This is a genomic window from Clavibacter tessellarius (assembly GCF_001618005.1).
GTDB classification, from domain to species: Bacteria; Actinomycetota; Actinomycetes; order Actinomycetales; family Microbacteriaceae; genus Clavibacter; species Clavibacter tessellarius_A.
Map to the genome: position 1 here is coordinate 1 of NZ_LQXA01000024.1, position 56,247 is coordinate 56,247.

The following is a 56,247-nucleotide window of genomic DNA, read 5'->3' on the forward strand; positions in this document are numbered from 1 at the left end:
GGCCGCGGCGAGCCCGCGCAGCATGCCCGGCCCCTGCGCGGCGACGGGCACGAGCCGGCCGTCGGCGTCGAAGGCGCACGCGACGAGCCGGGTGCGGGATCCGCCGCCCGGCAGGTCGGCCCCCGCGGTCCACCCGGCCAGCGCGGGGACGGCCCGGCCGGCGAGGCCGTCGACGAGCGGCGGGGCGAACGACAGGAGGCACGCGACCGCGGCGAGCGGGTTGCCGGGCAGGCAGAGGACGGCCCGTCCGTCCGGGAGCTCGGCGAGCATCACGGGGTGCCCCGGGCGCATGCGGACGGCGTCGACCAGGAGGCGCGCGCCGAGGCCGTCGAGGGCGGCGCGCACGTGGTCGGCGGGGCCGCGGGAGCTGCCGCCCGTGGTCAGCACGAGCGGCGCGGTGGCGCGGCCGATGGCGTCGCGCGTGGCGCGGGCGTCGTCGGGGACGCGGGTCGAGGATCCGACGGCGAGGCCGCACGCCCCGAGCAGGCCGGGGAGCGCCGGGCCGACGGCGTCGCGGACGCGGCCGGGCGCGGGCACGCCGTGCGCGACGACCTCGTCGCCGAGGTGGATCACGTCGGTCGCGGCGGGCGCGCGCACCGGCAGCAGGTCGTGGCCCGCGGCGGCCGCGAGCCCGAGCCGCACCGCCGTCAGGCGCGTGCCCGAACGGAGCAGCACGTCGCCGCGCCCGGCCTCCTCGCCCGCGGGCCGGATCTCCGCGCCGGCCCGCGCGCCGCCCGTGGGCGCCAGCGCGTTGACGCGGAGCACGCCGTCCGTGACGTCGCCGTGCTCGCTCCGGAGGACGCCCGCGGTGGACGGCGGCACGGGCGCGCCGGTCGCGATGGGCCGAGCCTCGCCCGGGCCGAGGGCGATGCCGGTGGGTGCGTGGCCGGCGAGCACGGGCGCGCCGACGCGCCACGGCCCGTGTCCGGTGGATCCGACGGCCCAGCCGTCCATCGCGGAGACCGCCGTGCCGGGCAGGTCGACGCGGGCGCGGAGGTCGGCGGCGAGGATCCGTCCCTCGGCGGCGTCGAGCGCGACCGGATCGGCCGCGACGGGGAGGCGGCGGCGCATGCGCTCGCCGAGCAGGTGCGCCGCGGCGCGGGCGTCGTCCCAGGTCGCGTCGCGGAGCGCGGCGGGCGGGGCGGGCGCGGTCTCGGCCGCGCGGGCGGCTCCTGCGTCGACGGTCGCCGGAGCGGTCGTCGCGGTGGCCGCCGCACGCGTCGTCGGGCCGGCGGGGGTCACGCCCGCCCGCCCACGTCGGAGTCGGGCTCGGCCGCCGCCTGGTCGGCGCGCAGGAGGTCGTCGCCGCCCCCCGCGCTGCCGTCGGCGGCGAGCGGGCCGACGGGATCCCGCAGGTGGTCGATCTCGGCCGTGATCTCCGCCGCCAGCCGCCGCGCGTCCGCCGCGTCGCCGCCCGCGCGCCCGACGGCGAGCCCCAGCAGGAACGTCGTGAGGGGAGCGGCCGGCCGGGCGACGCCGTGCGCCGCGTCGCGCGCGAGGTCGAGGACGAGGGCGACGTCGACGTCCTGCGCGGGCAGCTCGAGGAGCGCGGCGACCCGGTGGACCCAGTGGTCGAGCACCGCGGGGTCCGTGGGCGCGGCGGGCGGGGTCGGGCCGGGCGCGGTCGGGCCGGGCATCGCGGCGGCGGGGGAGACGTCAGCGGGCATCGGTGATCCTGTCGTCGGGGAGGCGGAGCCCGTGGGCGTCCGCGTCGGCGGGCGTGTCCACGTCGGCGCAGAGCCGCGCGGGGAGGTCGGCGTAGGCGACGCGGTCGGCGTCGAGCGCCGCGACGACGCGCCGGAGCGGCGCGCCGTGCAGGCCGCCGTGCGCGTCGACCGCGTCGAGGGCGGCCCGGAGGGGCGCCGCGCGGTAGAGGGCGAGGAGCGGCTGGGCGCGTCCGCCGGGATCGCGGGCGAGGATCGCGTCGCGGCCGTCGGCGTGCGCGGCGTCGTGCCGGAGCGGCAGGAGGGCGGCGACCGCCTCGGGGGCGCGGGCGAGGTCCGCGGCGAGCACGAGGATCCACGCGGTCGGCGCCGCGTGCGCGAGCGCGCGGACCCCGGCGGCGAGGGCCGATGCGGGTCCGCCGTGCGCGGGGTCCTCGTCGACGAGCCGCGCGGATCCGGCCGCCCGGCGCTGCGCGTCCGTCACCCCGCCCGGCCGGTTGCCCGCCCCGACGACGACGACGACGCCCGCGCACCCGGCCGCGGCGCGCACCGCCTCCGCGAGGAGCGACGCGCCGTCGTCGCCGCGGACGAGCGCGGTCTTGTCGATGCCGCCGAGCCGCCGCGCCCGGCCGCCCGCGAGGATCACCGTCGCCGTGTCGGCCGCCCGGCGGGCGCCCGTCGCGCCCGGCTCGCCGCGAGCGGGGCACGCGGGGCACGCGGGGCGATCGGGGTGCGCCGGTCGATCCTGGCGCGCGGGCACGGCGCGCACGTCGGTCGCTCCTGCGCTCACGGGTCCTCCGGCCTGCCGCGCCCGGGATGCGGGCGCTCATCGGGTTCCCCGCCGACGCTAGCCCCCCGGCGTTTCCGGCGCGTTGCGGGCGGGCGCGTCGCGGTGTTGCCGCGACCTCTCACGGCGCCGGGGACGACGAGAGGCATCGGGGAGGACGAGAGGCGCCGGCCATCCGCTCAGCGCGCGTCGTCCGCCTCGCGCCGCCCGAGCGCCACGTCCTCCGCGTCGATCATCCCGAGCACGGCGCGCACGGCGACCTCCGGGTAGCGGCCCGCGCGTCGCGCATCGAGGACCGCGGCGCGCTCGGCGTCGATCATCCGGCGCCGGACGCGGTCGTGCGTCAGCCGCTCGGCGGTGGTCTCGGGCAGCGCCTCGTCGCCCGGTCCGTCGTTCCCGTCCGCGAGCGCTCGGTCGCGCGCCGCGAGGCCGGCGGCGCGCGCCTCGTCGAGCAGGCGGTCGCGGTCGGAGCGCTCCTGGTCGTCGGCGGAGTGGCCGAGCCGGAGGCGGCGGATGAGGGCCGGCAGCGCGAGCCCGCCCACGAGCGTCCCCGCCACCATCACGAAGGCGAGGAACTGCAGCAGCTCGCGCTCGGGCGTCTCCTCGGGGAGGAGGAACGCGGCGGCCAGCGTCACCACGCCGCGCACGCCGGCCGACGACACGGCCGTCACGGTCCGCCAGTTCCAGGAGCGGGCGCGGAGCCGGGCCGGCCCGTGGTCGAAGAGCACCTTGGCGAGCGCCACCGACGCGAAGCGCGCGGCCGTGAGCACCGCGAGCAGCAGCACCGACAGCCCGGCGATGCTCCAGCCGTCGAGGCTCGACTCCGGCAGCCCCCGCACGATCCCGGCGAGGCTCAGCCCGATGAGGAGGAAGACCGCGTTCTCCAGCAGGAACTGGATCGTCCGCCAGTTCACCGACTCCGCGATCCGGGCTTCGGGGGACTGGATGAGCGGCGCGCGGTACCCGAGCACGAGGCCGGCGGCGACGACCGCGAGCACGCCGGATCCGCCGAGCTCCTGCGCGGGGATGAACGCCACGTAGGGGATCGCGAGCGACAGGCTCGTGTCGAGCACGGCCGACCGGAGGAAGCGGCGCACCGCGGAGAAGAGGAAGGCGACCGCGAGCCCCACCGCGACGCCGAGCAGCACGGCCACCGCGAACCCGCCCGCGACGTCCACCGGGTGCACGACGCCGACGATCGCCGCGATGGCCGTGTTGAGCGCGACCAGCGCCGTCGCGTCGTTGAGGAGGCTCTCGGTCTCGAGGATGGACATGACGCGTCGGGGGAGCCGCACGCGCCCGGCGACCGCCGACACCGCGACCGCGTCGGTGGGCGCCACGACCGCGCCGAGGGCGAGCGCCGCGGCGAGCCCCACCGCGGGCACGAGCGCCCAGAGCGCGAGCCCGAACACGAGCAGCGTGACCACCACCACGCCCACCGAGAGCACCGCGATGCTGTCGCGCCGCGCCCGGATGTCCGCCAGCGGCGTGCGGATCGCGGCGGCGAACAGCAGCGGCGGCAGCAGCCCGTAGAGCACGGCGTCCGGCTCGATCTCGACCTGCGGCACGCCCGGCACGAACGACGCGACGGCGCCCACCGCCACGAGCGCGACGGGCGCCGACCAGCCCGCACGCCCGGCGATGCCGGACACCGCCACCGTGACGACGACGAAGGAGACGACCCAGGCGATGATCTCGGGCATGCGCGGCGTCCGATCGGGAGAGCGGGAGAGCGGGAGGGGAGGTCGTGCGCTGGGGGCGCGACGGGCCGGTCAGGCGGGGCGGATCCGTCCGCGGGCCGCCTCGAGGTCCCTCGCGTCGAGCCCGTGGCCGCCGGGTCGCACGCGCGAGACGGCATCGGCCCCGCGGGCCGCGGCCTCGCGCACCGCGCGCTCCACGTCGGCGAGCGGCGCCATCGGATCGGCGTCGCCGTTGAGCAGCGTGATGCGCGCACCCGAGAGGTCCGCGGCCGGCTCCCGGTCGCCGAGGGGCCAGCGCGCCGAGAACGCGAGGGTCTCCGGCAGGACCGCCGGATGCAGCAAGGTGGTCGCCAGCGCCATGTTCGCCCCGTTCGAGAACCCGACGGCGAGGATCGCGCGCCCCTCGAGAGCGTAGGCCGACCGCGCCGCGGCGACCAGGTCGGCCAGCTCGGCCGCGCGCGCCACCACGTCGTCCACGTCGAAGACGCCCTCGGCGTGCCGGCTGAACCAGCGGGCGGCGGATCCCTCGCGCACGCTCCCGCGCGGTGCCAGCACCGGCTGACCGGGCGCCACGAGCCGCGCGAGCTCGATGCCCTGCCGCTCGTCGGCGCCCGTGCCGTGGAGCCCGAGGATCACCGGGCCGTCGACCGCGCCGGGCTGGACGAGGTGCGGGGTGCGGTCGAGGAGCGCGCTCACGCGACGGAGCCGGCGTCGGGCGCGTCGGGCGAGACGGCCGACTCGTCGGGCAGGCGCAGCGGCGGCACCGCGGCCTCGATGTCGGCGCGGCTCGGCTCCAGCCACGGCGGCAGGCGGAGGCTGCGGCCGAGCTCGAGCAGCGGCTCGTCGATGTCGAAGCCGGGGGTGTCCGTCGCGATCTTGAACAGCACGCCGCCGGGCTCGCGGAAGTAGATGGACGTGAAGTACTGCCGGTCGAGGATCTGCGTCACCTGGTGCCCGCGGTCCACCAGCTCGTCGCGCCACGCCTGCTGGCGGGCGCGGTCGGGCACGCGGAACGCCACGTGGTGCACGGTGCCGCCCGCGGTCAGGCCCTGCTGCACGCCCGGGTCGGCGACCACGTCGACGATCGCGCCCGGTCCGCCGTCGCCCGCGGCGAAGCGGAAGCGACCGTCGCGCTCGTCCACGAGCCGGAGCCCGAGGTCGTCGGTGAGGACGGACGCGGTGCCCGCCGGATCCCGCACGGTGAGCACGGAGGAGTGCTGGCCGCGGATCGCGTGCTCGGCGGGCACGTCGGCGGAGTCCCACGGGTCGCGCGGGTCGTCGACGGAGGACGCGACGAGGTCGAGCTGCAGGCCGTCGGGGTCGCGGAGGGAGAGGCGCTCCTCCGCGGATCCGGTCGACGAGATCGACGAGGCGACGCCGACCCGGCGCAGGTGCTCGGTCCACCAGCCGAGGCTGCCGGCCGGCACGGAGAACGCGGTCGTCGTCGACTGGCCCGCGCCGACGCGGCCCGCCGGCACGCCCTTCCACGGGAAGAAGGTGAGGAGGGATCCGGGCCGGCCCTCGGCGTCGCCGTAGTAGAGGTGGTAGCTGCCCGGACTGTCGAAGTTGACGGTGCGCTTGACGAGCCGGAGCCCCATGGCGCGCACGTAGAAGTCCACGTTCCGCTGCGGGTCGCCGCCGATGGCGGTCACGTGATGCAGTCCCTGGGTGCTGGCGGTCATGAGGCGCTCCTTCCGCGCGGCCCGGTCGGGCCATGTCCATGCAAACGCATGGGGTGGCGGATCATTCCCGCCGGGGACGCAGGAGGGGAGGTGGCGCGCGCCACCTCCCCTCGTCCGTCGCTCCTCGTCAGTCGTCGAGGTGGGCGATCGCGTAGTCGGCCTCCTCGGCCGTGAACTTCTCGCCGTACTCGCTCGTGAGCTGGTCGCGGATGGCGGCCGGGGACATGGCGGCCATCTCGCGGTAGGTCTTCGCCTTCGCGAGCGCGTTGGCGTTCCAATCGGCCTGGATGTTGTCGACGGCGTACTGCGCCGCCTCGGGCGTGAACTTCTCGCCGTACTCGCTCGTGAGCTGGTCGTAGAGGCCGGCCTTGCTTATGTCGAGGCTGTTCGCGTACGTCTCCGCCTTGATCAGCGCGGTGGCGCTCTCGACGGGGACGGCCGGCGCCGCGGGCTCGGCCGCGGCGGAGGTCTCCTCGACGGTCGGCTCGGTCACCTCGGGGGTCGGCGCGGGAGCGGCCTCCGCCTCGGCCGTCGCCTCGACGGCCGCCCGCTCCACGGAGGAGCTCACGGTGCCGAGCGCGGCGGCGAAGGTGATGGTGACGATGAGCGACGTGACCGCCGCGACGGCGCCGAGGGAGAGCCCGGTTATCGCGAACCCCTTGCTCTGCGCGCGGCGCAGGGCGAGGATCCCGAGCACGACGGCCGCCGCACCGAGGATCAGGCCGCCGACGGGGACGAGCCCCGACAGGAACGCGACGATCCCGACGACCAGCGCGGCGACGGCGAGGCCCTTCGGCTGCGCGCCGTACGGGGGCGGAGGGGCCAGGGTGGTGGTCCCGCCGGGGACGGGCGGGCCGGAGGGGCCGGCGGGTCGGGCGTCGTTCGGGTCCTGGGACGGGTACCCAGGCTGCTCGGGGGTGCTCATGGGTCGAGCTTCACATCATGCAGATGCATGTACCTCCCCCAGTTCGCGTGCTCCCCGGACGGGGGCCGACGACACGGCAGCCCCGATCGGGGAGCCGCCTCACCCCCCCCCGACGGCCCGCCGCACCAGCTCCGCCACGCGCTCCTCGTTCGCGGGATCCACCGCGGTGAGCGCGTACGAGGTCGGCCACATGGTGCCCTCGTCGAGCCGCGCCGGATCCTGGAACCCGAGCGTGGAGTACCGGGTGCCGAACTTCGATCCCGGCTGGAAGAACACGACGGGCTTGCCGTCCGCGTCGGCGTAGGCCGGGAAGCCGTACCAGGTCTTGGGGGCGAGGCCCGGCGCGTGCGCGAGCACGAGCGCGTGCAGCCAATCGGCGATGGCGCGCTCCTCGGGCGGCATCGCGGCGAACGCGTCGAGCACGCCCTGGATCGCGGCCGCCTGCTTGTCGGCGGCCTTCTGCGCCTTGGCCTCCTCGCGCAGCTCGCGGGCGCGCTGCTTCATCGCGTCGCGCTCGTCCTTCGAGAATCCGGTGTCGGTCATGTCCGCTCCCTGCCTGGTGGTGTGCCTGGAGCGTGACAGGTGCCGGGGGAGCCGACAAGCGCCCGGCGGATCTGCACCCCGGCCGGACGGCGTACCGTCGTCCCATGAGCACCCACGAGCAGGACCAGCCCATCATGGACGGCGCCGGCGAGGCCACGGCGGACGAGAAGCGCGCCGGGCTCGCGGAGCAGGTCGCCTACGACCACCGCGACAGCGGATCCGACGCCATGGCTGCCGACCTCGAGCGCCGCACCGAGGACGCCGGCCTCGGCGACGGACCGGCCGATCCCGCCGCCACGCAGGCGACCTCCACCGGCCGCGACGGCGTCGACGGCGAGGCCGACGCCGAGGTCGACGGGCCGCACCCCGCCTGATCCGGCCGACACGCCCGCGAGGAGCCGCCCGGAATGCTCGGGCGGCTCCTCGTCGTTGGGGCAGGGGATGACCGAGATCCGAGAGACCCCCGCCCGCACGTCCGCCCCCGCCGCGTCGCCCCGCTCCGACGGCACCGGCCGCACGGCCCTCGTGGTCGGCGCCACGGGCATCAGCGGATCCGCCCTGGTCGACCAGCTCACCGCCGAGGGCTGGGACGTGCTCGCCCTCAGCCGCCGCGCCGGCGCCGACCGCCCGGGCGTCCGCTGGATCAGCGCCGACCTCCGCTCCGCCGACGACCTGCGCCGCGCGCTCGCGCCCGAGAAGCCGACCCACGTGTTCTTCACGGCCTGGTCGCGCCAGGCGACCGAGCAGGAGAACATCGCCGTCAACGGCGGCATGGTCCGCGACCTCCTCGCCGCCCTCGACGGCGCGCCCGTCGAGCACGCCGCGCTCGTCACCGGCCTCAAGCACTACCTCGGCCCGTTCGAGGCGTACGGCCAGGGCGCGATGCCCGACACCCCGTTCCACGAGGACGAGCCGCGCCTCGACGCCCCGAACTTCTACTACGCGCAGGAGGACGAGCTGTTCGCGGCCGCCTCCCGCCAGGGCTTCGCGTGGTCAGTGCACCGCTCGCACACCGTCATCGGGCACGCGGTCGGCAACCAGATGAACATGGGGCTGACCCTCGCCGTGTACGGCTCCATCTGCCGTGACCTCGGCCTGCCGTTCGTCTTCCCGGGCAGCGAGACCCAGTGGAACGGGCTCACGGACGTCACCGACGCCACCGTCCTCGCCGACCAGATGATCTGGGCGGCCACCGACGAGGCTGGCCGCGACGCGGCGTTCAACGTCGTCAACGGCGACGTGTTCCGCTGGCGCTGGATGTGGCCGCGCCTCGCCGCGTGGTTCGGCGTCGAGCCCGTCGGCTTCCAGGACGCGCCGCGCCCCCTCGAGCAGCAGATGGCGGGCTACGAGGACGAGTGGGCGCGCATCGCCCGCGAGGCCGGGCTCGCGGAGTCGGATCTGGACCGCATCGCGTCCTGGTGGCACACCGACGCCGACCTCGGCCGCGACATCGAGGTCGTCACCGACATCAGCGCGAGCCGGCTCGCCGGGTTCCACACGCACCACCGCACGCTCGACAGCTTCCTGGGGCTCTTCGAGCGCTACCGCACGGAGGGGCTCATCCCGCGCTGACCGCCGCTCTCGGTCCGGCCGCCGTCGGTCGGGCCGGCGGGCGTCCGTAGGAGAGGCGGCGGATCGCCCGCTCGGCCGGGCCCGCGATCCCGCGCCGCTCGAGCGCCACGGCCACCGCGACCGTGACGAGCCACACCCCGATCGCGACGAGGGCGATGCGCGCCGTCCCCGCGCCCACGCCGAGGCCGAGCGCCCACGGCTCGAGCAGGATCGCGAAGAGCACCGACTGCAGCAGGTAGCAGGTCATCGAGCGGCGGCCCACCGCGATCAGCGCCCCGAGCACCGGACCGGGCGCCGCATCCGCGCGACGGGCCCGCACCGCGACGGCCCACCCCACGACGCCGAGCAGCCCGAGCGCGCCCGCGACGCCCGTGGCCCCGTGCAGCACGCCGAGCAGGTACAGCGTCACGGGATCCGCGTCGAGCGCGCCCACGGTCCCGAGCACCAGCGGCAGCGCGCCGAGCACGCTGACGGGCATCCCCACGAGCGCGAGACGCCGGAGGAGCGGCAGGTGCGCGCCCGGCTCCTCGAGCACGCGGCGGCGGCCGAGCAGGATCCCGACGGCCGCGAGCGGCACGAGCGTGCCCACCGTCAGGGGCGTGGCGACGAGCAGCGCGGCCAGCGTGACGGAGCGGCTCGCGAGGTCGCCGAGGAACGAGCCGTCGCCGCCGAAGAGCGAGCCCGCTGCGTCACCGCCCGCGAGGCCGTCCGCTCCCGCGAGGGCGAGGAACGCGATCGCGGGCGCCCACACGAGCACGCGGAAGACGCGATCGCTCGCGCGGTACAGGGCGGCGAGGGCGAGCCCGAGGATCCCGTACGACAGCAGGATGTCGCCCTCGAAGAGCAGCACCACGTGCAGCGCCCCGAACACCATGAGCCAGAGGCTCCGGCGCAGCAGCAGACGCCGGGCGCGCGGTCCGTCGACGCCCGCCGCGGCCTGCCGGCGGAGGATCACGGTGAAGCCGTAGGCGAAGAGCATCGTGAACAGCGGGAACGCGCGGTTGTCGACGAACGTGCCGACCAGCACGTCGGCCACGTGGTCGAGCGCGGAGCCGTCCGTCGGACGCGCGAGCGGCCCGGTCGGGCGGCCGGCGATGAAGTACACGGAGTTCGCGAGCGCGATGCCGAGGAGCGCCATCCCGCGGAGGAGGTCGGGCGCCGGGCTCCGCTCCGACGCGGCGGTGGGCGCGGCGTAGGCGGCGGGCGGGGGCGCGGGCGTCGGCGCGGGCGCGGGGGAGCCGGGGATCGTGGTCACCCGTCCAGCCTGCCCGCCGCGCGCCGGGGCCGCCACCGTCGCGGGCGGGGCGGCATCCACCGATCGGCCGATGCCGTGGATCGACCGCTCGGCCGTTCCCCTCCGGCCGCTCGGCCGCCACGCTGGACCCATGACCACAGCAGCCGTCGAGGAGCACGTGAGCGTGCGCGACCTCGCCAAGTCCTACGGCACGACCACCGCCCTCCGGGGCGTCACCTTCGACATCCACCGCGGCGAGACGTTCGCGCTCCTCGGGCCGAACGGCGCCGGGAAGTCGACGACCATCGAGATCCTCGAGGGGTACCGGCTCCGCTCGGGCGGATCCGCGCGCGTGCTCGGCGTGGACCCCGCGACCGGCGGCCGCGCCTGGCGCGCCCGCATCGGCATGGTCCTCCAGTCGAGCTCGGAGAGCGGCGCCATGACCGTCCGCGAGCAGGTCGCGCACTTCGCCCGCATGTACCCGCGGCCGCGCGACGTGGATGCGACCATCGCGGCCGTCGGCCTCACCGAGAAGGCGGGCACCCTGCTGCGCGCTCTCTCCGGCGGCCAGCGCCGACGCGTGGACGTGGCCCTCGGGATCATCGGCCGCCCCGAGCTGCTGTTCCTCGACGAGCCGACGACCGGCTTCGACCCCGAGGCCCGGCACCGCTTCTGGGACCTCGTGCGCGAGCTCAAGGCCGAGGGCACGACCATCCTCCTCACCACGCACTACCTCGACGAGGCCGCGCAGCTCGGCGACCGGGCGGCGGTGATCGCGGGCGGCGAGCTGGTGGCGATCGGCCGGCTCGACGAGATCGGGGGAGAGGAGGCGCGGATCCCGCGGGTGCTCTGGCGCGACGACGACGGACCGCACGAGGAGCGCACGCGGGAGCCCGCCTCGACCGTGGCGCGCCTCGCCGCGGCCACCCCGGGCGGGGAGCCGCGCGACCTGCGGATCGTCCGGCCGAGCCTCGAGGACGTCTACCTCGGGCTGCTCGCCGAGGCCGGCGCCCCGGCGACGGGCGCACCGACCGCCGCAGCCGCCGCGTCCGCCGCCGAGGAGGTGGCGGCATGACCGCCGTCCGCCCCGCGCGTCCCGCCGCGGACCGCGCCCTCGCCCTGCCCGGCGTCCTCCCGCTCGGGCTCCACCGGATCCGCTACGAGGTGCGGCGCTACTTCCGGCAGACCGACACCATCATCTTCACGTTCCTCTTCCCGGTCATCATGCTGTCGATCTTCTCGGTGGCCTTCGGCTCGTCCGGCAACCTCGGCACCGCGCCCGACGGGTCCGGCGGCGTCAGCGCCGCCGCCTACTACCTGCCGGGCATGATCGCGGCGGGCATCCTCCTCTCGGGCGTGCAGAACCTCGCCGTCGACATCGCGATGGAGCGCAGCGACGGGACGCTCAAGCGGCTCGCCGGGTCCCCGCTCCCGGTGCTCTCGTACTTCATCGGCAAGGCCGGGCAGGTCGTCGTCACCTCGCTGCTCCAGATGGTCGTGCTGCTGCTCGTCGCCCGGTTCGCCTTCGGGGTGGAGCTGCCGACGGACGCCGGCCGCTGGGCCACGTTCGCGTGGGTGTACGCGCTCGGGATCACGTCGTCGGCCGTGCTCGGCATCGCGCTCAGCCGCATCCCGCGCTCCGGGGCCTCGGCCACGGCGGTGATCACGCCCATCGTGCTGGTGCTGCAGTTCATCAGCGGCGTGTACCTGGCGTTCACGATGCTGCCGACCTGGCTGCAGGACGTCGCGGCCTTCCTGCCGCTGAAGTGGATGGCGCAGGGCATGCGCGCCGTGTTCCTGCCGGACGCGCTCGCCTCCGTCGAGCGCGGCGGCACCTGGGACCTCGCGGGCGTCGCGGGGGTCCTCGCGATCTGGCTGGTCGGCGGCACGATCGCCGCCGTCGCGACCTTCCGCTGGATCCGACGGGACTCCTGAGCGGTGCGCGAGCGCACGGCGGGATGGCAGGCTCAGGGCATGATCCCGGTCCGCACCGTCCACCTCGCCTACGCGGTGGCCATGGCGGTGCTGGTCCTGCTCGCCCTCGGCCAGCGCGGGGACGTCGGGTGGGGCGCGTGGGGCGCGATCGCGGCCATGATCGCCCTGTACCTCCTGGTGGGCCGTCGTGCGCTCGAGGCCGCCGCGGCGGCGTCTGCCACGGAGGCGCGGCTGCCCCCGGAGCCGTCGGCGGTCGTCTTCCTCGCGCTCGTCATCCCGGCCGCCACCTGGGGCGTCGCGAGCCTGTCGACGTTCGCCGTCGTCCAGTGCGTGCTGTGCCCGCTCGTGTGGCTGCTCCTCGACCGGGTGCGCGACGCCGTCATCGGGACCCTCGTGCTCACCGCATCCATCGCCGTGGGCTTCGTGGTCGGCTTCGGCGACCTGCCGGGCGCCCTCCCGACCATGGCCCTGTCGCAGGGGCTCAGCCTCGGCGGCACCATCGCGCTCGGGCTCTGGATCACGCGGATCGCCGACCTCAGCCGCGAGCGCCTGCAGCTCCTGGAGGGGCTCCGGGCGGCGCAGGCGCAGGTCGAGGAGCTCGGTCGTGAGGCGGGGACCGCCCGCGAGCGGGAGCGGCTGTCGGCCGACATCCACGACACGGTCGCGCAGGACCTCACGGGCGTCGTGATGCTCGCCCAGCGCGGACGCCGCGAGCTCCGCGGCGCCGACCCCGCCGCGGTGGAGGCGACGCTCGCGCTCCTCGAGGACAGCGCGCGCGACGCCCTCACCCAGACGCGCGCCATCGTCGCCGCCACCGCACCCGTCGAGCTGACGGACGGCCTCGCGGCGGCGCTCCGCCGGATGGGCGCGCGCCTCGAGCGCGAGACGGGCACCCCGGTGGCGGTCCGGGCCGACGCGGGCGCGGATCCCGTCGACCGCGACGCCGAGGTCGTCCTCCTCCGCTGCGCCCAGGAGGGGCTCGCCAACGTGCGCCGCCACGCGGGCGCCACCGCGGTGGAGCTCGGGCTCGCCCGGGACGGCGCCGACCTGGTGCTCGTGGTCCGCGACGACGGCCGCGGGTTCGAAGCGGCGCGGGCCTCCGACGGCTACGGGCTCGCCGGCATGCGGCGCCGGCTGGATGCGGCTGCCGGGCGCCTCGACGTCGCGAGCGGGCCCCGGGGGACGGTCCTCACGGCGCGGATCCCGGCCCACGCGGCGGCGGCCCCGGCGGACGCCCCGGCGGACGCCATGACGCCGGCCGCTCCGCCCGCCCAGCGCGCACCGGCTGCCCCCACCGGCGCCGCACCCGGCGCCGCACCCGCCGCCGCACCCGAGTCCGCACCCGCCGCCACCGGGGCGGCGCGCGCATGACCGGCCCGCAGATCCGCGTCGCCGTCGTCGACGACCACCCCGTGGTGCGCGCGGGCCTCGCCGCCCTGCTCGCGTCCGCCGACGGCATCGAGGTCGTCGGCCAGGCGCCCGACGGCGATGCGGCGATCGCGCTCGCCGTCTCCGAGCGCCCCGACGTGGTGCTCATGGACCTCCGCATGCCCGGCCTCGACGGCGTCGGCGCGACCGCCCGGATCCGCGAGGAGGCGCCTGACGTGCGCGTCCTCGTCCTCACGACCTACGAGACCGACGCGAGCATCCTCACCGCCATCGAGGCGGGCGCGAGCGGCTACCTGCTGAAGGCCGCGCCCGAGGAGGAGATCCTCGCGGGCGTCCGCGCGGTGGCCCGGGGCGACGTCGCTCTCGCGCCCGCCCTCGCGGCGCGGCTCGTGCGGCAGGTGGCGCGTCCGGCCGCCCCCGCCGCCCCGGCCCCGACCCTCAGCCCGCGCGAGACCCAGGTGCTCGCGCTCGTCGCGGCCGGCCGCACGAACGCGCGCATCGCCCTCGAGCTGCACGTGACCCCGGCCACCGTGAAGACGCACCTGCTGCACGTCTTCGAGAAGCTCGGCGTCGGCGACCGGACGCGCGCGGTCACGCTCGCGATGGAGCTCGGGCTGCTGCCGTCGGCGACGGGGTCCGCGCGGGGCTGAGGCCGTCCGCCGCCGGCGTCCGGCCGGGCCCCCGACCGCGGGACAGGGCGGTAACGCTTGGATAACGTCTCCGGGAAGCAGTGTCCCCGGCTGCGGAAATGGATATGTTCTGACCGACGACGAACGCTCGGATCCCCGCCCACGCGCCGATCCGCCCGCCGTCGCCCGTACCGCCCCCAGCACACCACCACACCGCAGCAGCACCCGACCCGAGGACGCGTCGGCGCACCACCACGGCCCCTCGCGACGACGCGACGGCCCGGTGCACCTCGCCCCCGGACGGGCCACCCGAGAGGACCCGCCGACATGGCATCCGGACGTAACGCACGACAGATCAGCTCCCTCCTCCTCCTCGCCGGCGTCGCCGCCGGCCTCACCGCGTGCGCGCCGCAGGGCGCCACGAACACCGGCTCCGGGGGCGGCGACGCGGCCGGCGGCACCGAGTGCAACGTGGGCATCTCGATGCCCACCCGCAGCCTCGAGCGCTGGATCAACGACGGCGAGGGCCTCAAGTCGAAGCTCGAGGGCGACGACTGCAAGGTCGACCTCCAGTACGCCGACAACAAGACCGACGCGCAGATCAGCCAGATCCAGAACCAGGTCGCCGGCGGCGCCAAGATCCTCGTGGTCGCGGCCGTCGACGGCAAGACGCTGGGACCTGCCCTCGAGGACGCGAAGAGCCAGGGCGTCACGGTCATCGCCTACGACCGCCTCATCAACGGCACCGAGGCCGTCGACTACTACGCCACCTTCGACAACTACAAGGTGGGCCAGCTCCAGGGCGAGTTCATCAAGGAGCAGCTCGACCTCGACAGCGCCGCCGGCCCCATCACCATGGAGCCCTTCGCGGGCAGCCCCGACGACAACAACGCCGGCTTCTTCTTCGGCGGCGCCTGGGACGTCCTCCAGCCCTACGTCGCGGAGGGCAAGCTGACCGTCCCCTCGGGCAAGTCGCCGGCCACGAGCGCCGACTGGCAGTCCATCGGCATCCTCGGCTGGGGATCCGACGACGCGCAGGCCGAGATGGACAACCGCCTGCAGTCGTTCTACACGGGCGGCCAGAAGGTCCAGGTCGTCCTCTCGCCCAACGACAGCCTCGCGCTCGGCATCGAGGCGTCGCTCTCGAGCGCCGGCTACGCGCCCGGCGCCGACTGGCCCGTCATCACCGGCCAGGACGCCGACAAGGCCAACGTGCAGGCGATCCTCCAGGACAAGCAGTCCATGACCGTCTGGAAGGACACCCGGGCGCTCGGCGACCAGGTCCAGAAGATGATCGGCGAGATCGTGAAGGGCGACGAGGTCACCGTCAACGACACGAAGTCGTACGACAACGGCAAGAAGGTCGTCCCGTCGTTCCTCCTCGACCCGCAGGTGGTCGTGAAGGACGACGTGCAGAAGACGCTCGTCGACTCCGGCTTCCTCAAGGCCTCCGACGTCGGCCTGTAGTCCCACCCGCGGTCGACGGGCGCCCGGCAGCACGCCGGGCGCCCGTCGGCCGCCTCACCGTCTCCACCCGGCGCCCGCCTCCCGGCGCGCGCCACCGACCCGAACGGGAACCAGGAGCCAGGAATGAACAACGTCATCCTCCAGATGACCGGCATCGTCAAGGAGTTCACCGGCGTCCGCGCGCTCGACGGCGTGGACGTCACCGTGCGCCGCGGCCAGGTGCACGCGATCTGCGGCGAGAACGGCGCGGGCAAGTCGACGCTGATGAAGGTGCTCAGCGGCGTCTACCCGCACGGCTCGTACGAGGGCACCATCACGATCGACGGCCGCGAGGTCCGGTACGGATCCATCAACGACAGCGAGCGCGACGGCGTGGTGATCATCCACCAGGAGCTCGCGCTCAGCCCCTACCTCTCCATCGCGGAGAACATCTTCCTCGGCAACGAGATGTCGCGCGGCGGGGTCATCGACTGGAACCGCACCAACCTCGAGGCGGTCCAGCTGCTGAGGCGCGTGGGGCTCGACGAGAACCCGGCGACGCGCGTGCTCGAGCTGGGCGTCGGCAAGCAGCAGCTCGTGGAGATCGCGAAGGCGCTCTCCAAGGAGGTGAAGCTGCTGATCCTCGACGAGCCGACCGCCGCGCTCAACGACGACGACTCGGCGCACCTGCTCGGCCTCATCGGCCAGCTGCGCGACCAGGGCATCACGAGCATCATCATCAGCCACAAGCTCAACGAGATCCGGGCGATCGCCGACGACGTCACCGTGATCCGCGATGGGAGGACGATCGAGTCGTTCCCGGTGACGGACTCCGACGACATCGAGACGCGCATCATCCGCGCGATGGTGGGCCGCCCGCTCGACGCGCAGTTCCCGCCGCGCGACCCGCACATCGGCGCGGAGAAGCTGCGGGTGGAGAACTGGACCGTTCACCACCCGGTGGACGTCGACCGCGTCGTCGTCGACGACGCGTCGTTCACGGTCCGCGCGGGCGAGGTCGTCGGGTTCGCCGGCCTCATGGGCGCGGGCCGCACCGAGCTCGCCATGAGCATCTTCGGGCGCTCGTACGGCACCGGCATCACCGGCCGGATCTACAAGGACGGGAAGGAGATCCGCACCCGGACCGTGAGCGAGGCGATCCGCAACGGCATCGCCTACGCGACCGAGGACCGCAAGCGCTACGGGCTGAACCTCATCGGCAGCATCACGGTGAACGTCTCGGCCGCGGCGCTCTCCAAGCTGGTGCGGCTCGGCGTCATCGACCGGCACCGCGAGTACGCGGTCGCGGACGACTACCGCAAGCGCATGAACATCAAGACGCCCGACGTCTCGGGGGTGGTCGGCAAGCTGTCCGGCGGCAACCAGCAGAAGGTCGTCCTCAGCAAGTGGATCTACTCGGGTCCCGACGTCCTCATCCTCGACGAGCCCACGCGCGGCATCGACGTGGGGGCGAAGTACGAGATCTACGGCATCATCAACCAGCTCGCGGCCGAGGGGAAGGCGGTCATCGTCATCTCCTCCGAGCTGCCGGAGCTCATCGGCCTCTCCGACCGGATCTACACGATCGCGGAGGGGCGGCTCACCGCGGAGGTCACCCGGGCCGACGCGACCCAGGAGGAGCTGATGCGGCACATGACCGCCAGCCGGAAGTCAGGAGTCGACCAGTGACCGTCATGCCCGAGCAGGCCACCTCGCCGAACGTCCCCACGCCGGACGGGGTGAAGAAGCGCCCGCGCCGGCGCATCGACCTCCGTCAGTACGGGATCCTCGCGGCGCTGGCCGTCATCATCCTGCTGTTCCAGATCCTCACCGAGGGGCGGCTGCTGTACCCGGGCAACGTCGCGAACCTCATCCAGCAGAACGCGTACGTGCTGATCCTCGCGATGGGCATGGTCATCGTGATCATCGCGGGCCACATCGACCTGTCGGTGGGCTCGGTCGTCGCGACCGTCGGCGCCGTGGCCGCGCTCAGCATGAACGAGTGGGGCCTGCCGTGGGGGACCGCGGTGGTGCTGTCGCTCGTGGTCGGCGCGCTGATCGGCGCGTGGCAGGGCTTCTGGGTGGCGTTCGTGGGGATCCCGGCGTTCATCGTCACGCTCGCGGGCATGCTCGTGTTCCGCGGTGTCGCGCTCGTGCTCCTCACGGGCGGCACGATCTCGGGCCTGCCTGCCGAGTTCAACTCCATCGGCTCCGGCAACCTGCCGACCACGGGCGCGCCCGACCTCATCACGCTCGGCATCGGCGCGCTCGTGTCGATCGCGCTCGTGGTGCAGCAGCTGCGCACCCGCGCGACGCTCCGCAAGCTCGAGCTGCCGCGCGAGCGGGCGATCTCCTTCTGGATCCGCACCGCCATCGCCGTGTTCGCGATCATGTACCTCTGCTACCTGCTGGCCTACAACCGCGGGACGCCGATCATCCTCATCATCCTGGCGACGCTCGTGCTGCTGTACTCGTTCCTCCTGACCCGGACGGTGTTCGGGCGGCACGTGTACGCGATGGGCGGCAACCTGTTCGCGGCGATGATGTCCGGCGTCAAGACGCAGTGGGTCAACTTCTTCATCTTCGTGAACATGGGCCTTCTCGCCGGGCTCGCGGGCGTCGTCAGCACGGCGCGCGCCGGATCCGCGGTGGCCTCGGCCGGCCAGAGCTTCGAGCTCGACGCCATCGCCGCGGTGTTCATCGGCGGCGCGGCCGTGCAGGGCGGCGTCGGCACGGTGGTCGGCGCGGTCATCGGCGGCCTCGTGATGGGCGTGCTCAACCAGGGCCTGTCGATCCTGTCGGTCGACGCGGCGTGGCAGCAGGTCATCAAGGGCCTGGTGCTGCTCCTCGCGGTCGCCTTCGACGTCTACAGCAAGCGGCGCTCCGGGCGCTGACCCGCGGCGTCGCGACTCTCGGCCCGGCCGATCCCCTCGCAGGGAGCGGCCGGGCCGTCGTCCGTCCGGCATGGGGAGCGATCGCCCGCCGGGACCGCTCGCACCACCAGGCTCGGCGCATGGGACACGGACCGCACGACGCGCTGTCGCGCGACGAGGTGGCGGCCCGGCTGGCCCTGGGGTGCGCGTGGCGCATCGCGTGGTGCTCCGGCGCGCATCTCCCGGAGACCCGGGGCGTCGGTTGCCCGCTCCCCGACGGCGTCCTCGAGCGGGTCCCGTCGCCGGCGAAGCTGCGGCGCGGACGCCTGCCCTCCGGACGGAACTGGATGCTGGTGGTCGAGCGTGAGGAGGCCGGCCGGCCGGTCCTCCTCTTCGACGAGGGGCCCGAGAACCGCTTCGTCTGATTAGCCGCGGTGGCGACCGCGCGGGCGCTGCGCCGCGCCGGCCGGGGCGGGCGCGTCGACGCCCGGGTGCGACGGGTCGGCGAGCGCCGCCGCGGCGACGCCCTCGGACATCGCGTCGGAGTGCACGTGGTCGCCCTCGGCCCTCACGTCGGCCGCGGCCGACGCCCGGCGCCTCCGTCGCGTCTGCACGGCCGCGACCGTGATGGTGACGCCGGAGTAGGCGAGGAGCGCGACCGCGGCGGCCGGGATGATCCAGCTGCGGGCCTGCCCGTTGACCGCCTGGTTCGCCCAGCCCACGAGCGGCACCGAGTACCAGAGCTCGCCCTGGATCTGCGCCGGCGTGACCGGCAGCGAGTCGGGCGATGCGTTGTTGTCGCCCTTGAAGGTGAAGGAGCGCGTGCCGTCGGAGGCGGAGGAGATGGCGGCGATGCGGTGCGTGATGACCGCGGGATCGCCGGACCGGATCTGGTAGGTCGCCACATCGCCCACCTCCAGCGCGTCCGTGTCGACCGGCCGCACCACGATGAGGGTGCCCGGGGGGAGGCGCGGCTCCATCGACTGCGTGAGGATCGTGAGCGGCACGGCTCCCGAGACCTTCGGCACCACGAGCAGCACGCCCGCGAGCGCGATGACGAGCAGCAGGATCCCGACGCTGACCCCCACGGCTGCCGATCGCAGCAGCCGGGGGAGAGCGCGACGCGGCGTCGTGCCCTCCTCCAGCTCGACCGGGGCCAGGTCGTCGGCGGGTCGGGCGCCGGCGACCGCGTGCCGTCCGTCGACGCGACGGCGGGGGAGGATGCGGGGCATGTGCGTGTGGTCCGTGTCGGGGCGGGGATCAGGAGCAGCGGAAGCTGCGCGCGTTGCTCTGCGTGAAGGCGACGACGGTGCCGTCGGCGACCTGGCGCACGACCTGGTTGTTCGCGTCGAGGAGGTCGACGGAGACGTGGACGGTCCCGTCGGCCGCGAGGGTGGGGGGCACCTCGGAGCCGCTGATGGACGCCTTGCCGTAGTAGCCGTTCGAGGTGGCGATGCGGGTGCCGTTGACCATCACGTTGTAGTTGGAGTCGAGGGAGGCGACCGACGTGTCCCAGCCGACGACGACGTACCAGTTGCCGTCCTGCGGGGTGCAGGCGAACCCGCCCGTGACGGCCGGGCCGGCGGCGGTCTGCGTGGCCGAGGTGGACGCGCGTCCCGTCCAGGTGCCGGAGCCGAGGACCACGCCGAGCGTGCCCGTGACGGCGGCGGATCCGCTCGTGGGGAAGCCCGACGCGGTCGTGCGCACGCACCACGTGGAGTGCGCTCCGCCGGCGAGCGTCCCGGAGATCGTGGGCGGGGCGGCCCAGGTGCCGGACACGGAGCCGGAGCCGACGGAGCTGGTGGCGGAGCAGCTCGATGCGGTGGTGCTCCATGCGACGACCTTCGTGCCGCCGGCGAGCGTGCGGTCGGCGCCCGAGGAGGCGGAGGCCGAGACGGTGCCGGTCCACGGGCTCTGGACGCTGCCCGTGTTCTTCACGACGACCGTGGCGGTGCGGCTCGGGCTGCTCGAGCTCACCGCTCCGGAGAGCTGGTCGAAGCCCGTGCTCGTGACGGACACGGTGGCGGCGTGGACGGTGGACGACGCCGTGACGCTGGAGGCCCAGAGCGCGTGGACGGCGGTGCCGCCGCTGCCCAGGAGGACGACGGTGACGCCGACCAGGAGGGCGGCGTGCAGGCGGCTGACGGGCCGACGCGTGCGAGCGCGGCTCACGGGGCGACCTGCGTGCCCGTGACGTCGAACGCGAGCTGGGCGGTGGATCCCTGCACGGACTGCGGCGCGTCCTTGTCGAGGACGACCTCGGTGCAGACGATGGAGGAGGCGCCGGGCTGGATGCGGACGAACCCGCTGGGCGTGTGCAGCGCGCCGGGACGGCCGGAGAAGGTCGTGGCGCCGTGCACGCAGTCGGCGACGGACGCGACCGGTCCGAGGCGCAGCGACAGCTCGCCGGGGAAGGCGCTGTTCGACGAGGTGCCTCGCGTGGAGATGGCCACGTCCAAGGCTACCGTGCCGGTGTTCTTCGCGGTGAAGGCGCCGACGGTGCCCTGGCCGGGGAGGAGCTGCGTCGCGTCGAGGGCGGTCTGCTGGGTGATGACGAGGCCGCTCGATCCGCTCGTGACGCTCGACGGGTGGGCGCTCGCCGCGCCGTTCCAGAGGGCGTAGCTGCCGCCGGTGGCGGCGAGGGAGGCGACGACGACGGCGGTGAGGAGGCCGGTGGTGAGCCAGGCGGCGCGGAGGGGGCTGACGCGCGAGGGGCGGGCGGAGCGACGGCCGTGGGCGGGACGCGGGGCGGATGCGCGCTTCCTGCTCATGTCGTCCTCGTTCCTGGTCGTCGTCCGGCGGTGCGGTGCTGCGGTGATGCGGGGGATGCGGTGCTGCGGGGCGCGGCCGTCGGGTACGGCCGCGCCCGGGTGGAGCCCCCTCCCCGCGGGTGACGTCACCGCGGAGAGGGGAGTCGGGGGCTAGACGGTGCGCTGCGTGAGCGTGAACGCCAGCTTGTCGAAGGAGAGCGTGCCGTTCTGGCCCGTGGTCGCGGAGGAGGGGAACGAGACCGTGAGGACCACGTTCACCTTGGAGGCGGTCGTGGAGGGCTTGACCGTGAAGGTGTTCGCGGCGGTGCCGGGGGTGATGCTCGCGTCGGTCGACGTGACGGCCAGCTTCGTGGTGACGGCCTGCTTGAGCGCGGCGTCGCCCGAGATGGACATGGGGTCGTAGGTGAGGTCGGCGGAGAGCGAGTCGCCGGTCGCGGTGACCGTGAGGGCGCTCGTGTACTGGAGGACGTTGCCGGGGACGATGCGGTACGTGGCCGGGTCGATGACCTTGCTGCCGCCGTTGGTGATGTCGGTCCAGACGCCCGCGGTGTCGGCCGAGAGGGCCAGGTTGCCCGACGAGACGCTGGAGGCGGCGACCGTGGCGTTGGCGTTCCACAGCGCGAAGCTGCCCGCGCCGCCGAGGAGGAGGACGATTCCGGCGGCACCGGCGACGGCGCTCGAGACGATCTTGTTCATGGGATGTTCCTGTTCTCGTGCGCGGCGTGCCGCGCAAGCTGTGGGGGAGGCGGCGGGTGGGTGTCCCGCCGGTCGTCTCCGGTCCGATCGGGCCGCTGTGACTGCGTCCTCGTGGTGCCGACCGGTGTTCCTTCGACGTGCTCCACTCTGACGGGCCGGCCTCAAGCCACCCGCTGGCAATGCGCAAGAGACCCCGAGCTTTGCCGCAAGCCCGGCCCGGCTTTCGCTCAAGCGGCCGGATCCCCGTGCTCGTGCGGATCCGCCGCGGGCCCCTCCGGTCTAGGCTCGGGCGACGGCGTCCTCCGACGGCGGGTACGGGAGGACAGCGCATGGTCTCTCCCGACGCGACCCGGACCGGCGGCGCCGACGTGCGCGCTCCCGGGTTCTCCCGCGCGCAGCTGCCGTTCCTCGTGAGCTGCGCCATCGTCGCGGTCATCGTCGCCGTGGTCGAGCCGCGCATCGAACGCGATCCCGGCTACCTCGGCGCCCTCGCCGCCGTGGGCATCGCGACCGTCCTCGCGGCGCTGCACCTCGTGGGGGCGCTGCCCGCGCGGCTCCTCATCGTCGTGCCGGCCATCGACCTGCTCGCGGTCGCCGTCATCCGCGACGCGACGGCCGCGTCGATCCCGTCCGCCGCCCTGCTGGTGATCTTCCCCCTCCTCTGGCTCGTGTTCGCGTTCCCGTCGGGCGGCGTGTGGGTCGCGGTCGGCGGGGCCGTGGCCATCTCGGCGCTGCCGCTCGTGCGCGACGGCGGGCTGCCGGGCACCCCGGCCGGGTGGGCCGACTTCGTGGGCACTCCCCTCCTCACCGCGCTCCTGGTCGGGGCTGCGGCGCAGGCGGCGGCCATCCAGCGCCGGTCGCGCCGCGACCTCGCGGAGGCGACGGAGACCCAGGCGCGCCTCCTCGACGAGTCCCGCGAGCAGACGGCGATGATCCGCGACGTGGCGGACGCGGTCGACGTCGGCATCGTCTTCTTCGACGCCGACGACCGCCCCGTCGTCCGCAACGCCGCCGTCCGCTCGCTGCTCGACCTCGCGGGCTACGACCACGTGACGGGCATGGCCGGCCACGTCTACGGATCCGACCGCGTCACGCCCGTCGCGCGTGACGGCCGCGTGCTCATGGAGGCCCTCTACGCCGACAAGGTGCACGGTCCCGTCTACTGGGTGGGGGAGCCGGGCAACCAGCGCGCCCTCGTCCTCTCGGTGCGCGCCATCGGCCGCCGCGACGGGCGCCTGTCGGGCACCGTGCTCGGCGCCTACGACGTGACCGACCTGGCGCAGGCCGTGCAGGTGCGCGACGAGTTCCTCGCCACCGTCTCGCACGAGCTGCGGACGCCGCTGACCTCGATCGTCGGCTACCTCGACCTGCTCGGCGAGCTGCACGATCCCGCGGAGCTCGGCATCGAGGCCGAGCTCGCGGTGATCCAGCGGAACGTCGACCAGCTCTCGACCATCATCGGATCGCTCCTCGCGGGCGCCGACCACGCTCCCGCCCTCGTGCGCGGGCCCGTCGACCTGTCCGCCCTCGTCCAGGCCGCCGTCGACGCGGCGGTCGGCCGCGCCGAGGAGCGGGGGCTCGCGCTCGCGTCCCGCATCGAGCCGGGCATCGTGGTCGACGGCGACGCCGGCCGCCTCGCGCAGGTCGTGGAGGCGCTCGTCTCCAACGCCCTCACCTACACGCCGTCGGGGCGGGTGGACGTCACGCTCGAGCGCACGGGCGCCGACGCCGCGGTCGCCGTGGCCGACACGGGCATCGGCATCAGCGAGGAGGACCAGCGCCACGTCGTCGACCGGTTCTTCCGCGCGCAGTCCGCGCGCGACGGCGCCGTCCCCGGCCTCGGGCTCGGCCTCTCGATCGCCGAGCGGACCGTCACCGCGCACGGCGGGACGCTCCGGATCGCGAGCCGGCTCGGCCACGGCACGCGCGCCGTCGCGATCCTGCCCGCGTCCCCGGGGCCGGACGCCGCGCCGACCGCCCACTAGCCCTCTCCATAGCCGATGGCAAGGTCGGATCGCGAATCGACCGATCGCGTGCCCTCCGCCTAGACTCGGCCGGTCGATCGGGGGACCCCCTCGGCCGACGCCCCACGCACCCGAGCCCACAGGAGCCCATCCCCTCCATGACCTCCACGCGCACGTCCGCAGAACGCCTCCTCGACCGTCTCGTGCCCAAGCGACGGAAGAACCCCGACGGCACCCGGCCACCTCGTCGCGACCACTCCGACCACCGCCTCCTCGAGGCCAGGTTCACCGGATCCGTCGACCTCTACGAGCCCGAGCACCCGAAGATCGACAGGCTCGTCTTCGGCGTCACGGCGGTCCTCGCGGTCGGCTTCGTCGTCTGGGGCATCGTGAGCACCGACGGCCTCGCCTCCATCTCGGGCGCGGCGCAGAGCTGGGTCATCGAGAAGACCGGCTGGCTCTTCGTGCTCGCCGCGAGCTTCTTCGTGATCTTCGTCCTGTGGCTCGCCGCCAGCCGCTACGGCCGCATCAAGCTGGGCGCCGACGACGAGAAGCCGCAGTTCAAGACGGTCTCCTGGATCGCCATGATGTTCAGTGCGGGCATGGGCATCGGCCTGATGTTCTTCGGCGCCGCCGAGCCGCTCAGCCACTTCGTCACACCGCCGCCCGGCACCACGCAGCCGGAGTCGGAGGCGGCCATCCGCACCGCCATGGCCACCGCCATGTTCCACTGGGGCCTCCACCCCTGGGCCATCTACGCGGTCGCCGGCATCGCGATCGGCTACGGCACGTTCCGCAAGGGCCGCAAGCAGCTCTTCTCCTCCATCTTCCAGCCCCTGCTCGGCACCAAGCGCACCGAGGGCTGGGCCGGACGCGTCATCGACATGCTCGCGATCTTCGCCACGCTCTTCGGCTCGGCGGCGTCGCTCGGCATCGGCGCCACGCAGATCGGCGCGGGCCTCGAGTTCAACGGCTGGGTGCCGGAGGCCACGGCCCCGCTGCTGATCGGCATCATCGTGGTGCTCACGATCGCGTTCATCTTCTCGGCCGTCTCGGGCATCGCCCGCGGCATCCAGTGGCTGTCCAACATCAACATGGTGCTGGCCGTCGTGCTCGCCGTGTTCGTGTTCGTCGTCGGCCCGACGCTCCTCATCCTCAACCTCATCCCCGCCACCCTCGGCGCGTACCTCGGCGACATGACCGAGATGGCGTCGCGCACGGCGGCCACCGGCGGCGACGAGATGAGCTCCTGGCTCGCCAGCTGGAGCGTCTTCTACTGGGCGTGGTGGATCTCGTGGACGCCGTTCGTCGGCATGTTCATCGCGCGCATCAGCCGCGGTCGCACCATCCGCGAGTTCGTGGTCGGCGTGCTCCTCGCGCCGAGCATCGTGGCCCTCATCTGGTTCTCGATCTTCGGCGGCTCGGCGATCCACGCGCAGCAGACCGACGGCGACATGACCGTCGACGGCGCCGTCGTCAGCGACAACACGCTGTTCCAGCTGCTCAACCACTACCCGCTCGCGAGCGTCAGCACCGTCCTCGTGATGGTGCTCGTCGGCATCTTCTTCGTGTCCGGCGCCGACAGCGCGTCCATCGTGATGGGGACGCTGTCCCAGCGGGGCGCGCTGCACCCGAGCCGCAAGGTCGTCGTCTTCTGGGGCGTCGTCATGGGCGCGGTCGCCGCGATCATGCTCGCCATCGGCGGGGGAGGCACGGAGGCCCTCACGGGTCTGCAGAACCTCACGGTCGTGGCCTCGCTGCCGTTCGTGCTCGTGATGCTCGTCGCCTGCTACGCGCTCTGGAAGGAGCTGCGCACGGATCCGCTCATCGTGCGCCGCCAGGTCGCGGTCGAGATGATGCGCGACGCGGTCGTGAACGGCGTGGAGCAGCACGGCGACCACTTCCAGCTGTCGCTCGACCCGGTCGATCCCGAGGAGGCCGCGACGCGCGAGCCCCTCGGCGACGAGGACGAGGCGCGTCGCTCCTGATGCCCTGTCCGTGACGACGATGCCGACCCGCGCCCCGCGCGCGGGTCGGCATCGTCGTCTGCGGGACAGCCGGCGTCCGCGGGGGCACCGCGGACCCCTCGTGCGGTCCGCGCGTCGGTAGGGTGACCATGATGACGACCTCCACCCCCGCCTCCGCTCCCGCGCCCGCCGCCACCGACGGGCCGGGCCGACGCGCCGCCGTCGTCTACAACCCCATCAAGGTCGACCTGGCGTCCCTGAAGGCCAAGGTCGCCCACGCGGCCGGCGTCGCGGGCTGGGAGGAGACCCTCTGGTTCGAGACCAGCGAGGACGACCCGGGCAAGGGCGCCGCGCAGGACGCCCTCTCGCACGACGTCGACATGGTCATCGCCGCCGGCGGTGACGGCACGGTCCGCGCGGTCGCCGAGGGGATGTCCGGATCCGGCGTCTCGCTCGGCCTCCTGCCGTCCGGCACGGGCAACCTGCTCGCGCGCAACCTCAAGCTCACGCTCAACGACGTCGACCACTCGCTCGAGGCCGCGTTCTCCGGCCACGACCGGAGGGTCGACCTCGCGGCCATCGAGATCCTGCGCGAGGACGAGAGCCGGGACAAGCACGTGTTCGTCGTGATGGCGGGCGTCGGCATCGACGCGAAGATGCTCGCCAACACCGACTCCGAGCTGAAGAAGAGGGTCGGCTGGCTCGCCTACGTCGACGCGATCTTCAAGGCCCTGCGCGACCGCGACCAGCTCCGCCTGCGCTACCGCCTCGACGGCCGCAGCACGCACCGCCGCCGCGCGCACACGCTCATCGTCGGCAACTGCGGGTCGCTGCCGGCCAACATCCTGCTGCTGCCGGACGCCGCGGTCGACGACGGCATCCTCGACGTGGTGCTCATGCGCCCCGAGGGGCTGTTCGGCTGGATCCAGATCTGGGTCAAGGTCGCGTGGGAGAACGGCGTCGTCCGCCGCACCGCCGCGGGCCGCCGCCTGATGGGCCCCGAGAAGGAGGTGCGCGCGCTCGAGTACCGCACCGCCGAGGAGGTGGTGGTCCGCCTTGAGAAGGAGGAGGACATCGAGCTCGACGGCGACCCGTTCGGTCGCGCCATCGGCTTCAAGATCCAGGTGCTGCCCGGCGGCCTCACCGTGCGCGTGCCGCGGGACTCCTGACTCGATCCCCGATGCGCCTGTCGGCGGCTCGTGGGAGGGTCGGGCCATGATCCGCACCCTCGCCGTCTCCGGCTACCGCTCCGTCCGGGACCTGGTGCTGCCGCTCACCGGGCTCGACGTCGTCACGGGTGCCAACGGCAGCGGCAAGTCCAACGTCTACCGCGCGCTCCGCCTCATCGCCGACATGGCGCAGGGCGGGGCGGTCGGCGCGCTCGCCCGCGAGGGCGGGCTCGAGGCGGTGCTGTGGGCGGGCCCCGAGGGCTTCTCGCGCGCCGTGCGCGACGGCGAGCACCCGGTGCAGGGCATGACGCGCAAGGGGCCCATCGCGCTGCGGCTGGGCTTCGCCGGGGACGAGCTGGGCTACCTCGTCGACCTCGGCATCCCGCAGCGGGATCCGCGGGCGCTTCCGGCGACCATGTTCGGCCGCGACCCCGAGATCAAGCGCGAGCTGATCTTCAACGGACCGCTCGCGCGGCACCGCTCGCTGGTGCTGGAGCGCCGCTGGCAGGACGTGCGCGTCCGCGACGAGGCCGACGGGTGGGCGCACGTGCCCGCCCTGGTGCCGCCGCACCTCAGCGTGCTCAGCGAGGTGGCCGACGCGGTCACGAGCCCCGAGGCGATGATCCTGCGGCGGCGGATGACCGGCTGGCGCTTCTACGACCACCTCCGCACCGACGCCGACGCGCCCGCCCGCCGGCCGCGCGTCGGCACGCGCACGCCCGTGCTCGCGAGCGACGGATCCGACCTCGCGGCCGCGGTGCAGACCATCCGCGAATGGGGCCGCGGGGATGCGCTCGACGCCATGGTCGACCGGGCGTTCCCCGGGTCGACCGTCGTGGTGCGCTCACAGGACGGCGTGCTCACGCTCGGCCTCCGGCAGCCCGGCATCCTGCGCGTGCTCGACGCCGCGGAGCTCTCGGACGGCACGCTCCGGATGCTCATGCTCACGGCCGCCCTGCTCACGACCGAGCCGCCCGAGCTCATGGTGCTCAACGAGCCGGAGACGAGCCTCCACCAGGATCTGCTCCCTGCCCTCGGCGAGCTCATCGCGGAGGCGTCGCGCCACGTGCAGATCCTCGTGGTGACGCATGCGCCGGGGCTGGCCGCGGCCGTGTCGGAGCACGCGGAGGCGGGGGAGCTCGTGCTGGAGAAGCCGCTCGGCGAGACGGTGCTGCGGGGCCAGGGGCTCCTCAGCTCGCCGTCGTGGGACTGGGGCAAGCGCTAGCCGCGCCTCCCGCCGACGCCGCTCCGGGCGACCCGCTCGGATACGACGACGCCTCCCGGTCGCGGCCCGGGGGGCGGCGCGAGCGGGAGGCGTCGGATGGTGCGGTGGTGCGGGATCAGCGTCCGAAGGCCGCCGATGCGGGGCAGTCGAACGGGTCGCCGCCGGCCGAGAGGCCGACGCGGTTGAGGTAGGCGATGACGATGCCGTACGAGGCCAGCAGCGTGGTCTCCGTGTACGGGATGTTGTGCGTCGCGCAGTACTCCTTCGCGATGACCTGGGCGCGCTTGAGCGCGGGCCGCGGCATGTTCGGGAAGAGGTGGTGCTCGATCTGGTAGTTGAGGCCGCCCATGTAGATGTCGGTGAGCCACGTGCTCTTGATGTTGCGGCTCGTGAGCACCTGGCGGCGGAGGAAGTCGACCTTGGAGTCCTTGGGCAGGACGGGCATGCCCTTGTGGTTCGGGGCGAACGAGGCGCCCATGTACACGCCGAAGACCGCGAGCTGCACGCCCACGAAGGCGAACGCCATGCCGACGGGCAGGAAGAAGAAGACGACGGCGAGGTACGCGATGATGCGCGTGGAGAGCATCGAGATCTCGAGCCAGCGCTTGTCGACCTTGCCGCGACCGAACACCGTGCGGAAGCCGTGGACGTGGAGGTTGAGGCCCTCGAACATGAGGATCGGGAAGAACGCGTAGCCCTGGTGGCGCGTGAACCAACCGTAGAGGCCCTTGGCGCGGGCCGCGTCCTCCTGCGTGAAGGAGATGACGTCGCGCTCGATGTCCGGGTCCTTGCCCATGACGTTCGGGTTCGCGTGGTGACGCGAGTGCTTCGTCATCCACCAGGAGTAGCTGATGCCGACGAAGAGGTTGGCGAGCGTGCGGCCCGCGATGTCGTTGGCCTTGCCGGAGGCGAACACCTGGCGGTGCGAGGCCTCGTGGGCGAGGAAGGCGAACTGGGTGAAGACGATGCCGAGGCCCGCGGCGATGAGGAGCTGGAACCAGCTGTCGCCGAGGAGGACGAAGCCGACGCCGAGGCCGGCGAGCGCGACGGTGATGCCGGCGAACATCAGGACGTAGAAGCCCACGCGGCGATTGAGGAGGCCAGCGTCGCGGACGGTGTTGAGGAGGCCCGAGTACTCGGTGGTCGGGTTGGCTCCGCCGCCGCGCTTCGGGCGGGTCAGCACGATGCGGGGTGCTGCGGTGGTGTCAGTCATGGTCAGCTCGTTCGTCCGTGGCCTCTCGGCCAGGTGGAGCGGGCCGCCTCGGCGAGCCGCTGTCGGTCGTCGTCGTGCGGGACACGACGCAGGCGCCGGGATCTGGGGCAACCAGGACTCACACTCCCATAGGGACTCGCCCGTCGCACCATGGATACTCACAGCGCGCACGGCGTGTCGCTGTCGAGGGGGGACAGGGCCCCGTCCTGCCGGGGATTACGGTCTGCTGGGCGGCTACGGGACGATGACCGCGCGGCCGCGCACGGTGCCCGCCGCGAGGGCCGCGTAGGCCTCAGGTCCGTCGTCGAGCGCGTACCGCTGCGTCTCGACCGACACCCGGCCGGAGCGCGCGAGGTCGAGCACCTCGATCAGCTCGGAGCGGCTGCCCCAGTAGGGGACGCGGATGGCGGCGTCGAAGGCCACGCGGCCGAAGCCGACCTCGACGGCGCCGCCGCCGATGCCGACGATGGTCACGTCGCCGCCGACCTCGACGACGTCGAGCGCGGTGGCCATCGTGGGGGTCGCGCCGACGAAGTCGAAGACGGCCTGGACCCCACGGCCGCCGGTGATCGCGCGGATCCCGTGGGCGGCATCGGCGTCGCTGATGACGGTGTGATGGGCGCCCACGTGGCGGGCGAGCTCCAGCTTCTCGTCGTTCACGTCGAGCGCGATGACGGTCGCGCCGCTGAGCGCTCGGAGGATCTGGATGCCGACGTGGCCGAGGCCGCCCGTGCCGATGACCACCGCGAACGTGCCGGCGCCGAGCTTCGGGAGCGACGTCTTGATCGCGTGGTACGGCGTGAGGCCGGCGTCGGTGAGGGACACGTTCTCGACGGGGTCGAGGTCGCCGAGCGGCACGAGGTGGCGCGCGTCGTCGACGATCATGTACTCGGCCATCGCACCCGGAGCACCGAGCCCGGGGGGCTGGATCCCTTCGGCCGCGGCGTTCGGGCAGTGGTTCTCGCGGCCTTCGGCGCACGCGTGGCAGCGGCCGCAGCCCCACGGGCCGTAGACGGCGACCGCGTCGCCGACGGCGAGGTGCTCGACGCCCGCGCCCAGCTCCTCGACGACGCCGGCGCCCTCGTGGCCGAGCGTGAGGGGGAGCGGGTAGCCGGCGGCGCGGTACTCCTCCTCCGAGAGGCCCATCACGTACTCGTCGGAGTGGCAGACGCCGGCGGCCGTGACGCGGAGCAGGACCTGCCCCGGCGCGGGCGACGGCTTCTCGATCTCGACGACCTCGGGGTGGGATCCGATGCGGGTGTACTGGAGCGCCTTCATGGCCACCACCGTATTCCCCGCGCGAGGGAACCGTCTGGGTGCGCGGTCCGTCAGGGGAGCCGGCTGCCGTGCGGGGGATCGACGTGCGGGGCCCGCGTGCGCTCGTCCTCGGGGAGGGCGAGCTCGGCGTCGGCGGCGTCGCGGAGGAGGGCCATGCGTCCGGCGGCGAGGGACTGCGTCCACAGCGTCGAGGCGGACATCAACAGGTAGACGGGGATGAACCAGAGCAGGGGTCCGGGGTCTCCCGAGACCGCGTACACGGGGAGCCCGACGAGCGCGGCGAGGCTGAGCATGACCGCGCCGGGCACCGGGGCGGATCCGGACGCGATGGCCCGACGGGACTCCGTGGACACCCGCTCGGCGGTGCCCGGGGCGAGGGACACGCGGCCGCGCACGTCCACGGCTCCGTCGAGGAGCGCCGCGTCGCGCCAGGCCGGATGCGTCCCGACGATCGACGGGTGGCGACGGATGGCGCGCGCGAGCCAGATGGAGAGCGGGATCGCGACCGCCGCGGCGCCGAGCACCGCACCGAGGACGATCGCCCCGGGGAGAGCGGTCCCCGGACCGTCGGCGCGGGCGAGCACGGGGTGGATCAGGAGGCCCATCGCGGCCCCCGCGAGCAGCCCGACGCCGAGCGTTACCAGGCGACGGCGCGGGGTGACGACCTCGGCGATCCAGGCGGCGATGGCGCGGGCGCCGATGCGGGCGAGCGCGCGCTTGCCGTGGCCCGGGTCGGCGGGCGTCGCGTCGTCGCGGGTGGCGGTCGCATCGGCGCCGGCATCGGCGTCGTCGGCGGTCGTGTCGTCGGCGGTCATGCGGGCCTCCCGATCCGGGCCTGTCGTCGGCCCCTCCCATCCTCCCGGGCAGACGGACCCGGGTCGTGCCGCGGGGCGTGCCCCGTCCGGGGCGCATCCCGGTCGGGGCTGCGGCCGGACGGGGGCCTGGACGCGTGTCGGAGGTGCCTGGGATGCTCGCGGCATGACCGCAGCGCAGCCTTCATCCGCGAGCCCGTCCGAGCACGGCGACGACGCCGTCCGGGATGACCTCGTCCGCCACCTCCGCCTCGCGCGCGAGGCCCTCGTCTGGAAGCTCGAGGGGCTCGGGGAGCACGACGTGCGGCGTCCGCTCGTGCCGACGGGATCCAACCTGCTCGGGCTCGTGAAGCACGCCGCGGGCGTCGAGGCCGGCTACCTCGGGTTCGTCTTCGGCCGGCCGTTCCCCGAGCAGCTGCCGTGGATGGAGGAGAACGCGCCGCCGAACGCCGACATGCGGGCGACCGCCGAGGAGTCGCGCGCGGACGTCCTCGGCCTGTCCGCGCGGGTGGGCGCGCACTCCGAGGCGACGCTGCACGCGCTGCCCCTCGACTCCGTCGGGCAGGTGCCGTGGTGGCCGGGGGAGGCCGGTCGGGTGACCGTGCACCGGATCGCCGTGCACCTCATCGCGGAGCTCAACCGGCACGCGGGGCACGCGGACGTCCTCCGCGAGCTCGTCGACGGATCCGCGGGCCTCCGGGCCGACAGCGGCAACCTCCCCGACGGGGGCGCCGCGTTCTGGCGGGCCGAGCACGCCGAGACGGAGCGCGTCGCCCGCGAGGCGGCGGGGCTGCCACCGGTCGGCTGACCGGGCAGCCCCGCCGGGCGTCGGCCCCGGGCTAGCGGCGCGCGATCCGGAGCGTCGCGATCTGGAACGGCAGGAGCGTCAGCTCGATCGCCGCGCCCGCCGCGTCCTCGCCGGCGCCGTCGAGCGGGCGCTCGAGCAGGTCGGTGCGGCGGGCGGCGCCCAGGCCGAGCGACGGATCCACCCGCACCACGGTCGACTCCCGCCCGCCGCGCGCCTCGTAGAGCCGCACGACGAGGTCGCCCGAGCGGTCCTCGGCGAGCTTCACGGCCTCGATCACGACGGCCGCGTTCGACGAGGTGACGAGCGGCGCCACGCCGTGGTCGCCCGCGACCTCGCGCACCGGGAGGTTGAGCCGGTAGCCCGCGTCCGCCGCGTCGAGCACGTCGGGCGCGACCCGCACCGCGGAGCGCAGCACGTGCCGGCCCTGGTCGGCGTGCGGGTCGGGGAACACGGGTGCCCGCAGCAGCGACTGGCGCACGAGGGTCGCGCTGCCGCCGTCGGGCCGGGGTATGCGCGTCACATCGTGCCCGTAGGTCGCGTCGTTGGCCACCGCCACCCCGAAGCCCGGCTCGCCCACGTGCACCCAGCGGTGCGCGACCGTCTCGAAGCGCGCGGTCTCCCAGGACGTGTTGGCGTGCGTCACGCGCTGGACGTGCCCGAACTGCACCTCCGAGGCGGCGCGGTCGGCGTGCACGTCGAGCGGGAACGCGAGCTTGAGGAGCTTCTGCCGCTCGTGCCAGTCCACGTCGGTGACGACCTGGAGCTCGGGCTCGCCGACCGGCAGCGTCCACGTCTGCGTGACGCGAGAGGAGCCGAACGCGCGCTCGACCACGAGGGCCGCGCCGTCGATCCGCACGGCCTCGACCTCGGTGAGGTCGGTGCGGTTGCGGCGGTAGGCGTCGTCGATGTCCCACGCGTCCCACTGGTTGGGGGTGTCGCGGAACAGCTGCAGGAGCCCGAGGCGTTGGCCGGGGGCGACGATCTCGCGGCCGGACGCGGCGTCGACGAGCGAGGAGACCGTGCCGTCGGCGGCGAACCGGGCCCGGACGAGTCCGTTGTCGATGACCCAGCCGTCGGCGTCGGGGACGGGCGCCCCGGCAGGCGGGGCATCGACCACGACGGCGGCCGCCAGCGCGCCGACGCCGTCCGCGTCCACCGGCGCCGCGTTGAAGGCGATCCGCCGGTCGCCCGATCCCGCGAGCGCACCCTGGGCCTCCGCGACCAGCTCCCGCAGCCGCCCCTGCACGCGCGCGTGCTCGCGCTCGGCCTCCTGGTGCACCCACGCGATGGAGGTCCCGGGCAGGATGTCGTGGAACTGCAGCAGCAGCACCGTGCGCCACAGCGCGTCGAGCTCGTCGTGCGGGTACGCGACGAGGTCGCGGACGGCCGCGGTCGCGAGCCAGAGCTCCGCCTCCCTCAGGAGGTGCTCGCTCCGCCGGTTCCCCTGCTTCGTGCGCGCCTGCGAGGTGTAGGTGCCGCGGTGGAACTCGAGGTACATCTCGCCCGACCACACGTGCGGGTCCCGGATCGAGGCCCGGGCCGCGTCGAAGAACGACAGCGGCGTGCCGAGCGTCACGCGCGGCGATCCCTCGAGGTCGTGCGTGCGGCGGGCGGCCGCGACCATCTCGCGCGTCGGACCGCCGCCGCCGTCGCCCCAGCCGAACGGCACGATCGACGCGTTGCTCACGGCCTTCTCCGCGTGCTGGCGCTCGGCGCGCGCGAGGTCCTCGCCGGACAGGTCGGAGTTGTAGGAGTCCACCGGCGGGAAGTGCGTGAAGACGCGGCTCCCGTCGATCCCCTCCCAGAGGAAGGTGTGGTGCGGCATCGTGTTCGTCTCGTTCCACGACTGCTTCTGCGTGAAGAAGTACTCGGCGCCGGCGCCCCGCACGATCTGCGGCAGCGCGCCCGTGTAGCCGAAGGAGTCCGGCAGCCACACCTCGCGGGAGTCGATCCCGAACTCCTCGAGGAAGAAGCGCTTGCCGTGCACCAGCTGGCGCACGAGCGCCTCGCCGCCCGGCATGTTGGTGTCGGACTCGACCCACATGCCGCCCACCGGCACGAACCGGCCCTCGGCGACGCGCTGCCGCAGGCGCTCGAACAGCTCCGGGTGGTCCTCCTTCAGCCACGCGTACTGCTGCGCGCTGGAGGCGGCGAACACGAAGTCGGGATCCTCGTCCATGAGCGCGAGCACGTTGGAGAAGGTGCGCGCGACCTTGCGGCGGGTCTCGCGCACGGGCCAGAGCCAGGCGGAGTCGATGTGCGCGTGGCCGACGGCGGTGACGCGGTGCGCGCTCGCGTGGGCGGGCGAGGCGAGCACGGCCCGGAGCTCCTCGCGGCCGGCGGAGGCGGTGCCGGCCACGTCGTCCGGATCCACCGCGTCGCACATGCGCTCGAGGGCCGCGAGGATCTCCGCCCGGCGGGACGACGCCGGGTCCAGCTCCGCCATCAGCCCGCGCAGCGTCCACACGTCGCGGTCGAGCTCCCACACGGCCTCGTCGCGCCAGACGAGGTCCATGGTGCGCAACCGGTAGATCGGCTCGTCGCCCGCGGTGGCGGGATCGCCGAGCGGCGTCTCGCCGTGAAAGGAGTCGCCGCCGATGTCCGGGTTCGAGGCCGCCTCGATCCAGAGGTCGATGCGCGTGCCGGGAGCCGTGCCCGCCCCGATCGCCTCCAGCGGCACGTACCCGTTGTACGGCTCGATGGCCTTCACGACCCGGCCGTCGGGCCGGTGCACGAGCCCCTCGGCCTGGAAGCCGGGCTGCCGGTCGCTGAAGCCGAGGTCGACGACCACCTCGAGCGCGGTGCCCTCCGCATCGGCGTCCCCGGGCACGACGCCCGTGACGTGGAACCACGTGGTGCCCCAGGCGCGGCTCCACGGCGTCCCGACCGCGAACGGCCGGAGCTCCTGCCGCACCGCCTCCGCGAACGGCACGGGCTCGCCGGGCGCGTCCCACGCGTGGACGTCGAGCGGCATCCGGCGGCGGTGGATGTTCGGCACGAGCCGGTCGCGGACGAACCGCTCGATGCGGGCCTCGGCGAGCGCGGTGATGGGGGGCATGGTCGTCTCCGATCGTGTGGCGCGGCGGACCGCGGACGGGATGGGTCGGGCGGCACGCGGACGGCGCGCCGGTGGGGCGGGGTGGGGCAGGGTGACACGGGCGGCGGGGCGACGCGGATGCCGCCCGCCGATCAGCCCTTCACGGCGCCCGCCAGCGCGTTCGAGCCGCCGAGCGTGCGCGACACGAGCACGTACAGCGCGATGACGGGCACCGAGTACACGAGCGAGAACGCCGCGAGCTGGCCGTAGGCGACCGATCCGTACTGCCCGAAGAAGTCGAAGATGCTCACGGCGGCCGGCTGCTTGTCCGGGCTCAGCAGCAGGATGAAGGGCACGAAGAAGTTCCCCCACGCCTGGATGAACACGAAGATGGACACGACCGCGATGCCCGGCCGCATGAGCGGCACGACGATGTGGGTCAGCGTCCGGAACATGGACGCGCCGTCGGTCCACGCCGCCTCCTCGAGCGAGATCGGCACCGAGTCCATGAAGTTCTTCGCCATCCAGATCGCCATCGGCAGGCTCGTGGCGGCGAGGAAGAAGACCGTGCCGCCGATCGAGTCGATGAGGTCGAGCGTGACGAAGAGGCTGTAGACGGGCACCATCATCGCGGTGATGGGGAGGCAGGTCCCGAAGAGGATCCCGTAGAGGAAGGGCTTGTTGATGCGCATCCGGTACCGCGACAGCGGGTACGCCGCGAGGATCGCGACCACCACCGTCACGATCGCGCAGCCGCCCGAGAGGATCATGCTGTTCATCAGCGGGATGAAGGAGATCTCGGGCGTCAGGACGGCGCGGAAGTTCTCGAGCGTGAACTCGCTCGGGACCTTCGCCGACAGGGTCGCCGACGGGTCGAAGGCCGCGAGCAGGAGCCAGACGAGCGGCACGGCGAAGCACAGGGCGACGACCACCAGCACGGCGTTCGCCACGGCGCGCATCACGCGGCCGCTCGGCGAGGTCATGCGCGATCCCGGCGGACGGGCCGACCGCCGGGATCGCGCCGGCCGGGTGGAGGTCGAGGTCATCGTGGTCACGGCCATGGTCAGTCCACCTCCGGGCGGAGCGCCCTGATGTAGATCACGCTGAACACGGCTCCGACGAGGAGCATGATCGTCGCGATCGCGGTGCCGAAGCCCAGCTGCGAGAACTGGAACGCCTCCTGGTAGGCGAGGATCGGCAGGGTCGAGCTGCTGGTGCCGGGGCCGCCGCCCGTCATCACGTAGATGAGGGTGAAGACCGAGAGCGTCTGCAGCGTGGTGAGCATGAGGTTCGTCGAGATGCTGCGGCGGATCACCGGCAGCGTGATGAAGACGAGCCGCTGCCACCCGGTGGCGCCGTCCACCTCGGCGGACTCGGTGATCTCCGGCGGCACCTCCTGCACGGCGGCGGCGTACACGAGCATCGAGAAGGCGGATCCGCGCCACACGTTCGCGAGGATCACCGACAGCAGCGGCAGCCCGTAGAGCCAGTTCGCGCCCTGGATCCCGAACCAGCCGAGGATCGTGTTGAGCGTCCCCGTGTCGTTGAAGAACGCGTACGCGGCGAACGCCGCGACGATCTCCGGCAGCACCCAGGCGGCGATGACGAAGGTGCCGACGACCGCGCGCACGACCCGGTTCCCCTGGCGCATGAGGAGCGCCAGCCCGAGGCCGACGACGTTCTGTCCGACCACCGCCGAGAAGAACACGAACGCGAGCGTGAGGAGCACCGACTTCGGGAAGTCGGGGTCCGCGAACAGCGCGGTGTAGTTGTCGAAGCCGATGAACCGCGCGCCACCGGCCGCGTACCCGGTGAGGGACGCGTCGGTGAAGGAGCCGTAGAGGCTCGAGATCACGGGGCCGAGGAGGAACAGGGCGAGCAGCACGATGGCGGGGAGCAGCGGGACCGTGCGTGCGCCGGTGCGGAGCGCGCGGGCACGGGCGCGTCCCGGGCGGACCGGAGGCGGCCCGCTCGAGCCCGACGCCCGGCCGTCGCCCGGTCCGGCCGCGCCCCGCTGGTCGACGCCCCGCACGTCGGCGTCGGGGCCGACCGGGACGGGGGCGATGGTGGCCACGGGTCAGTCCTCGGCCTTCTGCGTCCCGTCGGCGCCCACGATGCCGACGAGGGCCTGGTCGTAGGCGGCCGCCGCCTCCTCGGGCGACTGCTGGCCCGTCATCACCGACTCCATGGCGACCGTGATCGCGTTGGAGATGCGGCTGTAGTCGGTGGTCGCCGGGCGGAAGTGCGTGGTGTCGACGAGCGAGGAGAAGAACGCGGAGGTCGGGTTCGAGGAGACGTACTCGGGATCCTCGGCCACGTCGCTGCGCACCGCGATCTGGCTGGCGGCGATGTCGTACGACTTCGAGCCCTCCTTGTCGAGCGCATCGGCGATGAACTCGAACGCCTTGTCGGGGGCCTTCGTCTTCGCGCCGGCGGCGAGGGTCCAGCCGCCGGACATGCTCACCGATCCGGGTGCCTGGCCGTCCTGCGTGGGCATGGGCGCCTGGCCCATCACGGTGTCCCACTCGGGCCACGGGTTCGTGCCGCTGTCGAGCCAGGTGCCGCTCAACCAGGATCCGTCGAGGTCGATGGCGAGCTTGCCCTGGGGCAGCCACTGGCCGGCGACGATGGTGGCGATGTTGGTGTCGAGCGCCTCCTCCGGCTTCGGGCCGACGCCGCCCTGGTAGACGTCGCGGATGAAGCCGAGCGAGTCCTCGAAGCCCTGCGAGCCCGTGAGCCACTTGCCCGAGCCGTCGTCGTAGAGCGTGCCCGTGGGCGTGCCGTAGTGCAGCATCTCGAAGCCCTGCATCGTGGCGCCCTCGCCCTGCGGCTTGCCCGAGTAGACGTTGAGCGGCACGACGTCCGGCAGCTTCGCCTTGATGGTCTTCGCCGCGTCGAGCACGTCGTCCCAGGTCTTGGGTTCCCACGGCACGGGCAGACCGGCCTTCTGGAACAGGTCCTTGCTGTACCAGAGGGCCCGCGTGTCGGTGCCCATCGGGATCCCGTAGACCTTGCCGTCCTCGCCGACGCCCGCCTGCTTCGCGGAGTCGAAGAAGCTCGACCAGTCGTCCCACGTCGCCACGTGCTCGTCGAGGGGGAGGAGGTAGCCGGCGGCGGCGTCGGACTTGACCTTGAAGGTGTCCTCGTACATGACGTCGGGGGCGGTGGCGGGCGAGCGGTTCATCAGCGCGAGCTTCGTGAAGTAGTCGTCGTTCTGCGCGGCGATGGGCACGAGCTCGACCTTCATCCCGGGGTTCGCGGCCTCGAAGGTCTTCGCGGTCTCCTTCATGTGCTCGTCCATCTGGGTGAAGGTGCCGAACTTCTGGTACGCGACCTTGAGGGTCTTCCCGTCCCCGCCGCCGGCGCCGCCCGAGCAGCCGCTGGCGAGGAGGAGGGCGGCGACGGAGGCCGCCGTGATCTGGAGGATGCGCGCTCGCGTCCGGCGGTGCGGCGTTCGATTCGTCATGGTGCTCCCTTGCTCCACTGGCCCGGACGGTCGGCGTCGTCGCCGGTCGTCGAGGGTTAGCCAAACGTATGGACTAATCCATGTCAAGACATCAGGCGTCATCCTCGGGCGGTCGCGCGGTGGTCCATGCCGGACCCGGCGGCGCTACGGGCGGATGAGCATCGCCGACGGCCGCGGAGAGAAGGCGTTGTCGAGCACCAGGCAGGCGGCGCCCACCGCGGCCACGTCGTCGCCGATCGCCGACTCGACGATCCGCACGGGGTGCTTGGCGATGAGCGCGGGGGAGCGGCGCACCTCCTCGGGCAGGAGCTCCAGCACGACCCGCGAGATCGGCTGCCAGAAGGGCCCGCCGCAGACCACCTCGTCGAGGTCGAGGAGGTTCACCTGGATCACGACGGCGCGCGCCAGGTGCCGCGCCGCCGCCTCGACGATGCGGCGGGCGGGACCGTCCTCCGCCTCGGCGCGGACGGCCAGGGCCTGGAACGCCTCGCCGATGAGGCGCATGTCGACCGCGTCGCCGCTCGCCGCGGCCTCCGCGAGCGCGGCACCCGAGACGTCGCCCGTCGCGAGGATCCCGCCCTCCACGGCCTGGCGGACGAGCGCGTGCGGCGTGATCAGCTCGCCGACGCAGCCGATCCGCCCGCAGGTGCACCGCCGCCCCCGCGACGCCACCATGATGTGCCCGGCGTCGCCCGCGTTGGAGCTCGCGCCGCGCACGGGCTCGCCGCCCAGCACGAGGCCCGTGCCGAACCCGGTGCCGTAGTAGACGAAGGCGAGGTTCCGGCGGCCGCCGTCGCCGAACCATAGCTCGGCCACGGCCGCGGCGGTCACGTCCTTCTCGAGCAGCACGGGCAGGCCCGTCGCGGTGGCGAGCGCGGAGCGGAGCGGCACGTGGCGCCAGAGCGGCAGCATCGGCGGATCCAGCACCAGGCCCTCGGCGACGTCGATGGGCCCGGGCGCCGCGATGCCCACGCCGAGCACCGCCGCCCGGTCGACGCCGGCGTCGCGGATCAGCCCGTCCACGAGCCGGGCCACGAGCGCGACGACGTCGTCCGGGCGCGACGCGGACGGCGTCGGGGAGCTCGCGTGCCGGAGCACGGCGCCCTCGAGGTCGAGCAGCACCGCGGTGATCACGGCGGGGTCGACGTGCACGCCCACCGCGAGGCGGCCGGCGGCGACGAGGTGCAGCAGGGTGCGGGGCTTGCCGGGCCCGCGGATCACGGTGCCGCCCTCCCGCACGAGACCCTCGTCGATGAGGCGGCGGGCGACGTTCGTGACGGTCTGCGCGCTGAGGCCGGTGCGCTCGGCGACCTCGGACCGGCTCGCGCCCTCGGCCGCGCGTCGGATCGCGTCGAGCACGACCGTGCGGTTGTAGCCGCCGATGGCGGGGAGGTTCGTGCCGCGTCGCATCGGCATCCTCCTCGCGCCCGGCCGCGCCCGCCGTACGCGGGCCCCTCCGCAGTATCCCGGATGCACGGCACCCGCTCGGCCGCCGGCCGCCCCCGACCCCGTTCCCTTACCGCTGCCCGGGGCGGCGGCGACACGCCCGGCCGGGCGTCCTCGGGTCGGAGGAGGGTGGGTGCATGACCGACGTCCTCACCGCCCACGAAGCGGTCCGCACCCTGCCCCTGCCCGTCCCCGCGCCGCGCGGCCCGCTGAGCGCCGCGCTGATCGCCGACCTCCTCGACGCGCCGGCCGGGACCGCGGCGTCGCGGGACGCGGGCGCCGACGGATCCGCGCGCACCGGCAGCGGCACCGCCGGCGACGCCCTCGCCATGGCTGCCGCCCCCGACCTGGCCGCGCTCGCCGCGGAGGCGCTCGCCGCGACGGACGACGTCGTCCGCGACGACGACGTCCAGCTCGCCCTCTTCTGCCTCTACGAGCTGCACCACGCCGGGATCGCCGGGGTCGACGACGACCGCGAGTGGGACCCGCGCCTCATCGCCGTGCGCGGGATCCTCGAGGCCGCCTTCGAGGCCGCCCTGCGCGAGCGCGTCGCCGTCCCCGAGCGTCCCGAGCCCACGTCCGGGGGCGTCGCCGCCGCGCTCTTCGCGCTCACCTCGGCCGACTCCGGGCCGTCGCTGTCGCGCTTCGTCGCCCGCACGGCGACCGCGGACCAGCTCCGCGAGTTCCTCACGCACCGCTCGATCTACACGCTGGGCGAGGCCGACCCGCACTCCTGGGCGATCCCGCGCCTCCGCGGCCGGTCCAAGGCCGCGCTGGTCGAGATCCAGGCCGACGAGTACGGTGGCGGCCGCCCCGAGCGCGTGCACGCGACGATCTTCGGCGCGACCCTCCGCGGCGTCGGCCTCGACGACCGGTACGGCGCCTACCTCGACGACGTGCCCGCGATCACGCTCGCGTCCTCGAACGCCATGTCGCTCTTCGGCCTGCACCGTCGCCTCCGCGGCGCCATCGTCGGCCACCTCGCCGCGTTCGAGATGACCTCGAGCGTGCCGAGCCGCCTGTACGCCAGCGGGATCCGCCGCCTCGGCTTCGGCGACGACGTGGCCTGGTACTACGACGAGCACGTCGAGGCGGACGCGGTGCACGAGCAGATCGCGGCCCACGACCTCGCGGGCGGGCTGGTCGAGTCGGAGCCCGAGCTGCTCGACGACGTGCTGTTCGGCGCCGCGGCCTGCCTCGAGGCCGAGGGCTGGGTCGGCGCGCACGTGCTCGCCAGCTGGAAGGCCGGCCGGTCGTCGCTCCGGGAGGGCTCGACGGCTTCCGTCGTGGCGGCCCCGTGACCGCGCTCCCCGCGGACGACGAGGACCTCGCGGCGCCCGCGCGACCGGCCGCCGCCGAGCCGCCCCGGATCATCGCGTACCCGGACGGACCGCTCCTCGTGCGCGGCGAGTTCGAGATCGTCGACCCCGAGGGCCGGCCCGTGCCGCGCACGCGCACGACGGTCGCGCTCTGCCGCTGCGGCGTCTCCTCGATCAAGCCCTACTGCGACGGCACGCACCGGCTGGTCGGCTTCCGCACGGATCCGCCCGCCCCCGCGGACGGGTAGCGGCAGCGGACTAGAGCCGGGCGCCGGGCACGGCGAACGTGTCGCAGGCCGACGGGCCGCCCGCGCGACCCGCCTCGAACCAGCGCTGGCGCTGCTCGGCGGATCCATGGGTCCAGGTGTGCGGGTCGACCTCGCCGCCGCTCGCCGCCTGGATGCGGTCGTCGCCCACGGCCGCCGCCGCGTCGAGCGCGTCCCGCACCTCGGCGTCGCTCACGGGCTCGAGGAACGCCGTGCCCGTGTCGTCGCGGATCTCCGACGCGGCGCCGACCCACGCGCCCGCGTAGCAGTCGGCCTGCACCTCGAGCCGCACGGAGTCCGACGTCGGGCCGGTGCCGCGGCGGTCGGCCCGGTCGAACGCGCCCGAGAGCTGCTGGATGTGGTGGCCCCACTCGTGCCCCACCACGTACATCTGCGCGAGCGGTCCGCCCGAGGCGCCGAAGCGCGTGCGGAGCTCCTCGAAGAAGGTCGTGTCGACGAAGAGCCGCTGGTCCGGCGGGCAGTAGAAGGGCCCGGTGGCGCTCGACGCCTCGCCACAGCCGGTCGTGGTCGCGGCGTCGAAGAGGGAGAAGCCCGGGGAGGCGTAGTCGGCGACGCCCGCCTCGGGCGCCGCGGTGGTCCAGTACGTGTCGAGCGAGTCGGCCGCGCCGGCCATGCGGCAGTCGACGCTCGCGTTCGCCTCCGCACCGGTCGTGCAGCCCTCGATCGCCTCGTCGCGCTCCTCGGACGCGCCGCCCGCGCCGGCCCCGCCCCGTCCGTCGACCAGCTGCGACAGGTCGACGCCCGTGAACTGCTGCACGAGGATCACCGCGATCACCACCACGAGCCCGCCGCCGCCCGCCGCGATCCCGGTCGTGCGGCCTCGGCCGCCGCGGCGCCGGGTGACCTTGCTCGTGTCGATGCGGGCGTCGTCGTCGAAGGTCATGTCCCGAACGTACCCGCGGGCGACGGGGGCGTCAGGAGCCAGCGCGCCCTGCCTCCCCGCGCCGGTGCCCGGGGAGGTCGAGCTCGAACGCGCAGGCCCGGACGTGGTCGAGCGCCCGCGTCACCGCGCCCAGCGTCACGGCGCCGTCCCCGAGCTCCGAGGCGACGACCTCGGGTGCGGGGCCATGCGCGATCTCCGCGAGGAGCGGGATCGTGCGGTGGATGAGGAGACCCGCGGCCGGGGCCACGGCGCCCGCGATGATGATCCGGTCGACGTCGAGCATGCCCTCCAGCACCACGCAGATGCGGGCGAGCCGGGCCGCGAGGCGGTCGACCAGCGCGAGGGCGCACGGATCGCCGTCGTCCGCGGCCGCGAGCACCTCCGGAGCGCCCAGCTGATCCAGCGGCACAGCGGCCAGGGTCGACCGGGCGTCGATCGTCCCGTCGTCGCGTCCGGCGCGCGCCCACTCGCGGAGCAGCAGCCCGATACCGTGGGCCGACCCCACGCCCGCGACGAGGTCGAGCAGCCCCATCTCGCCGGCGGCCCCGCGCCGCCCCCGCACGAGGCGCCCGTCGAGCACGAAGCCCGCGCCGAACCGCTCGCCCGCCAGCAGGGTCACGGTGGATAGGACGTCCTGCCCCTGGCCGAACGCCCGCTCCGCGACGGCCGCGAGGTTGGCGTCGTTCTCGACGATGACGTGCGTGCCGGGGCGCGCCAGATGGGTGGCGTAGCCGGGGTTCATGGTCGGCCAGAAGCCGCCGACGCCCTCGGGCGACGCGCCCTCGAGGTCGGTGGGGGCGGGGACGCCGACGGTGATCACGAGCACCTCGGAAGCCGCCACGCCGGCCTCCTCGCGGGCCGCCGCGACGAGCCGCGCGACGGCCGCGCGTCGCGTCGCCCCGGCGTGGGGGCCGCCGGGGTCCGGATCCAGCTCGCCCGTCGCGCGACCGACGACGCGGCCGCGGAGGTCGGCGACGACGGCCGTCGCGTGGTGCTGCCCGGCATCGACGCCGACGACATGGGCCGCGTCGGCGACGAGCGTGTACCGCCTCGCCGGCCGACCCGTGCGGTAGGCGCCCGTGGACCGGGCGTCGTCGGTCGTGGTCAACCAGCCGCGGGCGATCAGGTCGTCGCAGACCCCGATGACGGTGGACCGCGTGAGTCCTGTGCGGCGGATGAGGTCGCTCGCGGTCACGACGTCGGCATCCCAGGCGTGCCGCAGCACCTCGCCCGCGTTGATCCGCCGGAGGACCCCGGGGGAGGAGGCGCCGGTCGCCGCTGCGATCGTCATGTGCTGCCCGCCTCGTGTGGTCGACCGTCGTCCGCTGTTGGCCATTGTGCCACCGGCCGGATTCATCTACGGTCTAAATCTAGACCTCCAATCAACCCGTCCCGGCATCGCCGCCGGGCCGACCACCGGGAGACGACGACGTGCCCACACCCCCGCTGCCCACGCCAGGGCTCCTCACCCGACGCTCCGTCCTCGCCGGGATAGGAGCGGTCGGGGCGAGCCTGGTCCTCGCCGGATGCGCCTCGCCGGGAGGGCCCCGGCGCACCGACATCACCTTCTATCAGACCAAGCCCGAGGCGATCGGGTACTTCTCCGACCTCGTCGAGCGGTTCAACGAGTCGCAGTCGTCGATCCGCGTGAGCCACGACACGACGTCGGGCATCGCCGCGGGCTTCGTGCGCGGCAACCCGCCGGACGTCGCCGCGTTCACCTACAACCTCGAGATGGCGCGGTTCATGGAGCGCGGCGCCCTGAGCGACCTCGGCGACATGCCGGAGGCGTCGACGATCCGCCCCGCGGTGCGGGAACTGGTCGACCAGTACGCGACCTACCCCGGGCGGACGAGCGTGCTGCCGTACTCGATCACCGCCGCGTCCGTCATCTACGACCGGGAGGCGTTCCGCGGGCAGGGCCTCGAGGTCCCGACCACCTGGACGGAGCTGCTCGCCGTGGCCGACGCCCTGCGCGCGGGCGGCGTCGATCCGCTCTACAGCACGTTCCGCGAGCCGTGGACGGTCGCGCAGGGGCTCTTCGACTACACGACGGGCGGATCCCTGGACGTCGCCGACTTCTTCGCCCGGATGGGGGAGGCGGGCACGGAGGTCGGCGAGGGGGCCGGCGTCTCCTTCGAGCGGGACTTCGCGGAGCCCGTCGATCGCATGCTCCAGCTCGCCGCGTACTCCAACCGCGACGCGTCGAGCCGTGGCTACGGCGACGGGAACCTCGCGATGGCCGAGGGCCGGGCGGGCATGCTCATGCAGGGCCCCTGGGCGCTCGCGGAGATCGCGAAGACCGCGCCCGACGCCGACCTCGGCACGTTCCCGCTGCCGATGACGGAGGATGCCGCCGACCGCCGCGTGCGCGTCAACCTCGACCTCGCCCTCTGGATCCCCGAGTCCTCCGCCAAGAAGGAGGCCGCGCGGGAGTTCCTGTCTTTCCTGATGACCCCCGAGATCCAGGACGCCTACAACGAGGAGTTCCTGGCCTTCGGGACGACGACGAGCGCGCCGCCCGTCACCGACCCCCGCATCGTCGACATGCAGGCCTTCTACGACGACGGGGCGTTCTACCAGGGGGCGTCGAAGTCGGTGCCCCTCACCATCCCCACCGAGAACTACGTGCAGGGCATCGTCACCGGCCAGGACGCCGCCGCCACCCTGCGGACCATGGACGCCGACTGGCGTCGCCTGGCCTCCCGCACCTGAACCGCCGACGGATCGAAGGAGATCACCTCGTGGCGACCACCACCCCCATCAGCGCCCGGCCCGTCGCGGCCGCGCCATCCGGCGCACGGCCCCGTGCCGCGCGCACCGGCAGGAGGACCGACCCGGTCTTCTACCTGTTCCTCATCCCGACGCTCGTGCTCTTCACGCTCGCGATCACGCTGCCGGCGGCGCTCGGCGTCTTCTACAGCTTCACCGACTCGATCGGGTTCGGCGACTTCTCCTTCGTCGGCATCACCAACTACACGGCGATGGCCACGGATCCCGCGATCCTCAGCTCCTACGGCTTCACGCTGGGCTTCGCGCTCGTCACGGTGATCCTCGTGAACGTCGTCGCGTTCCTCCTGGCCGTCGGCCTCACCGCGCGCATCCGCTTCAGCAACGCGCTGCGGGCCGTCTTCGTGATCCCCATGGTCGTCTCGGGCATCATCATCGCGTTCGTCTTCAACTTCCTGTTCTCGAACTCGCTGCCCGCGCTGGGCACGGCCCTCGGGATCGGCCCGCTCTCCTCGAGCGTGCTCGCCGACGCGGACACGGCCTGGCTCGCCATCGTCGTCGTGACCGCGTGGCAGGCCGTGCCGAGCTCGCTCCTCATCTACATCGCGGGCCTGCTCGCGATCCCCGGCGAGGTCTACGAGGCGAGCTCGATCGACGGCGCGACGGGGTGGCAGCAGATGCGCTCGATCACGCTGCCGCTCGTCTCCGGCTACATCGTGATCAACACGATCATCGGCTTCAAGAACTTCCTCAACGCCTACGACATCATCGTCGGCCTCACCAACGGCGGGCCGGGCACGTCGACCCGCAGCGTCGCGATGACCATCTTCACGGGCTTCACCGGCGGCGACTACGCCTACCAGATGGCGAACGCGACGCTCTTCTTCGTGATCGCGATCGCCATCTCCCTCCTGCAGCTCAAGCTCACCCGCGGAAAGGCGGCCGTCTGATGGCGAATCCCGCGATCGTGTCCCCGCCCGCGCGCCGCACGGGCGACCCCGACGCGCCGAGGCGCCGCTCCGGCGGCCGCGTCGGGCAGGAGCGGCGCAGCATGCCGCTCACGATCCTGCTGGTCCTCTGCACTCTCACGGTGCTCGTCCCGCTCTACGTCACCGTCTCCATGGCGTTCAAGACGAGCGCGCAGGCGGTCGACGGCAACGCGTTCAGCCTGCCCGCGCCCGTCGACGTGGGCGCGTTCCGGGCCGCGTGGGAGCTCACCGACTTCCCACGCGCCTTCGGGATCTCCGTGCTGGTGACGGCGGCGACCGTGGCCGGCACCGTGATCCTCGCGTCGCTCGCCTCCTACGCCATCGCGCGGAACTGGGACAGGAAGCTCTTCCGGTACTCCTTCTACTACCTGCTCGCGGCGATGTTCCTGCCGTTCCCGGTCGTCGCCCTGCCGCAGATCAAGCTGACCGGGTTGCTGGGGCTCGACAACCCGGCGGGCGTCGCCATCCTGCACATCATGTTCCAGCTGTCCTTCAGCATCCTGCTGTTCTCGGCGTTCCTCCGATCGCTGCCCGCCGAGCTCGAGGAGAGCGCCCGGCTCGACGGCGCGACCACCTGGCAGGTGTTCTGGCAGCTGGTCTTCCCGCTGCTCGCGCCCATGAGCGCCACCGTCGGGATCTTCGCCTTCCTCGCCTCGTGGAACGACTTCGCGATGCCGTCGCTCATCACGGCGGATCCGGCGCTCCAGACGCTGCCCGTGGTGCAGAGCATCTTCCAGACGCAGTTCAGCAACGACTACAACGTGGCGTTCGCGTCGTACCTCATGGCCATGGCGCCGGCGATCGTCGTCTACCTCTTCACCCAGCGCTGGGTGATGGCGGGCGTGACGCAGGGCGCCATCAAGTGATCCCGGCCGCGGCCTCCTCATCCACCCGCACGACCACCTTCGACCGAGAGGCACCCACCCGATGACCGACCAGCTCGAGCACGCCCCCGACCGGACGCCCCGGACCCCCGACGCCGAGTGGTGGCGCCAGGCCGCCGTCTACCAGATCTACCCGCGCAGCTTCCAGGACACCGACGGCGACGGCATCGGCGACCTGCCGGGCATCACCCGCCGCGTGCCCTACCTCCGCGAGCTCGGGATCGACGCGGTGTGGCTCAGCCCGTTCTACCCGTCCGCGCTCGCGGACGGCGGCTACGACGTCGACGACTACCGCGACGTGGATCCGCGCCTCGGCACCCTCGATGACTTCGACGACATGGTGCGCGCGCTGCACGACGCGGGCATCCGGCTCATCGTCGACATCGTGCCGAACCACACCTCGGACCGGCACGCCTGGTTCCCGGAGGCGCTCGCGTCCGAGCCCGGATCCGCCGCCCGAGCCCGCTACGTCTTCCGCGACGGCCTCGGGGAGCGCGGCGAGCTGCCGCCCGCCGACTGGACGAGCGCGTTCGGCGGACCCGCGTGGGAGCCGGTCGGCGACGGCCAGTGGTACCTGCACTACTTCGCGACCGAGCAGCCCGACCTCGACTGGTCGAACCCCGAGGTGCGCGAGGACTTCCTCGCCACCCTGCGCTTCTGGTCCGACCGCGGGGTCGACGGCTTCCGCGTCGACGTGGCGCACGGGTTGGCCAAGCACCTGCCCGACGAGCTGCCCTCGCAGGCGGAGCTCGACGCGTGGGACCAGACCGCCGGCGACCACCCGCTGTGGGACCGCGACGAGGTGCACGGCATCTACGCCGAGTGGCGCCGCGTGTTCGACCTCTACGACCCGCCGCGCACGGGTGTCGCCGAGGCGTGGGTCGACGCGTCCCGCCGGCACCGCTACGCGAGCGCGGAGGGTCTCGGCCAGGCGTTCAACTTCGACCTCCTCGAGGCGGACTTCGACGCGGAGCAGTTCCAGCGCATCATCACGGCGAACCTCCGCCAGTCCGAGGAGTCCGGCTCGTCGAGCACGTGGGTGTTCTCCAACCACGACGTCGTGCGGCACGCGACCCGCTACGGGCTGCCCCCGCGCGACGGGGATCCCGTGAAGCAGGGCGCGGCGTGGCTGCTGTCGGGCGGGCGCGCGCCCGAGGTCGACGTGGCGGCAGGCCTCCGGCGCGCGCGCGCGGCGTCGCTCCTCATGCTGGCGCTACCGGGATCCGCGTACCTCTACCAGGGCGAGGAGCTCGGCCTGCAGGAGGTCGCGGACATCCCGCACGACGCCCGCCAGGACCCGTCGTACTTCCGGAACCCCGGCGTGGACATCGGCCGCGACGGCTGCCGCGTGCCCCTCCCGTGGGAGCGCTCGGGACCGGCGTTCGGCTTCAGCGACGCAGGCGCGCACCTGCCGCAGCCCGCGTGGTTCGGCGCATCGTCGGTCGAGGTGCAGGAGGCCGACCCGACCTCCACGCTGCACCTGTACCGTCGCGCGCTCGCCCTGCGCGCCGAGCTGCAGACGGGGGAGACGCTCGAGTGGCTCCCAGCGGAGGAGGGGGTCCTGCACGCGGTGCGGCCGGGCGGCTGGCAGGTCGTGGTCAACTTCCGCGCCACGCCCGTGCCCATGCCGGTCGGCGAGGTGCTCGTCGCGAGCGGGCCGCTGGGCGACGACGTCGACTCCGCGGGAGCGGCCCAGCTGCCGGGCGAGACGGCGGTGTGGCTGCGCGCGTGAGCTGAGGCGGTCGAGCTCCCATGCGCGTGATGCGGGACCGCGCGCTCAGCCGTCGGGGACCGGATCCGCGGCGAGGTCCGGGCGGGTGCCCTGCACGACGTCCCGCACCCGCTCGACCGCCTCGCGCACCACGTCGTGCCCGCCGCGCGGCGCGGCCTGCGCGAGCCGCGCGCGCCGGACGAAGCCGTCCCAGTCGCCGCCGCCCGCGCGCAGCGGGCGCGTGGGCGCGAGCAGGGCGGCGCGACGCAGCCATACGTCGGCCTCGCCCGCCCAGCGGTCGAGCGCGGCATCGGCCCTGGCGCGGGCCGGCCCGGCCAGGCGCTCGACGAGCGGGCCGATGACGTCGAGGGCGAGCGGGTCCACGAGGGCCCGCAGCCGCGCGTCCCGCACGAAGCCCTCGATCCGCGTGAGGTCGCCGTTGTCGAGCCGGTCGACGTGCTCCTGCAGCAGCACGACCGCCGCCAGCCGTCGCTCGTACACGCGCGACCGCCAGAGCTCCGAGGCGAGCGCGACCGCCTGGTCGCGGGTCATCCCGGGACGCCGGCGGCCGAGGTCGCGCACCGTGCCGCGGACGGCGCCGACGGACGCGCCCACGAACTCGAGGTCGGAGCCCAGCCGCTCGCGCTCCGCCTCGGCGCGGTACCAGGCGCCCTCCCGTTCGAGCGCCGCCGCGACGAAGTCCGCGTCCTCCGTCATCCGGCGAGCGGCGCCGAGCCCTCGCGGCCGCTGCGGTGCACGAAGGCGCGGCCGAACTCGGTCAGCACCTCCTCGGCCGTGTGCGTGGGCGTCCAGGCCAGCACCTCGCGAGCGCGCGCCGTCGACATGACGGGCACGTTCGCGGCGATGTCGATCCATCCCGGATCCGTGCGCTGGACGCGCGCGCGCCAGCTCGCGGACACGAGCGCGCGGAGCGCCGGCAGCGGCACGACCACGACCCGGGCGTCGAGCAGGCGGCCGACGAGCGCGGGGTCGACGACCGGCTCGGCGGCGATGTTGAACGCGCCGGGCGCGCGCCGCTCGACGGCGCGCCAGAACGCGTCCGCGACGTCCTCGTTGTGCACGACCTGCGACACCAGCTCGCGGGGGAGCGGCAGCACCGGGGTGCGGGTGGCGAGGCCCAGCCAGCGCGTGGGGATCCAGCGGCCGAGGAAGAGGCCCGCGATCTCCGCGGCGGCCTCGTCGTGCATCACGAGCCCGGGGCGCATGCGCGTCACCACGACGTCCGGGTGCTCCTGCTCGAACGCGTCCATCGCCCGCTCGTTCTCGGCCTTGTGCCGGGAGTAGTGCGACGTGTGGATCCCGCCGGTGGGCCACGACTCGTCGCGCGGCCGGTCCTTCGGCGCCGCGCTGTACGCGCCCACCGAGGAGGCGACGACCACCTGCGGCACGCGCGCCTGCGCGACCGCCTCCAGCACGTGGGCGGTGCCGATGACGTTGGTGCGGTGCATCACGCGCTCGCGGTGGTTCGGCTGCAGGGCCCAGCCCAGGTGGATCACGGCGTCGGCGCCGCGCATGGTGGCCGCGAGCCCGGACACGGCACCCGCCGCGCCGATGTCGGCGAGCCGCCAGGTGACGCCGGAGTACGGCTCGAGGGAGGCGTCGGGCATGCGCCGCGCGACGCCCACGATCTCGGCCCCCGCCGCGTGCAGGCGCCGGAGCACCCCGGTCCCCAGGTTCCCGGTCGCTCCGATGACGACGACGCGCATGCTGCTCCTCTCCTGCGGACGGGACCCGGCGGGCCGGCTGGTCCGCGGGTCCCCTCCATCATGCTCGCCGGAGCGCCGCGTGGAGCCGGTGCGCGGCGGGTGCCCCGCCGACGCTCAGCGGTCGACGGCCTCGATGAGCGAGCCCTGGGCGAAGGTCAGCCAGTCGTAGAGGCTCGCGCTCTCGCGGGGCGCGCGGTCGCGCCAGCCGTCGGCCTCGTCGATCCGCAGCGGCACCGAGATCGCGAGCCGGAGGTCGTTGAGGGTGCGGAGCCAGGCCTGCGCGCCCGTCGGATCCAGCACCACGAGCAGCCCGCGCCGTCCCGCCCCGCGCGCGTCGGCCTCCGCGAGGGTGGCCTCGACCGTGGTCGCGTTCGCGGCCTTCGCCTCCGAGAGGTCGGACGCCGTGAAGCGCCGGAACTCCGCGGACGCCTCCGCGTCGTCCGGGTAGGCGTCGGGCAGCAGCCGCTCGGCCACGGGGGAGGGGGCGGCGCCGTCCGTGGCGCCGCCGGTCGCGGCGCCCTCGTCGAGGATCCCGCGGAGCTCGCCGAGGAGACCGCGCAGCATCTGGACCTCGTGCGGCTCGAGGTGCGCGGCGACGGTGCCGTCCGGCCGAGCCCGGAAGGCCCTCACGCGTCCACCCGCTCGAGCGTCGCCCAGAGGCCGTAGCCGTGCATGGCGAGGACGTGGCGCTCGATCTCCTCGCGGATCCCCGTGGCGACGACCGCCCGGCCGTCCTCGTGCACCCGGAGCATGAGCTCGTCGGCGCGCTCGCGCGTGAAGCCGAAGTAGCTGCGGAACACGTAGGAGACGTACGTCATGAGGTTCACGGGGTCGTTCCAGACCACGCAGCTCCAGACCGGCGGGGTGTCGGGGCGCTCCAGCAGGGACGTGTCGGAGCCGGGGCTCGCGCCGGGGCTCGCGCCGGTGCCCGTGCCGGGGTCGCCCGCGGGCGGATCCGCCGCGCGCCGGGCCAGGGGGAGGGGGCGGACGGCGGCGCGCGCGTCCGCGTGGATCGTGGTCATGCCGCTCCTCGGGTGCCCACCCGGCCGATCTCCGGGGACTCCATCCTCTCGCGCCGGGACGGGCCGTCGCGACGCCCCCGTCCTGCGGTCACGCACCGGGCCGCACGAGCCCGCAGTCGTACGCGAGGATCACGGCCTGCACGCGGTCCCGCACCTCGAGCTTCGCGAGCACCCGGCCCACGTGCGTCTTCACCGTCGACTCCGACAGGAACAGGCGTCCTGCGATCTCCTGGTTGGTGAGCCCCTCGGCCAGCGCCGTGAGCACCTCCAGCTCGCGGGCGGTCAGGGGGCGCAGTCGCGGGTCGGCCGCGCCCTCGCCCGTCCCGGCCGCGCCGCCGGTCGCGGGCATCGCGGGGCCGAGCAGCTCGATCATGCGGCGCGTCACGCGCGGGGAGATGGCGGCGTCGCCGTCGGCGACCGCGCGGATCGCCTCCATGAGGTGCTCGGGCCGCGTGTCCTTCACCAGGAACCCGCTCGCGCCGGCGCGGAGGCCCGCGAACGCGTACTCGTCGAGGTCGAACGTGGTGAGGACGATGACGCGCGTCGCCGGGTGGCGCGCGACGATCTCGGTGGTGGCCTCGATGCCGTCCATGCCGGGCATCCGCACGTCCATGAGCACGATGTCGGGCGCGAGCTCGCCGGTCCGCGCGACGGCCGCGCGTCCGTCGGCGGCCTCGCCCACCACGTCGATGCCGGGCTCGGCGTCGAGCACCATCCGGAAGCCCATGCGCACGAGCGCCTGGTCGTCGACGATGAGCACGCGGACGGGGCGGGCGGGGTCGGTCATCGGTCCTCCTGGATCCGCGGGGGGAGCGGGGCACGGCTGTCGCCGTCCCCGGGTCGTACGTCGTGGCGGCCGCTCGGCAGGGTGGCGTGGACGCGCCACCCGCCGCCCTCGCGGCGACCGGCCGACGCGGTCCCGCCGTACACGGCCATCCGCTCGGACACGCCGAGGAGCCCGCGTCCGCTGCCGGGGACGGGCGGCACGACGGGTCCGGTGGCGTCGTCGTCCGTGACCTCGACGGTGATCGCGTCGGGTCGGTGGTCCACGCGCACGTCGACGCGGCCGGCGTTCGGCGCGTACCGCAGCACGTTGGTCAGCGACTCCTGCACGACGCGGAAGACCGCCAGCTGGCGGCCCGGGTCGTCGGGCGGAGCACCCGTCGTGGTGAAGCGCACGGGCAGGCCGGTGGAGCGGAACGAGTCGACGAGCGCGGCCAGCTCGCCGTGCCCCGGCTGGGGTGCGCGGAGGGGCGGCGCGTCCGCGTCGGCGTCCTCGGCGAGGACGCCGAGCATCCGCCGCATCTCGGACAGCGAGGTGCGCCCGGTCTCGGCGACCTCGCGCATGGCCTCGCGGGCGAGCTCGGGCCGGGCGACCGCGCTCGCGCCAGCGCCGTCGGCGAGGGTCACCATGACGGTGATGCCGTGCGCGACGATGTCGTGGATCTCCCGCGCGATCCGGGTCCGCTCCGCGGCGGTCGCGAGGAGCGCCTGCTGGTCGCGCTCGCGGGCGAGCTGCACCGCGAGGTCGCGCAGGGCGTCGACGTAGCGCTTGCGGCCGCCCACGTTGGTGCCGATGAGGGTCGCGATGAGCATCGGGATGAGGTTCACGACGAGCAGCGTCGCCGCCGAGGGGTCGAGCGGCCCGGTTCCCGCGGTGGCCGGCACCACGATCGCCGCGAGGAGCCCCGCGCCGCCGAGTCCGAGCCACGCCCGCCGGGTCGATCCGTGGACGGCCACCGCGTACAGCGCCACCGCGATGGGGAACCCGTCGAACGAGTCGGTGACGAAGGCCGTGGCGGCCGCCGCCGCTCCGGCGATCGCGAGCACGGTCACGGGTCGGACGCGCCGCGCCATCAGCGCGACCCCGGTGACGAGCGCCAGCACCACGACCACCACGCCGCCGGCCGGCACGGCCGAGCGGCTGCCGGCGACGACGCCCGAGGCGATCGACGCCCAGGTCACGACGAGGGCGAGCGCCCCGTCCACGATCCGCGGATGACGTGCCATCCAGCCGCGGACGGCTCCAGGCGGGGTGGGCAGGCGGACGCCGTCGGGCGCGGCGACGGTCGCCGCGCCCGACGGCGCCCTCCGGTCCGCGTCGATCAGGCGTCCCGCTTGCGGGCGAGGATCAGCGCGGGCACGAGGATCACGGCGACCCAGCCGACCATCACGAGCAGCGCCTGCCAGAACTCGAGCTCGTCGGGCGAACCGGACGGCAAGGAGTACAGCCGCATCCCGGCGTTGAAGGGCAGGTACTCGAGGAGGTCCGAGACCCACGGCAGCACCGCGCCCAGGATGCTCGCGATCAGCGGCAGGACGAGGACGAGGCCCATCAGGGCGCCGATCCCCGCGGCGCCGTTGCGGAGCAGCATCCCGAAGGCGAACCCCATCAGGCCGATGAGCACGATGAAGAGGGTTGCGCCGAGCATCGCGGTGAACGCCTCCCCGGTGGCGATGTCGATCTTCGCGCCCACGTCGATGAAGAACGCCTGGCCCACGAGCACGGCGGCGACGACGGCCACGGCCGACACGATGAACGTGACGACCGTGAACACGATCCCCTTCGCCACGAGCGCGCCGAGGCGCCGGGGTGCGGCGCTGAACGTCGAGCGGATCATGCCGGTGGAGTATTCGCCGCTGATCGTGAGGACACCGAGCACGCCCGCGACGAGCATGCCGAAGATCGAGAAGGTGAGGGTGAAGCGGAGCAGCAGCGGGGTGGCGGGTTCTCGGCCCAGCGCGAGCTGTTCGCCCATCTGCCCGGCGATGGGGGGCGCGAACATCGCGGAGAAGCCGACGAAGACCAGCAGGATCAGCGCGAAGCACCAGACGGTGGAGCGCAGCGTGCGCAGCTTGATCCACTCGGAGCGCATGAGGCGGGGGAGGGTGGGACGGCCCGACGTCACCGGTGCGGGCGCGGAGGCGGTGCGGGTGGCGGTCATCGTGCGATCTCCTGCTCGGTCGTGCCGACTGCGGCGCTGTGGTACTCGACGTCGCCCTGCGTGAGCGACAGGTAGGCGTCCTCGAGGGACGCGGTGATGGGCGTGAGCTCGTGCAGCACGACGCCCGCGGACATCGCCGCGTCTCCGACCTGCGCGGCGTCGAGGCCGGTGATCTCGATGACGTCGCGCTCGACGCTCGTCACCACGACGTCCGGGCGGGCCACGGCCTGGCCGAGCCGGTCGGCGTGCGGGGAACGGACGCGGACGAGTCCACTCGTGGCCCCCGCGACGACCGCGGCGACGGGCGCGTCCGCGAGCACGCGCCCGCGGCCGAGCACGATCAGGTGGTCAGCGGTCTGCGCCATCTCGCTCATGAGGTGGGAGGAGAGGAGCACGGTGCGGCCCTGGCCGGCGAGGTAGCGCGTGATGTTGCGCACCCACAGCACGCCCTCGGGGTCGAGGCCGTTGACGGGCTCGTCGAGGATCAGCGTGCGCGGGTCGCCGAGGAGCGCCACGGCGATGCCGAGCCGCTGGCCCATGCCGAGGGAGAAGCCGCCGACGCGCTTCTTGGCGACGGGCTGCAGGCCCGTCATCTCGATGACCTCGTCGACGCGGGCGCGCGGGATGCCGTGGGTGGCGGCCATGGCGAGCAGGTGGTTGTAGGCGCTGCGGCCGGTGTGCACGGCCTTCGCGTCGAGGAGCGCGCCGACCTCGTGGAGCGGGGCCTGGAGGTCCCGGTAGCGTCGGCCGTTGACCGTCACCGAGCCGGACGTGGGGCTGTCGAGCCCGACGATCATGCGCATCGTGGTGGACTTGCCGGCGCCGTTCGGACCGAGGAATCCGGTCACCATGCCCGGCTGGACGGTGAAGCTCACGCCGTCCACGGCGGTCTTCGCGCCGTAGCGCTTGGTCAGGTTCTCAGCGACGATCATGCGCGCTGCCTCCTCAGGATGGGGTCGCGGGCCCAGCGCCCGCGGATCCCACGTTAGGGCCGGCCCCTCCGGCGGCGCGTCCCCCCTCCGGCCCCCGCGCTCCGGCCCCCGTGGTACCCGGGTGCCGCGTCAGCGGGCGCGGTCCGCCAGCCCGGCGAGCCGCCGCACCGCCTCCTCGAGCACCTCGGTGCGCTTGCAGAAGGCGAACCGGACGAGCGACGCGTGCTCGGTCGCGAGCGGCTCCCGGCAGAAGGCGGAGAGCGGCACCGCGACCACGCCCGCGAGCTCCGGCAGCCGCAGGCACAGCTCGCGGGCGTCCGGGAAACCGAGCGGCGCCGCGTCCGCGACGATGAAGTAGCCCGCGGCGGGCAGCGTGATCCGGAAGCCCGCGGCCGTGAGGCCGGCGGCGAGGATGTCGCGCTTGGCCCGCAGGTCGTCGGCGATCCCCGCGAAGACCTCGTCCGGCAGGGCCAGGCCGACGGCGATGGCCGGCTGGAACGGCGCGCCGTTGACGAAGGTGAGGAACTGCTTCACCGCGAGGATCGCCGACACGAGCGGCGCGGGCGCGGTCAGCCAGCCTACCTTCC

53 protein-coding genes (1 of these 53 only partly in view) are annotated in these 56,247 nt (G+C 74.1%); 21 read left to right on the forward strand and 32 right to left on the reverse strand.

Going from position 1 to position 56,247, the window contains the following annotated elements:
- The 8 genes from AWH51_RS05980 to AWH51_RS06015 all read right to left on the reverse strand — a co-directional run.
- Positions 1–1,242 (reverse strand): molybdopterin molybdotransferase MoeA (locus AWH51_RS05980; protein ID WP_063071193.1); only part of this gene is annotated, 1,242 nt, incomplete at its 3' end.
- The gene (locus AWH51_RS16380; RefSeq protein ID WP_217491910.1) at positions 1,239–1,667 is read right to left on the reverse strand and encodes a DUF6457 domain-containing protein; all 429 of its coding nucleotides are present in this window, start codon (positions 1,665–1,667) and stop codon (positions 1,239–1,241) included. The genes AWH51_RS05980 and AWH51_RS16380, both read right to left, overlap by 4 nt.
- A complete protein-coding gene (locus AWH51_RS05990; protein WP_081234917.1) occupies positions 1,657–2,454 on the reverse strand; it encodes a molybdenum cofactor guanylyltransferase in 798 nt (265 codons plus the stop codon). The genes AWH51_RS16380 and AWH51_RS05990 overlap by 11 nt, the downstream gene beginning before the upstream one ends.
- 176 nt (positions 2,455–2,630) lie before the next feature.
- Positions 2,631–4,154 carry a cation:proton antiporter gene (locus AWH51_RS05995; RefSeq protein ID WP_063071195.1) on the reverse strand — a complete coding sequence of 508 codons (1,524 nt, stop codon included), beginning with the start codon at positions 4,152–4,154 and terminating at the stop codon, positions 2,631–2,633.
- A 69-nt stretch (positions 4,155–4,223) separates the two neighbouring features.
- Positions 4,224–4,847: an alpha/beta hydrolase gene (locus tag AWH51_RS06000; protein WP_063071196.1), complete on the reverse strand. Its 624-nt coding sequence runs from the start codon at positions 4,845–4,847 to the stop codon at positions 4,224–4,226.
- Positions 4,844–5,833, reverse strand: coding sequence for a ring-cleaving dioxygenase (locus tag AWH51_RS06005; protein WP_063071197.1), 990 nt, complete (start codon positions 5,831–5,833; stop codon positions 4,844–4,846). Before AWH51_RS06005 ends, AWH51_RS06000 begins: the two co-directional genes overlap by 4 nt.
- A gap of 127 nt (positions 5,834–5,960) precedes the next feature.
- Positions 5,961–6,758, reverse strand: a complete 798-nt coding sequence (locus tag AWH51_RS15670; protein WP_081234919.1) for an Ltp family lipoprotein — start codon at positions 6,756–6,758, stop codon at positions 5,961–5,963.
- Between the two features lie 99 nt (positions 6,759–6,857).
- Complete coding sequence (locus AWH51_RS06015) at positions 6,858–7,301, reverse strand: iron chaperone (protein WP_063071198.1); 444 nt, start codon at positions 7,299–7,301, stop codon at positions 6,858–6,860.
- Between the two features lie 104 nt (positions 7,302–7,405).
- On the opposite strand from AWH51_RS06015, the gene AWH51_RS06020 reads away from it, so the two are divergent.
- Both AWH51_RS06020 and AWH51_RS06025 read left to right on the forward strand, forming a co-directional pair.
- Positions 7,406–7,675, forward strand: coding sequence for a hypothetical protein (locus AWH51_RS06020; protein WP_063071199.1), 270 nt, complete (start codon positions 7,406–7,408; stop codon positions 7,673–7,675).
- 67 nt (positions 7,676–7,742) lie between these two features.
- Complete coding sequence (locus AWH51_RS06025; protein WP_063071200.1) at positions 7,743–8,873, forward strand: SDR family oxidoreductase; 1,131 nt, start codon at positions 7,743–7,745, stop codon at positions 8,871–8,873.
- Here AWH51_RS06025 and AWH51_RS06030 read toward each other — a convergent pair.
- Positions 8,860–10,128 carry a DUF418 domain-containing protein gene (locus AWH51_RS06030; RefSeq protein ID WP_063071201.1) on the reverse strand — a complete coding sequence of 423 codons (1,269 nt, stop codon included), beginning with the start codon at positions 10,126–10,128 and terminating at the stop codon, positions 8,860–8,862. The two genes, AWH51_RS06025 and AWH51_RS06030, sit on opposite strands and share 14 nt — an antisense overlap.
- 130 nt (positions 10,129–10,258) lie before the next feature.
- Here AWH51_RS06030 and AWH51_RS06035 point away from each other — a divergent pair, with 130 nt between their 5' ends.
- The 8 genes from AWH51_RS06035 (at position 10,259) to AWH51_RS06070 (ending at position 18,804) form a co-directional block, all read left to right on the forward strand.
- Entirely contained in the window at positions 10,259–11,182 is a 924-nt protein-coding gene (locus AWH51_RS06035; protein ID WP_063071248.1) for an ABC transporter ATP-binding protein, read from the forward strand.
- Complete coding sequence (locus tag AWH51_RS06040; protein ID WP_063071202.1) at positions 11,179–12,042, forward strand: ABC transporter permease; 864 nt, start codon at positions 11,179–11,181, stop codon at positions 12,040–12,042. Before AWH51_RS06035 ends, AWH51_RS06040 begins: the two co-directional genes overlap by 4 nt.
- Positions 12,043–12,081: 39 nt before the next feature.
- Positions 12,082–13,413 carry a sensor histidine kinase gene (locus tag AWH51_RS06045; RefSeq protein ID WP_254654492.1) on the forward strand — a complete coding sequence of 444 codons (1,332 nt, stop codon included), beginning with the start codon at positions 12,082–12,084 and terminating at the stop codon, positions 13,411–13,413.
- Positions 13,410–14,081, forward strand: coding sequence for a response regulator transcription factor (locus tag AWH51_RS06050; RefSeq protein WP_063071203.1), 672 nt, complete (start codon positions 13,410–13,412; stop codon positions 14,079–14,081). Before AWH51_RS06045 ends, AWH51_RS06050 begins: the two co-directional genes overlap by 4 nt.
- A gap of 306 nt (positions 14,082–14,387) precedes the next feature.
- A complete protein-coding gene (locus AWH51_RS06055) occupies positions 14,388–15,527 on the forward strand; it encodes a sugar-binding protein (RefSeq protein WP_063071204.1) in 1,140 nt (379 codons plus the stop codon).
- Positions 15,528–15,650: 123 nt separating this feature from the next.
- A complete protein-coding gene (gene mmsA / locus AWH51_RS06060; protein WP_063071205.1) occupies positions 15,651–17,195 on the forward strand; it encodes a multiple monosaccharide ABC transporter ATP-binding protein in 1,545 nt (514 codons plus the stop codon).
- The gene (gene mmsB, locus AWH51_RS06065; protein WP_063071206.1) at positions 17,192–18,400 is read left to right on the forward strand and encodes a multiple monosaccharide ABC transporter permease; all 1,209 of its coding nucleotides are present in this window, start codon (positions 17,192–17,194) and stop codon (positions 18,398–18,400) included. Before mmsA ends, mmsB begins: the two co-directional genes overlap by 4 nt.
- A 119-nt stretch (positions 18,401–18,519) precedes the next feature.
- Entirely contained in the window at positions 18,520–18,804 is a 285-nt protein-coding gene (locus tag AWH51_RS06070; RefSeq protein WP_063071207.1) for a hypothetical protein, read from the forward strand.
- On the opposite strand, the gene AWH51_RS06075 is transcribed toward AWH51_RS06070, so the two are convergent.
- The 4 genes from AWH51_RS06075 to AWH51_RS06090 form a co-directional block, all read right to left on the reverse strand.
- The gene (locus tag AWH51_RS06075) at positions 18,805–19,611 is read right to left on the reverse strand and encodes a signal peptidase I (RefSeq protein WP_063071208.1); all 807 of its coding nucleotides are present in this window, start codon (positions 19,609–19,611) and stop codon (positions 18,805–18,807) included.
- 28 nt (positions 19,612–19,639) lie between these two features.
- Positions 19,640–20,551, reverse strand: a complete 912-nt coding sequence (locus AWH51_RS06080; RefSeq protein ID WP_063071209.1) for a hypothetical protein — start codon at positions 20,549–20,551, stop codon at positions 19,640–19,642.
- The gene (locus AWH51_RS06085) at positions 20,548–21,150 is read right to left on the reverse strand and encodes a TasA family protein (protein WP_063071210.1); all 603 of its coding nucleotides are present in this window, start codon (positions 21,148–21,150) and stop codon (positions 20,548–20,550) included. Before AWH51_RS06085 ends, AWH51_RS06080 begins: the two co-directional genes overlap by 4 nt.
- A 150-nt stretch (positions 21,151–21,300) precedes the next feature.
- Entirely contained in the window at positions 21,301–21,846 is a 546-nt protein-coding gene (locus AWH51_RS06090) for an alternate-type signal peptide domain-containing protein (RefSeq protein WP_063071211.1), read from the reverse strand.
- 329 nt (positions 21,847–22,175) lie between these two features.
- Between AWH51_RS06090 and AWH51_RS06095 the strand changes: the two genes are divergently transcribed.
- From AWH51_RS06095 to AWH51_RS06110, 4 genes are all read left to right on the forward strand, one after another.
- Positions 22,176–23,831 (forward strand): sensor histidine kinase, encoded by a 1,656-nt coding sequence (locus AWH51_RS06095; RefSeq protein WP_063071212.1) that lies wholly within the window; start codon positions 22,176–22,178, stop codon positions 23,829–23,831.
- 137 nt (positions 23,832–23,968) lie between these two features.
- Positions 23,969–25,798, forward strand: coding sequence for a BCCT family transporter (locus AWH51_RS06100; RefSeq protein ID WP_063071213.1), 1,830 nt, complete (start codon positions 23,969–23,971; stop codon positions 25,796–25,798).
- Between the two features lie 131 nt (positions 25,799–25,929).
- Entirely contained in the window at positions 25,930–26,946 is a 1,017-nt protein-coding gene (locus AWH51_RS06105; protein WP_063071249.1) for a diacylglycerol/lipid kinase family protein, read from the forward strand.
- A 46-nt stretch (positions 26,947–26,992) separates the two neighbouring features.
- Positions 26,993–28,171 (forward strand): AAA family ATPase, encoded by a 1,179-nt coding sequence (locus AWH51_RS06110; RefSeq protein ID WP_063071214.1) that lies wholly within the window; start codon positions 26,993–26,995, stop codon positions 28,169–28,171.
- A 115-nt stretch (positions 28,172–28,286) separates the two neighbouring features.
- Here the strand turns inward: AWH51_RS06110 and AWH51_RS06115 are convergent, their stop codons facing one another.
- From AWH51_RS06115 to AWH51_RS06125, 3 genes are all read right to left on the reverse strand, one after another.
- Positions 28,287–29,384, reverse strand: a complete 1,098-nt coding sequence (locus AWH51_RS06115) for a fatty acid desaturase family protein (protein ID WP_063071215.1) — start codon at positions 29,382–29,384, stop codon at positions 28,287–28,289.
- A gap of 234 nt (positions 29,385–29,618) precedes the next feature.
- The gene (locus tag AWH51_RS06120; RefSeq protein ID WP_063071216.1) at positions 29,619–30,662 is read right to left on the reverse strand and encodes an NAD(P)-dependent alcohol dehydrogenase; all 1,044 of its coding nucleotides are present in this window, start codon (positions 30,660–30,662) and stop codon (positions 29,619–29,621) included.
- Between the two features lie 50 nt (positions 30,663–30,712).
- On the reverse strand, positions 30,713–31,477 hold the full coding sequence (locus tag AWH51_RS06125) for a hypothetical protein (protein WP_063071217.1): 765 nt from the start codon (positions 31,475–31,477) through the stop codon (positions 30,713–30,715).
- Between the two features lie 163 nt (positions 31,478–31,640).
- On the opposite strand from AWH51_RS06125, the gene AWH51_RS06130 reads away from it, so the two are divergent.
- Positions 31,641–32,282, forward strand: a complete 642-nt coding sequence (locus tag AWH51_RS06130) for a DinB family protein (protein ID WP_063071218.1) — start codon at positions 31,641–31,643, stop codon at positions 32,280–32,282.
- A 31-nt stretch (positions 32,283–32,313) separates the two neighbouring features.
- Here the strand turns inward: AWH51_RS06130 and AWH51_RS06135 are convergent, their stop codons facing one another.
- The 5 genes from AWH51_RS06135 to AWH51_RS06155 all read right to left on the reverse strand — a co-directional run bounded on the left by AWH51_RS06135 (position 32,314) and on the right by AWH51_RS06155 (position 40,195).
- Positions 32,314–35,340 (reverse strand): alpha-mannosidase, encoded by a 3,027-nt coding sequence (locus tag AWH51_RS06135; protein WP_063071219.1) that lies wholly within the window; start codon positions 35,338–35,340, stop codon positions 32,314–32,316.
- A 131-nt stretch (positions 35,341–35,471) separates the two neighbouring features.
- Positions 35,472–36,302, reverse strand: coding sequence for a carbohydrate ABC transporter permease (locus AWH51_RS06140; protein ID WP_254654493.1), 831 nt, complete (start codon positions 36,300–36,302; stop codon positions 35,472–35,474).
- Between the two features lie 80 nt (positions 36,303–36,382).
- Positions 36,383–37,351 (reverse strand): carbohydrate ABC transporter permease, encoded by a 969-nt coding sequence (locus AWH51_RS06145; protein WP_063071251.1) that lies wholly within the window; start codon positions 37,349–37,351, stop codon positions 36,383–36,385.
- 45 nt (positions 37,352–37,396) lie between these two features.
- Positions 37,397–38,785, reverse strand: a complete 1,389-nt coding sequence (locus AWH51_RS06150; protein ID WP_063071220.1) for an extracellular solute-binding protein — start codon at positions 38,783–38,785, stop codon at positions 37,397–37,399.
- 144 nt (positions 38,786–38,929) lie between these two features.
- Entirely contained in the window at positions 38,930–40,195 is a 1,266-nt protein-coding gene (locus AWH51_RS06155) for an ROK family protein (protein ID WP_063071221.1), read from the reverse strand.
- Positions 40,196–40,368: 173 nt separating this feature from the next.
- Here AWH51_RS06155 and AWH51_RS06160 point away from each other — a divergent pair, with 173 nt between their 5' ends.
- Complete coding sequence (locus AWH51_RS06160; protein ID WP_107490170.1) at positions 40,369–41,532, forward strand: iron-containing redox enzyme family protein; 1,164 nt, start codon at positions 40,369–40,371, stop codon at positions 41,530–41,532.
- Complete coding sequence (locus AWH51_RS06165; protein ID WP_063071222.1) at positions 41,529–41,798, forward strand: CDGSH iron-sulfur domain-containing protein; 270 nt, start codon at positions 41,529–41,531, stop codon at positions 41,796–41,798. Before AWH51_RS06160 ends, AWH51_RS06165 begins: the two co-directional genes overlap by 4 nt.
- A 10-nt stretch (positions 41,799–41,808) precedes the next feature.
- On the opposite strand, the gene AWH51_RS06170 is transcribed toward AWH51_RS06165, so the two are convergent.
- Together AWH51_RS06170 and AWH51_RS06175 are read right to left on the reverse strand one after the other, a co-directional pair.
- Positions 41,809–42,720 (reverse strand): neutral zinc metallopeptidase, encoded by a 912-nt coding sequence (locus tag AWH51_RS06170; protein WP_063071223.1) that lies wholly within the window; start codon positions 42,718–42,720, stop codon positions 41,809–41,811.
- 31 nt (positions 42,721–42,751) lie between these two features.
- A complete protein-coding gene (locus AWH51_RS06175) occupies positions 42,752–44,011 on the reverse strand; it encodes an ROK family transcriptional regulator (RefSeq protein ID WP_063071224.1) in 1,260 nt (419 codons plus the stop codon).
- A 140-nt stretch (positions 44,012–44,151) separates the two neighbouring features.
- Here AWH51_RS06175 and AWH51_RS06180 point away from each other — a divergent pair, with 140 nt between their 5' ends.
- The 4 genes from AWH51_RS06180 (at position 44,152) to AWH51_RS06195 (ending at position 49,055) form a co-directional block, all read left to right on the forward strand.
- Entirely contained in the window at positions 44,152–45,435 is a 1,284-nt protein-coding gene (locus AWH51_RS06180; RefSeq protein WP_107490171.1) for an ABC transporter substrate-binding protein, read from the forward strand.
- A gap of 29 nt (positions 45,436–45,464) precedes the next feature.
- Positions 45,465–46,400: a carbohydrate ABC transporter permease gene (locus AWH51_RS06185; protein ID WP_081234927.1), complete on the forward strand. Its 936-nt coding sequence runs from the start codon at positions 45,465–45,467 to the stop codon at positions 46,398–46,400.
- Entirely contained in the window at positions 46,400–47,305 is a 906-nt protein-coding gene (locus AWH51_RS06190; protein WP_063071225.1) for a carbohydrate ABC transporter permease, read from the forward strand. The genes AWH51_RS06185 and AWH51_RS06190 overlap by 1 nt, the downstream gene beginning before the upstream one ends.
- Before the next feature lie 61 nt (positions 47,306–47,366).
- On the forward strand, positions 47,367–49,055 hold the full coding sequence (locus tag AWH51_RS06195; protein ID WP_063071226.1) for a glycoside hydrolase family 13 protein: 1,689 nt from the start codon (positions 47,367–47,369) through the stop codon (positions 49,053–49,055).
- A gap of 45 nt (positions 49,056–49,100) precedes the next feature.
- Here the strand turns inward: AWH51_RS06195 and AWH51_RS06200 are convergent, their stop codons facing one another.
- The 9 genes from AWH51_RS06200 to AWH51_RS06240 form a co-directional block, all read right to left on the reverse strand.
- Entirely contained in the window at positions 49,101–49,751 is a 651-nt protein-coding gene (locus AWH51_RS06200; RefSeq protein ID WP_063071227.1) for a DNA alkylation repair protein, read from the reverse strand.
- Entirely contained in the window at positions 49,748–50,761 is a 1,014-nt protein-coding gene (locus tag AWH51_RS06205) for an NAD-dependent epimerase/dehydratase family protein (protein WP_063071228.1), read from the reverse strand. The genes AWH51_RS06200 and AWH51_RS06205 overlap by 4 nt, the downstream gene beginning before the upstream one ends.
- A 114-nt stretch (positions 50,762–50,875) precedes the next feature.
- Positions 50,876–51,391: a DUF2017 family protein gene (locus tag AWH51_RS06210; protein ID WP_063071229.1), complete on the reverse strand. Its 516-nt coding sequence runs from the start codon at positions 51,389–51,391 to the stop codon at positions 50,876–50,878.
- Positions 51,388–51,783 carry an ATP-dependent Clp protease adapter ClpS gene (clpS, locus tag AWH51_RS06215; RefSeq protein WP_063071230.1) on the reverse strand — a complete coding sequence of 132 codons (396 nt, stop codon included), beginning with the start codon at positions 51,781–51,783 and terminating at the stop codon, positions 51,388–51,390. Before clpS ends, AWH51_RS06210 begins: the two co-directional genes overlap by 4 nt.
- Positions 51,784–51,871: 88 nt before the next feature.
- Entirely contained in the window at positions 51,872–52,570 is a 699-nt protein-coding gene (locus tag AWH51_RS06220) for a response regulator transcription factor (RefSeq protein ID WP_063071231.1), read from the reverse strand.
- Positions 52,567–53,772: a sensor histidine kinase gene (locus AWH51_RS06225; protein ID WP_254654494.1), complete on the reverse strand. Its 1,206-nt coding sequence runs from the start codon at positions 53,770–53,772 to the stop codon at positions 52,567–52,569. Before AWH51_RS06225 ends, AWH51_RS06220 begins: the two co-directional genes overlap by 4 nt.
- A 116-nt stretch (positions 53,773–53,888) precedes the next feature.
- Complete coding sequence (locus AWH51_RS06230) at positions 53,889–54,728, reverse strand: ABC transporter permease subunit (RefSeq protein ID WP_063071233.1); 840 nt, start codon at positions 54,726–54,728, stop codon at positions 53,889–53,891.
- Entirely contained in the window at positions 54,725–55,660 is a 936-nt protein-coding gene (locus AWH51_RS06235; protein ID WP_063071234.1) for an ABC transporter ATP-binding protein, read from the reverse strand. The genes AWH51_RS06230 and AWH51_RS06235 overlap by 4 nt, the downstream gene beginning before the upstream one ends.
- A 129-nt stretch (positions 55,661–55,789) precedes the next feature.
- A protein-coding gene (locus AWH51_RS06240; protein WP_063071235.1) for an aminotransferase class I/II-fold pyridoxal phosphate-dependent enzyme crosses the window boundary here: on the reverse strand, positions 55,790–56,247 show its end. It continues 748 nt past the right edge of the window; the window shows 458 of its 1,206 coding nt (coding positions 749–1,206); its start codon lies beyond the right edge, outside the window; it ends in the stop codon at positions 55,790–55,792.

Coding starts and splice junctions, on each gene's coding strand:
- AWH51_RS06135 (WP_063071219.1), bottom strand. CDS start 35,340: ATGCCCCCCATCACCGCGCTCGCCGAGGCCCGCATCGAGCGGTTCGTC.
- clpS (WP_063071230.1), bottom strand. CDS start 51,783: ATGACCACGATCCACGCGGACGCGCGCGCCGCCGTCCGCCCCCTCCCC.
- AWH51_RS06175 (WP_063071224.1), bottom strand. CDS start 44,011: ATGACGATCGCAGCGGCGACCGGCGCCTCCTCCCCCGGGGTCCTCCGG.
- AWH51_RS06235 (WP_063071234.1), bottom strand. CDS start 55,660: ATGATCGTCGCTGAGAACCTGACCAAGCGCTACGGCGCGAAGACCGCC.
- AWH51_RS06110 (WP_063071214.1), top strand. CDS start 26,993: ATGATCCGCACCCTCGCCGTCTCCGGCTACCGCTCCGTCCGGGACCTG.
- AWH51_RS05995 (WP_063071195.1), bottom strand. CDS start 4,154: ATGCCCGAGATCATCGCCTGGGTCGTCTCCTTCGTCGTCGTCACGGTG.
- AWH51_RS06190 (WP_063071225.1), top strand. CDS start 46,400: ATGGCGAATCCCGCGATCGTGTCCCCGCCCGCGCGCCGCACGGGCGAC.
- AWH51_RS06005 (WP_063071197.1), bottom strand. CDS start 5,833: ATGACCGCCAGCACCCAGGGACTGCATCACGTGACCGCCATCGGCGGC.
- AWH51_RS06075 (WP_063071208.1), bottom strand. CDS start 19,611: ATGCCCCGCATCCTCCCCCGCCGTCGCGTCGACGGACGGCACGCGGTC.
- AWH51_RS06025 (WP_063071200.1), top strand. CDS start 7,743: ATGACCGAGATCCGAGAGACCCCCGCCCGCACGTCCGCCCCCGCCGCG.
- AWH51_RS06020 (WP_063071199.1), top strand. CDS start 7,406: ATGAGCACCCACGAGCAGGACCAGCCCATCATGGACGGCGCCGGCGAG.
- AWH51_RS06205 (WP_063071228.1), bottom strand. CDS start 50,761: ATGCGCGTCGTCGTCATCGGAGCGACCGGGAACCTGGGGACCGGGGTG.
- AWH51_RS06155 (WP_063071221.1), bottom strand. CDS start 40,195: ATGCGACGCGGCACGAACCTCCCCGCCATCGGCGGCTACAACCGCACG.
- AWH51_RS16380 (WP_217491910.1), bottom strand. CDS start 1,667: ATGCCCGCTGACGTCTCCCCCGCCGCCGCGATGCCCGGCCCGACCGCG.
- mmsA (WP_063071205.1), top strand. CDS start 15,651: ATGAACAACGTCATCCTCCAGATGACCGGCATCGTCAAGGAGTTCACC.
- AWH51_RS06050 (WP_063071203.1), top strand. CDS start 13,410: ATGACCGGCCCGCAGATCCGCGTCGCCGTCGTCGACGACCACCCCGTG.
- AWH51_RS06230 (WP_063071233.1), bottom strand. CDS start 54,728: ATGACCGCCACCCGCACCGCCTCCGCGCCCGCACCGGTGACGTCGGGC.
- AWH51_RS06015 (WP_063071198.1), bottom strand. CDS start 7,301: ATGACCGACACCGGATTCTCGAAGGACGAGCGCGACGCGATGAAGCAG.
- AWH51_RS06100 (WP_063071213.1), top strand. CDS start 23,969: ATGACCTCCACGCGCACGTCCGCAGAACGCCTCCTCGACCGTCTCGTG.
- AWH51_RS06200 (WP_063071227.1), bottom strand. CDS start 49,751: ATGACGGAGGACGCGGACTTCGTCGCGGCGGCGCTCGAACGGGAGGGC.
- AWH51_RS06085 (WP_063071210.1), bottom strand. CDS start 21,150: ATGAGCAGGAAGCGCGCATCCGCCCCGCGTCCCGCCCACGGCCGTCGC.
- AWH51_RS06125 (WP_063071217.1), bottom strand. CDS start 31,477: ATGACCGCCGACGACACGACCGCCGACGACGCCGATGCCGGCGCCGAT.
- AWH51_RS06090 (WP_063071211.1), bottom strand. CDS start 21,846: ATGAACAAGATCGTCTCGAGCGCCGTCGCCGGTGCCGCCGGAATCGTC.
- AWH51_RS06170 (WP_063071223.1), bottom strand. CDS start 42,720: ATGACCTTCGACGACGACGCCCGCATCGACACGAGCAAGGTCACCCGG.
- AWH51_RS06070 (WP_063071207.1), top strand. CDS start 18,520: ATGGGACACGGACCGCACGACGCGCTGTCGCGCGACGAGGTGGCGGCC.
- AWH51_RS06105 (WP_063071249.1), top strand. CDS start 25,930: ATGACGACCTCCACCCCCGCCTCCGCTCCCGCGCCCGCCGCCACCGAC.
- AWH51_RS06045 (WP_254654492.1), top strand. CDS start 12,082: ATGATCCCGGTCCGCACCGTCCACCTCGCCTACGCGGTGGCCATGGCG.
- AWH51_RS06140 (WP_254654493.1), bottom strand. CDS start 36,302: ATGACCTCGCCGAGCGGCCGCGTGATGCGCGCCGTGGCGAACGCCGTG.
- AWH51_RS06055 (WP_063071204.1), top strand. CDS start 14,388: ATGGCATCCGGACGTAACGCACGACAGATCAGCTCCCTCCTCCTCCTC.
- AWH51_RS06040 (WP_063071202.1), top strand. CDS start 11,179: ATGACCGCCGTCCGCCCCGCGCGTCCCGCCGCGGACCGCGCCCTCGCC.
- AWH51_RS06220 (WP_063071231.1), bottom strand. CDS start 52,570: ATGACCGACCCCGCCCGCCCCGTCCGCGTGCTCATCGTCGACGACCAG.
- AWH51_RS06160 (WP_107490170.1), top strand. CDS start 40,369: ATGACCGACGTCCTCACCGCCCACGAAGCGGTCCGCACCCTGCCCCTG.
- AWH51_RS06130 (WP_063071218.1), top strand. CDS start 31,641: ATGACCGCAGCGCAGCCTTCATCCGCGAGCCCGTCCGAGCACGGCGAC.
- AWH51_RS15670 (WP_081234919.1), bottom strand. CDS start 6,758: ATGAGCACCCCCGAGCAGCCTGGGTACCCGTCCCAGGACCCGAACGAC.
- AWH51_RS06035 (WP_063071248.1), top strand. CDS start 10,259: ATGACCACAGCAGCCGTCGAGGAGCACGTGAGCGTGCGCGACCTCGCC.
- AWH51_RS06150 (WP_063071220.1), bottom strand. CDS start 38,785: ATGACGAATCGAACGCCGCACCGCCGGACGCGAGCGCGCATCCTCCAG.
- AWH51_RS06120 (WP_063071216.1), bottom strand. CDS start 30,662: ATGAAGGCGCTCCAGTACACCCGCATCGGATCCCACCCCGAGGTCGTC.
- AWH51_RS06095 (WP_063071212.1), top strand. CDS start 22,176: ATGGTCTCTCCCGACGCGACCCGGACCGGCGGCGCCGACGTGCGCGCT.
- AWH51_RS06195 (WP_063071226.1), top strand. CDS start 47,367: ATGACCGACCAGCTCGAGCACGCCCCCGACCGGACGCCCCGGACCCCC.
- AWH51_RS06115 (WP_063071215.1), bottom strand. CDS start 29,384: ATGACTGACACCACCGCAGCACCCCGCATCGTGCTGACCCGCCCGAAG.